The 56,846-nt window shown below is 53.7% G+C and carries 46 protein-coding genes, 1 tRNA gene and 2 pseudogenes (1 of these 49 running past the window's edge); 20 read left to right on the top strand and 29 right to left on the bottom strand.

From position 1 onward, the window contains the following. Positions 1-67 precede the first annotated feature (67 nt). Both GSQ70_RS21835 and phoA read right to left on the bottom strand, forming a co-directional pair. Positions 68-1,198, bottom strand: coding sequence for a hypothetical protein (locus GSQ70_RS21835; protein ID WP_158784471.1), 1,131 nt, complete (start codon positions 1,196-1,198; stop codon positions 68-70). Positions 1,199-1,364: 166 nt separating this feature from the next. Continuing rightward, entirely contained in the window at positions 1,365-2,771 is a 1,407-nt protein-coding gene (phoA, locus tag GSQ70_RS21830) for an alkaline phosphatase (RefSeq protein ID WP_158784470.1), read from the bottom strand. Positions 2,772-3,031: 260 nt separating this feature from the next. Between phoA and GSQ70_RS21825 the strand changes: the two genes are divergently transcribed. After that, positions 3,032-3,119 (top strand) — tRNA-Ser (locus tag GSQ70_RS21825). Between the two features lie 251 nt (positions 3,120-3,370). Here the strand turns inward: GSQ70_RS21825 and phoH are convergent. The 5 genes from phoH to putP all read right to left on the bottom strand — a co-directional run bounded on the left by phoH (position 3,371) and on the right by putP (position 9,767). Then, positions 3,371-4,159 (bottom strand): phosphate starvation-inducible protein PhoH, encoded by a 789-nt coding sequence (gene phoH, locus GSQ70_RS21820; RefSeq protein WP_158784469.1) that lies wholly within the window; start codon positions 4,157-4,159, stop codon positions 3,371-3,373. Between the two features lie 577 nt (positions 4,160-4,736). Further along, complete coding sequence (efeB, locus tag GSQ70_RS21815; RefSeq protein WP_158784468.1) at positions 4,737-6,023, bottom strand: iron uptake transporter deferrochelatase/peroxidase subunit; 1,287 nt, start codon at positions 6,021-6,023, stop codon at positions 4,737-4,739. Between the two features lie 6 nt (positions 6,024-6,029). Then, complete coding sequence (gene efeO / locus GSQ70_RS21810; protein WP_158784467.1) at positions 6,030-7,154, bottom strand: iron uptake system protein EfeO; 1,125 nt, start codon at positions 7,152-7,154, stop codon at positions 6,030-6,032. A gap of 53 nt (positions 7,155-7,207) precedes the next feature. Next, positions 7,208-8,041, bottom strand: a complete 834-nt coding sequence (efeU, locus tag GSQ70_RS21805; protein ID WP_158784466.1) for an iron uptake transporter permease EfeU — start codon at positions 8,039-8,041, stop codon at positions 7,208-7,210. Positions 8,042-8,282: 241 nt separating this feature from the next. Further along, entirely contained in the window at positions 8,283-9,767 is a 1,485-nt protein-coding gene (gene putP, locus GSQ70_RS21800) for a sodium/proline symporter PutP (RefSeq protein WP_158784465.1), read from the bottom strand. Positions 9,768-10,183: 416 nt separating this feature from the next. On the opposite strand from putP, the gene putA reads away from it, so the two are divergent. Beyond that, a complete protein-coding gene (gene putA / locus GSQ70_RS21795; protein WP_158784464.1) occupies positions 10,184-14,134 on the top strand; it encodes a trifunctional transcriptional regulator/proline dehydrogenase/L-glutamate gamma-semialdehyde dehydrogenase in 3,951 nt (1,316 codons plus the stop codon). 42 nt (positions 14,135-14,176) lie between these two features. Here putA and GSQ70_RS21790 read toward each other — a convergent pair whose 3' ends face one another. From GSQ70_RS21790 to GSQ70_RS21720, 15 genes are all read right to left on the bottom strand, one after another. Further along, positions 14,177-15,250: an acyltransferase family protein gene (locus tag GSQ70_RS21790; protein ID WP_158784463.1), complete on the bottom strand. Its 1,074-nt coding sequence runs from the start codon at positions 15,248-15,250 to the stop codon at positions 14,177-14,179. Positions 15,251-15,620: 370 nt separating this feature from the next. Beyond that, positions 15,621-16,373, bottom strand: a complete 753-nt coding sequence (gene tcyN, locus GSQ70_RS21785; RefSeq protein ID WP_158784462.1) for an L-cystine ABC transporter ATP-binding protein TcyN — start codon at positions 16,371-16,373, stop codon at positions 15,621-15,623. Next, positions 16,370-17,038: a cystine ABC transporter permease gene (gene tcyL, locus GSQ70_RS21780; RefSeq protein ID WP_158784461.1), complete on the bottom strand. Its 669-nt coding sequence runs from the start codon at positions 17,036-17,038 to the stop codon at positions 16,370-16,372. The genes tcyN and tcyL overlap by 4 nt, the downstream gene beginning before the upstream one ends. Beyond that, entirely contained in the window at positions 17,038-17,841 is an 804-nt protein-coding gene (gene tcyJ, locus GSQ70_RS21775; RefSeq protein ID WP_158784460.1) for a cystine ABC transporter substrate-binding protein, read from the bottom strand. The genes tcyL and tcyJ overlap by 1 nt, the downstream gene beginning before the upstream one ends. 181 nt (positions 17,842-18,022) lie before the next feature. After that, entirely contained in the window at positions 18,023-19,009 is a 987-nt protein-coding gene (locus tag GSQ70_RS21770) for a D-cysteine desulfhydrase (RefSeq protein WP_158784459.1), read from the bottom strand. Between the two features lie 92 nt (positions 19,010-19,101). Further along, the gene (gene fliZ, locus GSQ70_RS21765; protein ID WP_158784458.1) at positions 19,102-19,605 is read right to left on the bottom strand and encodes a flagella biosynthesis regulatory protein FliZ; all 504 of its coding nucleotides are present in this window, start codon (positions 19,603-19,605) and stop codon (positions 19,102-19,104) included. Between the two features lie 43 nt (positions 19,606-19,648). Further along, a complete protein-coding gene (locus tag GSQ70_RS21760; RefSeq protein ID WP_158784457.1) occupies positions 19,649-20,371 on the bottom strand; it encodes an RNA polymerase sigma factor FliA in 723 nt (240 codons plus the stop codon). 144 nt (positions 20,372-20,515) lie between these two features. Then, positions 20,516-21,484, bottom strand: a complete 969-nt coding sequence (locus GSQ70_RS21755) for an HNH endonuclease signature motif containing protein (RefSeq protein ID WP_158784456.1) — start codon at positions 21,482-21,484, stop codon at positions 20,516-20,518. A 112-nt stretch (positions 21,485-21,596) separates the two neighbouring features. Next, on the bottom strand, positions 21,597-22,682 hold the full coding sequence (locus tag GSQ70_RS21750) for a class I SAM-dependent methyltransferase (RefSeq protein ID WP_158784455.1): 1,086 nt from the start codon (positions 22,680-22,682) through the stop codon (positions 21,597-21,599). A gap of 2 nt (positions 22,683-22,684) precedes the next feature. Beyond that, positions 22,685-23,137 (bottom strand): N-acetyltransferase, encoded by a 453-nt coding sequence (locus GSQ70_RS21745; RefSeq protein ID WP_158784454.1) that lies wholly within the window; start codon positions 23,135-23,137, stop codon positions 22,685-22,687. A gap of 1 nt (position 23,138) precedes the next feature. Then, positions 23,139-23,843: a WbqC family protein gene (locus GSQ70_RS21740; protein WP_158784453.1), complete on the bottom strand. Its 705-nt coding sequence runs from the start codon at positions 23,841-23,843 to the stop codon at positions 23,139-23,141. Further along, a complete protein-coding gene (locus GSQ70_RS21735) occupies positions 23,840-25,012 on the bottom strand; it encodes a DegT/DnrJ/EryC1/StrS aminotransferase family protein (RefSeq protein ID WP_158784452.1) in 1,173 nt (390 codons plus the stop codon). The genes GSQ70_RS21740 and GSQ70_RS21735 overlap by 4 nt, the downstream gene beginning before the upstream one ends. A gap of 91 nt (positions 25,013-25,103) precedes the next feature. Continuing rightward, on the bottom strand, positions 25,104-28,616 hold the full coding sequence (locus GSQ70_RS21730) for a glycosyltransferase (RefSeq protein WP_158784451.1): 3,513 nt from the start codon (positions 28,614-28,616) through the stop codon (positions 25,104-25,106). Between the two features lie 198 nt (positions 28,617-28,814). Further along, on the bottom strand, positions 28,815-32,342 hold the full coding sequence (locus tag GSQ70_RS21725; RefSeq protein WP_158784450.1) for a glycosyltransferase family 2 protein: 3,528 nt from the start codon (positions 32,340-32,342) through the stop codon (positions 28,815-28,817). 206 nt (positions 32,343-32,548) lie between these two features. Next, positions 32,549-33,835, bottom strand: a complete 1,287-nt coding sequence (locus GSQ70_RS21720) for a FliC/FljB family flagellin (RefSeq protein WP_158784449.1) — start codon at positions 33,833-33,835, stop codon at positions 32,549-32,551. Positions 33,836-34,114: 279 nt separating this feature from the next. On the opposite strand from GSQ70_RS21720, the gene fliD reads away from it, so the two are divergent. Genes fliD through fliT form a run of 3 tightly spaced genes read left to right on the top strand, consistent with a single transcriptional unit; the run spans position 34,115 to position 36,319 of the window. After that, positions 34,115-35,530: a flagellar filament capping protein FliD gene (fliD, locus tag GSQ70_RS21715; protein ID WP_158784448.1), complete on the top strand. Its 1,416-nt coding sequence runs from the start codon at positions 34,115-34,117 to the stop codon at positions 35,528-35,530. A gap of 12 nt (positions 35,531-35,542) precedes the next feature. After that, positions 35,543-35,950 (top strand): flagellar export chaperone FliS, encoded by a 408-nt coding sequence (gene fliS / locus GSQ70_RS21710; protein WP_158784447.1) that lies wholly within the window; start codon positions 35,543-35,545, stop codon positions 35,948-35,950. Beyond that, a complete protein-coding gene (gene fliT, locus GSQ70_RS21705; RefSeq protein WP_158784446.1) occupies positions 35,951-36,319 on the top strand; it encodes a flagella biosynthesis regulatory protein FliT in 369 nt (122 codons plus the stop codon). A gap of 93 nt (positions 36,320-36,412) precedes the next feature. Here the strand turns inward: fliT and yedD are convergent, their stop codons facing one another. Further along, complete coding sequence (yedD, locus tag GSQ70_RS21700; protein WP_158784445.1) at positions 36,413-36,895, bottom strand: lipoprotein YedD; 483 nt, start codon at positions 36,893-36,895, stop codon at positions 36,413-36,415. 232 nt (positions 36,896-37,127) lie between these two features. On the opposite strand from yedD, the gene GSQ70_RS21695 reads away from it, so the two are divergent. The 4 genes from GSQ70_RS21695 to GSQ70_RS21680 all read left to right on the top strand — a co-directional run bounded on the left by GSQ70_RS21695 (position 37,128) and on the right by GSQ70_RS21680 (position 42,147). Next, entirely contained in the window at positions 37,128-38,750 is a 1,623-nt protein-coding gene (locus GSQ70_RS21695; RefSeq protein ID WP_158784444.1) for a methyl-accepting chemotaxis protein, read from the top strand. Further along, positions 38,743-40,041 (top strand): sugar ABC transporter substrate-binding protein, encoded by a 1,299-nt coding sequence (locus GSQ70_RS21690; protein ID WP_158784443.1) that lies wholly within the window; start codon positions 38,743-38,745, stop codon positions 40,039-40,041. Before GSQ70_RS21695 ends, GSQ70_RS21690 begins: the two co-directional genes overlap by 8 nt. Before the next feature lie 41 nt (positions 40,042-40,082). Next, positions 40,083-40,406: a DUF6388 family protein gene (locus GSQ70_RS21685; RefSeq protein WP_158785421.1), complete on the top strand. Its 324-nt coding sequence runs from the start codon at positions 40,083-40,085 to the stop codon at positions 40,404-40,406. Positions 40,407-40,752: 346 nt separating this feature from the next. Further along, positions 40,753-42,147 carry a GGDEF domain-containing protein gene (locus GSQ70_RS21680; RefSeq protein ID WP_158784442.1) on the top strand — a complete coding sequence of 465 codons (1,395 nt, stop codon included), beginning with the start codon at positions 40,753-40,755 and terminating at the stop codon, positions 42,145-42,147. Positions 42,148-42,173: 26 nt separating this feature from the next. Here GSQ70_RS21680 and GSQ70_RS21675 read toward each other — a convergent pair whose 3' ends face one another. From GSQ70_RS21675 to GSQ70_RS21660, 4 genes are all read right to left on the bottom strand, one after another. Then, positions 42,174-42,440 (bottom strand): hypothetical protein, encoded by a 267-nt coding sequence (locus GSQ70_RS21675; RefSeq protein ID WP_158784441.1) that lies wholly within the window; start codon positions 42,438-42,440, stop codon positions 42,174-42,176. Positions 42,441-42,580: 140 nt separating this feature from the next. Further along, the gene (locus tag GSQ70_RS21670; RefSeq protein WP_158784440.1) at positions 42,581-44,329 is read right to left on the bottom strand and encodes an amylovoran biosynthesis protein AmsF; all 1,749 of its coding nucleotides are present in this window, start codon (positions 44,327-44,329) and stop codon (positions 42,581-42,583) included. Positions 44,330-44,481: 152 nt separating this feature from the next. Further along, positions 44,482-44,949, bottom strand: a complete 468-nt coding sequence (locus GSQ70_RS21665) for a lysozyme (protein ID WP_158785420.1) — start codon at positions 44,947-44,949, stop codon at positions 44,482-44,484. Positions 44,950-45,209: 260 nt separating this feature from the next. After that, entirely contained in the window at positions 45,210-45,575 is a 366-nt protein-coding gene (locus GSQ70_RS21660) for an antiterminator Q family protein (RefSeq protein ID WP_158784439.1), read from the bottom strand. Positions 45,576-45,897: 322 nt separating this feature from the next. Here GSQ70_RS21660 and GSQ70_RS21655 point away from each other — a divergent pair, with 322 nt between their 5' ends. The 3 genes from GSQ70_RS21655 (at position 45,898) to GSQ70_RS21645 (ending at position 48,414) form a co-directional block, all read left to right on the top strand. Then, on the top strand, positions 45,898-46,500 hold the full coding sequence (locus GSQ70_RS21655; RefSeq protein WP_233268405.1) for a LexA family transcriptional regulator: 603 nt from the start codon (positions 45,898-45,900) through the stop codon (positions 46,498-46,500). Positions 46,501-46,884: 384 nt separating this feature from the next. Then, positions 46,885-47,061 (top strand): hypothetical protein, encoded by a 177-nt coding sequence (locus GSQ70_RS21650; RefSeq protein WP_158784438.1) that lies wholly within the window; start codon positions 46,885-46,887, stop codon positions 47,059-47,061. 141 nt (positions 47,062-47,202) lie between these two features. Then, the gene (locus GSQ70_RS21645) at positions 47,203-48,414 is read left to right on the top strand and encodes a diguanylate phosphodiesterase (RefSeq protein ID WP_158784437.1); all 1,212 of its coding nucleotides are present in this window, start codon (positions 47,203-47,205) and stop codon (positions 48,412-48,414) included. Positions 48,415-48,696: 282 nt separating this feature from the next. Here GSQ70_RS21645 and GSQ70_RS21640 read toward each other — a convergent pair whose 3' ends face one another. Further along, positions 48,697-49,431 (bottom strand): YoaK family protein, encoded by a 735-nt coding sequence (locus GSQ70_RS21640; protein ID WP_158784436.1) that lies wholly within the window; start codon positions 49,429-49,431, stop codon positions 48,697-48,699. A 338-nt stretch (positions 49,432-49,769) separates the two neighbouring features. Between GSQ70_RS21640 and GSQ70_RS26500 the strand changes: the two are divergent. Together GSQ70_RS26500 and GSQ70_RS26495 are read left to right on the top strand one after the other, a co-directional pair. Then, positions 49,770-49,865: pseudogene (locus GSQ70_RS26500) on the top strand (hypothetical protein); the annotation flags it as partial. A gap of 22 nt (positions 49,866-49,887) precedes the next feature. Beyond that, positions 49,888-49,962: pseudogene (locus tag GSQ70_RS26495) on the top strand (biofilm development regulator YmgB/AriR family protein); the annotation flags it as partial. Positions 49,963-50,225: 263 nt separating this feature from the next. Here GSQ70_RS26495 and fliE read toward each other — a convergent pair. Then, positions 50,226-50,537 carry a flagellar hook-basal body complex protein FliE gene (gene fliE / locus GSQ70_RS21630; RefSeq protein WP_158784434.1) on the bottom strand — a complete coding sequence of 104 codons (312 nt, stop codon included), beginning with the start codon at positions 50,535-50,537 and terminating at the stop codon, positions 50,226-50,228. A gap of 240 nt (positions 50,538-50,777) precedes the next feature. Here fliE and fliF point away from each other — a divergent pair, with 240 nt between their 5' ends. The 6 genes in view from fliF to GSQ70_RS21600 are tightly spaced (at most 15 nt apart) and all read left to right on the top strand, a layout consistent with a single transcriptional unit that may run on beyond the window. Next, entirely contained in the window at positions 50,778-52,505 is a 1,728-nt protein-coding gene (gene fliF, locus GSQ70_RS21625) for a flagellar basal-body MS-ring/collar protein FliF (RefSeq protein ID WP_158784433.1), read from the top strand. Beyond that, positions 52,502-53,494: a flagellar motor switch protein FliG gene (fliG, locus tag GSQ70_RS21620; protein WP_158784432.1), complete on the top strand. Its 993-nt coding sequence runs from the start codon at positions 52,502-52,504 to the stop codon at positions 53,492-53,494. The genes fliF and fliG overlap by 4 nt, the downstream gene beginning before the upstream one ends. Then, positions 53,487-54,179 (top strand): flagellar assembly protein FliH, encoded by a 693-nt coding sequence (fliH, locus tag GSQ70_RS21615; RefSeq protein WP_158784431.1) that lies wholly within the window; start codon positions 53,487-53,489, stop codon positions 54,177-54,179. The genes fliG and fliH overlap by 8 nt, the downstream gene beginning before the upstream one ends. Next, entirely contained in the window at positions 54,179-55,540 is a 1,362-nt protein-coding gene (gene fliI, locus GSQ70_RS21610) for a flagellar protein export ATPase FliI (RefSeq protein WP_158784430.1), read from the top strand. The genes fliH and fliI overlap by 1 nt, the downstream gene beginning before the upstream one ends. A 15-nt stretch (positions 55,541-55,555) precedes the next feature. After that, entirely contained in the window at positions 55,556-56,002 is a 447-nt protein-coding gene (fliJ, locus tag GSQ70_RS21605) for a flagellar export protein FliJ (RefSeq protein ID WP_158784429.1), read from the top strand. Further along, positions 55,999-56,846: the 5' portion of a flagellar hook-length control protein FliK gene (locus tag GSQ70_RS21600; RefSeq protein WP_158784428.1), read on the top strand. Its footprint extends 451 nt past the window's final position; only the first 848 of its 1,299 coding nucleotides appear in the window; its start codon is at positions 55,999-56,001; the stop codon falls past the right edge of the window. Before fliJ ends, GSQ70_RS21600 begins: the two co-directional genes overlap by 4 nt.

The following is a 56,846-nucleotide window of genomic DNA, read 5'->3' as shown; positions in this document are numbered from 1 at the left end:
GCTTTTTTTCGCATAAAGCTCAGTAGAGGGTGGGTGAGAAACCCCGCCGGGGTTCGACAAACGGCTTTTACGCTTTACCAAAGCTCACATCAATGTTCATCGCATCGGTATGGCGCATCGGATTGCTGCCCTGCCCGAGCCGATCGTCATTCGGGTGGATATAGGTATCACCAGTGCCCAACTGATCTTCCATATACTGCCCACCCGCCTTCATGGTATCGCTTGAGCCGTCGTACCAGCCTGCAATAGTTTTATCACCGGCACTGTCTTCTGAAACGATATTGGACGGAGCACCGTCAGCGATACTTTTGTTGTCCCCAATATTAAAACCATTGTGATCGGTAGCGCTGATTGATGCGTTACGTCCATCGATGTCGCTGGTATTCACAAAACCATTGTAAAACTCAAGTCGGCTGGCGCTGTCCTGATATTTACCGTCGGCGTCCGCCTGCTTGATTACGCCGGTAAAATCATTCTGGTAGTTCATTGTTCCCGTCTCACCGGGTTTGAGCTTCATCTCCGCGACTTTATTATTGTCCTTGTCGAACATTCCGAGCGAAATATCATGGTCTTCGTTATTGGTAATATCGAACGATCGCGGCCCGCTCCCCACCGACTTGCCTGAAGCCGGGGCAGCACTGGCATCGGATGCAGGATCCGGGCTGGTCGTTGAAGAGGACAGATCATCAGCGCCACTGGAATCGATGGCGGTGGAAGGTGCTGATTGTGCCGGGATGGTAGCGCCCGCATTCACCTGCGGTTGCGCTACGTTGCTGGCGGTTGCCGCGCCAACATCAGCGGCTGGCGAACCATTGCCTGAACTACCAGAACTTGTTGCTGACGAGCTGCTGCTGTCGTTATTGCTGTTGCCACTATTTTGCTGCAGAAGCTGCATCACCATTTTGAGCAGTTCACTCATGACCTGCAAAATCTGCTGATTGAGTTCTCCGCCAGAATTTTGTGTATTGCTGCCAGAACCAGCATCACCAACTGCAGCATGACTTTGCGACAGGGTGTTGCCGAAGTTCAAGACGCTGCCACCAGATTGTGCCGCGCCATAATTAATGCCGCCGCCGGACTGTCCTGAGGTGTTTGTTTTACCGGACAGATCCGAAGTCCCAAAGCCTGAACCAAAACTGTTTTCTGATGGTTGCGGATGATGGATGTAGCCCGCCGATCTGAGACTGTCCACTGACATAGGATTTTCCACACGGTGAGTTAGGGTGTAAACGTAAGTGAAAAAACAGTGCCACTGGTTCCGTTCAGTGCAAAATTTAACAAAATAGCTGCCGGCCCGGGCTGTAACACCACAACAGTATACTGGCGGGCACCGGCAGCGTTAGTAACACGTCAACCTGCAAAAGTTACTTAATCTCCATCGCCGTTTTCAGCGTGTAGAACAGGTCAGTCTGATCAGTCAGCCCGACCACATTCGCGGCATGAGGACCAAAGGCTGCGATACGCAACTGTGTACCGGTATGGCCCTGCGAATCCTCTTCTGAGTTGCCGTAGCTGATAGTCATCAGGCCGCCCTCTTTAGTATTCAGCGTTTGCGTCAGTCCCGGTGCTTTGCTGTCATTAGCAATGATCTGGCTTGCGTGTGCATGATCGGCGGTTACCACCACCAGCGTGTTGCCCTCTTTACGGGCAAACTCCAGCGCCTGCTGTACCACTTCGTCCAGGTCCACCGTTTCACCGATCTGCCCACAAGGATTGGCCGCGTGGTCCTGCTTGTCGATAGAAGCCCCTTCCACCTGCAGGAAGAAGCCGTTCTCATTTTTGCTCAGTAGCTGGATGGCCTTATCCGTCATCTGCGCCAGAGTTGGCGTCGAAGCCGGACGCTCCGCATTCACTTCACAGGTCACCGTTTTGCCGTCCAGGTTACCGTGATAGGTGGCTTTCGGGCCTTTCCAGCGCACCGGCATATTGCCGCCAGCAAACAGTCCCAGCACGGGTTTAGCCTGGCTGGCTTCTGTAACTGCATTCAGACTGTTCAAATCGCTGATTAACTGGTAACCGCGCAGCTTAGCCTGCTCTTCCAGTGTCTTACCCTGCCACTCGCCAGCCTTCGCCGTTTCGCTGAATGTTTTGCCACCGCCGCCCAACGTGACATCAGCGCGGGCATTCAGCAACTGTTCGGCTATCGATCCCTTGCCACCCTTCTCCAGCGCGTTCGCCGGGCAAACCTCACTGGTCTTTTCCGGGCCGTAGCATTTACGGGAAGTGACATGAGCAATTTGCGCGGCAGGTGTGGCATCTTCCAGCCCGGCCGTGGAGACGTTACCGGTTGCTTTGCCTGCGGCTTTAGCCAGTTCCATTATTGTCGGATGATCTTTGCCAGTCACATCCACGCCGATTGCCCCGTTATAAGATTTAACGCCGGTGCTCCATGCCGTGGCCGAGGCAGCAGAATCGGTGACGTAGTCAGGCTTATGCGTTTTTTTATCCAGCGCATAATGCGTGTACTGGCCGGTTAACGGCAGAGCATCAATCCCTTTAAAAAAACCGCCTGCTCCTTCCGCATAGTTACGTGCGACAGTGATTTCTGAATCCCCCATACCATCGCCAATCAGCAGGATGACATTCTTCGCCTTGCTGTTGCTGAGGGAGGCTTTCAGCGCTTCGGTCTGATCCTCTGTCAGACGACGTGCTCCGCCCGGTTGGGTGATATCTCCCTGAGCAGCGCGGCTGTATGCTGCAATATCAGCCCAGGCATTAGCCGATAAGACGATGGCGATCAGGGACAGGGTGAACAGGGTTTTATGTTTCATTAAGTCGACGCTCCGTGAAAAAGTTTTGCTAAAAGTTTCAGGGAGTCAGTCTGCGACACAACCATGTCATTTTTGCGTCAGATAAATGTCATCCTGATGACATTTTCCCGCACTGACTGCAAGCTCTGACAGCCGCGCGGAACGGGAGCTGGCCAGGTCTTAACCTGCCAGAATAAAAAGAAAATTTTTCTTGACCAGAATCAGGCGACTCCCTATAGTAGCGCCCCGTCGCCCCAGCCGGCGAAGCAGTACAAAATTGTGGTGAGGTGTCCGAGTGGCTGAAGGAGCACGCCTGGAAAGTGTGTATACGGCAACGTATCGGGGGTTCGAATCCCCCCCTCACCGCCATAATTCAAAGAAGAGCCTGAACTCACGTTCGGGCTTTTTTTCGCATAAAGCTCAGTAGAGGGTGGGTGAGAAACCCCGCCGGGGTTCGACAACCGGCTTTAGCCGGTTGGACAGATCGGACGCCGCGCGGACGAACTGCCCGAAGGGCGAGCAAAGCGAGTCAATCCCCCCCTCACCGCCATAATTCAAAAAGAAGCCCGGACTCTCGTCCGGGCTTGATTATATCTTACAGAGTCAGCGTTAAGCGGTGATTAACCGTAGGCCAACAGCGTACGCTGGCAGAGCTGTGATCGTACGCAGTCTTCTTTACCAAAACGCACCACGCTTACCATGTCGTCATCCTCAAAGCGGGCCAGGGCATCGCTGAGACCGGACTGCACATGGGACGGCAGGTCACACTGGGTGACATCGCCGTTGACGATAACGGTGACGTTTTCCCCGAGGCGGGTCAGGAACATCTTCATCTGAGCGGCGGTGACATTTTGCGCCTCATCCAGGATCACCACGGCATTTTCGAAGGTACGCCCACGCATATAGGCAAAGGGAGCGATCTCCACCTTACCGATTTCGGGACGCAGACAATATTGCATAAAGGAAGAACCGAGACGTTTAACCAGAACGTCATACACGGGCCGGAAGTACGGAGCGAATTTCTCTGAGATATCCCCGGGCAGGAACCCGAGATCCTCATCCGCCTGCAGCACAGGCCGCGTCACTATAATCCTGTCAACATCCTTATGTATCAGGGCCTCGGCCGCTTTTGCGGCGCTGATCCAGGTTTTACCGCAGCCTGCTTCGCCGGTGGCGAAGATCAGCTGTTTGCTTTCTATGGCTTTGAGATAGTGCGCCTGAGCTTCATTACGGGCTTCAATCGGCGAGTGGTCGCGGGTGTCGCGAGCCATGCCAATGGAGTCCAACCCACCCATCTGCACCAGCGAGGTGACCGATTCTTCTTCACGCTGACGGTGACTGCGTGAATCGCTACGAAGCACACGTTTTGCTTCACGACGAGCTTTGATCACTGCTTTCTGTCTTCCCATAGTGGCACCTTACAGTTGGTTTCATTTCCCGCATCTTTATTATCGACGCGATTACGTGAACGCTTTAGAGGTTTTGGTGGCTTCCTTTTAAGCCTTGTCTGGCCGTTAAGAGCGGTACACAGCGTTGTACGAACGCCGCCGGGCACCGGGTTACACTGAATTCAGAATGAATGCTGGAAGGGTAAAGAGAAGAGGAAGTCGTTGGGGCAGTAAGGCCCTCGCGAGGGTAAGCGATATGTATTTTCTGACGCTGCTGTCCGTTAAAGGACTTTACCATTCGCGATCTCCGTGGTGGACACAGGAACACTGCCGACATCTGATGTGAATAAAGTGCAACAGATTTGAACCTGAATGCAACATCAATTTTTACTTCAGACGAGTAAAAATTCCAATATAACCGGGAAGTAAAGCGTTACTAAATTAAACTTATCTTGTAAATCATGCAGTTGGATAATAACGACAGCTGAAAAATATTTAGGAACTTTCGTCATCTGGTCAGGAAAATGGACCGAGTGGTTTATTTGCGCAAAAAATAACCTCCCGCACGGAACACGGGCAGGAGGCCAGAAAAAATCACTCATGCTTCCAGCAAAGATTGCCCAAGATAATGTTTATCATCAGGAACACCCGGCAGAACAAAAAAGTAACCGCCGCCAATCGGCCTGATATATTCTTCAAGCGCTTCGCCGTTGAGCCTTTTTTGCACAGTCAGAAAGCCTTTTTCCAAATCATGCTGATAACAGACGAAAAGCAGGCCCATTTCCAGCTGCCCGGCATTGGAAACGCCAAGGGAATAACTGTAGCCACGGCGCAACATCAGGTTATTTTGCGTTTCCGGCGTACGCGGGTTAGCCAGGCGAATATGGGCATCCATTGGCGTGATGTTGCCGTCAGGATCGCTGGCATAATCCGGCACATCGTGCTCGTTCTGCATCCCCAGAGGCGCGCCGCTGTGCTTAACGCGGCCAAAGATGGTCTGCTGCTCCTGCAGCGGCGTACGATCCCAGAATTCCACGTGAAACTGGATAATTCGCGCCGCCTGATAGCTGCCGTTCACCGCCCAGGCCGGTTCCCCCTGCTCCGCCGACACCCACAGAATGGACTCCATCAGCGGCTGATTGGTGGTGTCAGGATTGGCCGTACCATCCTTAAAACCCAGCAGGTTAATCGGCGTCTCTTTCCCTTTGCTGCGTGCGGCATGGTCTGAAATAAACCCTTCCCGCCGCCAGCGCACGCTGAGAAGATCCGGCGAGTGCTTGATGATATCGCGCAGCGCGTGGATCACCGTGTCGTTGGTATTGGCGCAGATTTGCAGCAACAGATCGCCGTGACACAGGCTGCCATCCAGCGCATCGTTAGGAAAGCGGGTCATTGCCTGCAGCTTCAGCGGCTTGTGGGCCTGCAGACCATAGCGGTCGTCGAACAGTGAGTGACCGGCTGAAACGGTAATGGTCAGGTTATCCGGATAGATATCATCACCGAGGATCCCGGAGTCCATTGGCGGCAGCTGCGGATTGGTCACCAGCGGCGCTTTCCCACCTTTGGTGAGAAAAGCGATGCGGTTATCCAGCAGGCGGAACAGGCGTTCCAGATCGGCCTTATCCGTTGCCAGCACGTCGAAGGCCACCAGCATCATCGACGCCTGTTGCGGCGTGATGATGCCCGCCTGATGCGGGCCATAGTAAGGCTGCGCTTCCTGCCGGGCATTAGGTGACAACGCACCCGGCGAGAAGGATTTATTATCCGGGGCGGCATGAACCGGACAGCCGCCGCTGACAGCGAGGGCACCGCTGAGGATGCCCATGCCTTTCAGTAAACGACGACGCGAAGCGAGCAGTGCGTCGTCAGAAGGTTGTCTTGCCATGATCAATTAATCCAGACCCAGCGTACCACGCAGTTTGGACAAATCTTCCGCCAGGGTGGTGATCGGGCCTTTCATCGCATTGCGGTCAGCGTCGGTCAGCTTGTCGTAAGATTCGTAGCCGTCTTTAGTACGATATTTCGAGAGAATGCTGTCAACTTTCCTGAAGTTGGCATCAACTTTAGCCAGCAGCGCGGCATCGGCTTTCTGCAGCATTGGACGCAGCAGGTCGACAATTTTCTGTGCGCCATCGACGTTCGCCTGGAAGTCAGAGAGATCGGTACGGCTGTAACGGTCTTCTTCGCCGGAGATCTTGCTGGAGGCAACCTCTTCGATCAGACCCGCAGCGCCACCGACGACTTTGCTCGGCGGGAAGGCCAGCTCGTCAACGCGCTTCTGCAGATCCAGCGTGTCGGTGTTCAGCTTGTCAGCATACTCGCTCATGCCTTTGGTGCTGTTGTCACCAAAAAGCGCTTTTTCCAGGCGGTGCCAGCCGGTGAACTTAGGATCTTCAGCTTTCTTCTCGTAGTCATCTTCACGGGCATCAATGCTGCTGTCGAGATCGGAGAACAGCTCGGCAATCGGTTCGATACGCTCGTAGTGTTTACGGGTTGGCGCATACAGGGCTTTGGCTTTTTCGATATCACCCGCTTTCACCGCGTCAGTGAAGGCTTTGGTTCCGGCAACCAGTTCGGCCACTTCTTTGGTGACATACACCTTGTATTCTGCAATCGGCCCCACCAGCTGCATCACGTCCGGCTTGCCGTTGGATGGGCCGTTGGTCCCTTTCACAATCAGCTTGCCTTTCGGGTTGCTCAGCAGGCCGCAGGTAAGGTCGTACTCACCCGCTTCCAGGTTGGCGGTCAGTTTCTGCGTGAAACCTGGCGCAATATTCTCGCGCTCTTCCACCACCATCACCCCTTTCAGGATCTCCCACTCCAGCCCTTTCTGGCTGTTGTTCTGGATCACAAACTGGGTTTTACCGGCGTTGACGGTAACGGTCATCGGATCGCACTGTTTGTCATTCACAGTGATTTTAACCTGAGGAACATCCGCCGCCATCGCAGCAGAAGAACCGGCCAGCAGAGCAAGGAGTGCAGCAGTCAGCGCAGACTGACGAAAACGAAGAGTCATAAGTTAATCCCTGTGAAAAAAGTAATGCCTGCCAGGCAGGCACGGAGAGAGGCTTAACGCGAAGTGCGTATTGCAGCAGCCTCAGGGCGCGCTGGCAAAAAGAACAGCAGTAGCGCGGGTATTAAATAGATAAACCAGACCGCCACTTCGCTGACGCTTGGGGTTTCCTGGTAGCCGAAGAAGCCTTCCAGCAGCGTACCGAACAGCGTGCTGGTGGAGAGCGAGTTGCTCAGGTCAAACGCCACGTCCTGGAAGTGGTTCCACAAACCGGCCTCATGGAAGGCGCGGATCGCACCAGCGGCGAGCCCGGCAGCAACAAAGAGAATGAACAGGCTGGTCCATTTGAAGAATGCCGCCAGGTTCAGACGCACGCCGCCCCAGTAGAGCAACATGCCAAGGATGATGGCGGTCGCCAGGCCCAGCATCGCTCCGAGAGGAGGTGCAATGCCAACGTCCTGCTGGAATGCCGCCAGCAGGAAGAATACCGACTCCAGCCCTTCGCGCGCCACGGCCAGGAACACCATGCCAATCAGCGCCCAGCCACTGCCCTTGCCTTTCTGCAGGGCGTTGTCGACTGCGCCTTCCAGTTGCGCCTTCACGTTGCGTGACACTTTGCGCATCCAGAACACCATCCAGGTCAGGATACAGACGGCGATCACCGCCACAATTCCCTCGAACAGCTCCTGCTCTTTCTGCGGGAACTCGCCGGTGGTTTCATTGATGAAATAGCCCAAACCGAGGCACAGCGCGGCGGCGAGAAACACCCCTGCCCACATCGCCCCAAACCATTCACTGCGTTGGGTGCGCTTCAGGTAACTGGCAATCAGGCTGACGATCAGCGCGGCTTCCAGCCCTTCGCGTAACATAATGAGAAACGGGACAAACATGCCAACACCCTCGAGTGTGAAAGAAGTTCAGTTCGGGTAAAGAAACGTAAATCGAAACGATACCGATTATCATTATCGTGCAAGAAAATACAAGTGGGCGACCGGGTATTTTCGTATTTTGCCAAAAAGCAGCGACAAGTGTGCTGAGCCTGAGGAGAGGGGACAGGGAGGGCTAATGCTGGAATTAAGTGGAAGTCAGAGGGCGTTAAGAAAAGGGGCCGCGGAGTGCGGCCCGAAAAGTTTAATCCGCGTTATATTCGGCCTCGGCAGCGGCAAAACGTTGCTGCGCTGCGGCTGAAGGCTCGCGGCCCATCAGGCTGACCAGCACGATCGCCACGCTGGCGAACAGGAAGCCAGGGATGATTTCATACAGATCCAGCCAGGCATACTGTTTCCATACCAGCACGGTCGCCGCGCCGATCACCATCCCGGCGAGTGCGCCGTTGCGGGTCATCCGCTTCCAGATCAGCGAGAACAGCACCACCGGACCGAAGGCGGCACCAAAACCGGCCCAGGCGTAGCTCACCAGGCCCAGCACGCGGTTTTCAGGATTGGAGGCCAGCGCAATAGCAATCACCGCCACCAGCAGTACCATCGCACGTCCAACCCAGACCAGCTCGCGCTGGGATGCGTGCTTGCGCAGGAAGTTTTTATACAGATCTTCAGTCAGCGCCGAGGAGCATACCAGCAGCTGGCAGCTCAGGGTGGACATCACCGCGGCCAGAATGGCCGACAGCAGAATGCCGGCAATCCAGGGATTGAACAGAATACGGGCCAGCTCAATAAAGATCCGCTCGCCATTCTGAGTTACGCCTGCGGCCTGCTCCGGATGGTTCTGGAAGTAAGCAATGCCAAAGAAGCCGACGGCCACGGCGCCAGCCAGGCACAGGATCATCCACGCCATACCGATACGGCGGGCGGTACGGATTGAGCGGTGCGAATCTGCCGCCATAAAGCGGGCAAGAATATGCGGCTGACCGAAGTAACCCAGTCCCCAGCCCAGCAGAGAAATCACCGCCACGAAGTTCAGGTTCTTCAGCATATCGAGGTTTTCAACGCTCTTTGCCTCAATGACAGCCAGCGAATCGCCCAGGCCACCTACCGCGAAAATGACCATCACCGGCGTGAGGATCAGCGCGAAGATCATCAGGCTGGCCTGCACGGTATCGGTCCAGCTCACGGCGAGGAACCCGCCGACAAAGGTATAAACAATAGTCGCAGCAGCACCGGCCCACAGCGCCGTTTCATAGCTCATACCGAAGGTGCTTTCGAACAAGCGCGCCCCTGCCACGATGCCGGAAGCACAGTAGATAGTGAAGAAGACCAGAATAACCAGCGCGGATATTACCCGCAGCAGTTTGCTTTTGTCCTCAAAACGGCTGGAGAAAAAGTCAGGCAACGTCAGCGCGTTGTCATGATGCTCGGTCTGCACGCGCAGGCGGCCAGCAACAATTTTCCAGTTGAGCCAGGCCCCGATAGTCAGGCCAATGGCAATCCAGCTTTCGGAGATGCCCGAGAGGAAGATCGCGCCGGGCAGGCCCATCAGCAACCAGCCGCTCATATCAGAAGCGCCGGCGGACAACGCGGTAACCAGGCTTCCCAGACTTCGTCCGCCAAGGATGTAGTCATCAAAATTCCTGGTCGATCGCCAGGCAATAAAACCGATCAGCACCATGCCGAAGATATAAACGCTAAAAGTCACCATCATTGGTGTGCTTACTGTCATCAGGCTCTCCATTTATAATTGTTAAAGCGCAATCCGGGCTTTCAGCCAGCACTGCCGGAACGTAGCAGCGCCACCATCGTTAACCCGGGGCGGGGTATCCTGCCGTAAACCGCTTTTACGCACAAATGATTTAACACAGCAGTTACAGTCATTTCACCTTCCGGTACGGATAAAGTGTCAACAGGTTGCACTGGATCACAGTATCGCTGGTTGCACCCCAAAAAAAACCTCTTTAAAACCAGGTATTATTGCCACTCCACACTCTGGCCGAAATCTTGCAGCAATAACCATGCCGCTTTTCCAGCGGTGGATTTAAAGTCTGCAAACGGGGTCACATTTAACACGGTTGCACAAAGTTGCAACTTAAGTGATATTGCTTGCCAACATCGTAATTTCTTTGCAAGGAGTTCTCAGGCATGGGCACAACCACCATGGGCGTGAAGCTGGATGAAGCCACGCGCGAGCGGATCAGACAGGCGGCCAGCCAGATTGATCGCACCCCACACTGGCTGATTAAACAGGCTATCTTTAACTATCTGGAGCAGCTGGAACGTGGCGATGCCCTGCCGGAAATTCCTTTACAGGCGGTAGTGCAGGAAGTCGAAGACTCCCCTGCTGAAGAACCGCGTCAGCCCTTCCTCGACTTCGCCGAGGCCATATTGCCACAGTCGGTGAGCCGCGCGGCTATCACCTCCGCATGGCGTCGTCCTGAAACGGAAGCGGTGCCAATGATACTGGAACAGGCGCGTCTGCCTGCCGCACTGGCGCAGCAAACCTACCGTTTGGCTCATCAGCTGGCGACCAGTCTGAGGCACCAGAAAGGTGCAACCGGTCGTGCCGGAATGGTGCAAAGCCTGCTGCAGGAGTTCTCCTTATCCTCACAGGAAGGGGTTGCACTGATGTGCCTGGCAGAAGCACTGTTGCGTATTCCCGACAAACCCACCCGCGACGCGCTGATCCGCGATAAAATCAGCAACGGTAACTGGCAGTCACACCTGGGCCGCAGCCCTTCCCTGTTTGTTAACGCTGCCACCTGGGGCCTGCTGTTCACCGGCCGCCTGGTCTCTACTCATAACGAAGCCAATCTTTCCCGCTCGCTTAACCGCATTATCGGTAAGAGCGGCGAGCCTTTAATCCGCAAAGGCGTGGATATGGCAATGCGCCTGATGGGCGAGCAGTTTGTGACCGGCGAGACGATTGCCGAAGCGCTGGCGAATGCCCGCAAGCTGGAAGAGAAAGGCTTCCGCTACTCCTACGATATGCTGGGCGAAGCCGCCCTCACCGCGCAGGATGCAAAGGCCTATCTGGTTTCCTATCAGCAGGCGATCCACGCCATCGGCAAAGCCTCGAATGGCCGCGGTATTTATGAAGGGCCGGGCATCTCCATCAAGCTCTCTGCCCTGCATCCACGTTACAGCCGTGCACAGTACGACCGCGTGATCAGCGAGCTTTATCCGATCCTCAAATCGCTGACCCTGCTGGCCCGCTCTTACGACATCGGGATCAATATTGATGCGGAAGAAGCCGACCGGCTGGAGCTGTCACTCGATCTGCTGGAGAAACTCTGCTTCGAGCCAGATCTTGAGGGCTGGAACGGCATTGGCTTTGTGATCCAGGCCTATCAGAAACGCTGCCCGTTTGTGATCGATTCCCTGATCGACATGGCGCAGCGCAGCCGTCGTCGTCTGATGATCCGCCTGGTGAAAGGGGCTTACTGGGACAGCGAGATTAAACGTGCCCAGGTGGAGGGGCTGGAAGGCTATCCTGTCTATACCCGTAAGGTCTATACCGACATCTCTTATCTGGCCTGCGCCCGCAAACTGCTGGCGGTGCCGAACCTGATCTATCCGCAGTTCGCCACCCACAACGCCCATACGCTGGCGGCGATCTACCAGCTGGCGGGCAATAACTACTATCCTGGTCAGTACGAGTTTCAGTGCCTGCACGGCATGGGCGAACCGCTGTATGAGCAGGTGGTGGGCAAAGTGGCCGACGGAAAGCTCAACCGTCCATGCCGGATTTATGCGCCGGTGGGAACTCACGAAACGTTGCTGGCCTACCTGGTGCGCCGCCTGCTGGAAAACGGGGCCAACACCTCGTTTGTAAACCGCATCGCGGATAACACACTGGCCATCGAAGACCTGGTTGCCGATCCGGTAGAAGACGTAGAGAAGATGGCGCGGACCGAAGGAGCCGTTGGCCTGCCGCATCCTAAAATTCCTCTGCCGCGCGATCTGTATGGTCCTGAACGCCAGAATTCAGCCGGGCTGGATATGGCTAACGAACATCGTCTGGCCTCACTGTCCAGCGCCCTACTCAACAGCGCAATCCAGCCGTGGCAGGCCGTGCCGATGATTGACGGTGAGGCAAACAGTGGCGAGCCGCTGCCGGTGATCAACCCGGCGGAACCGGCTGACATTGTCGGCTATGTGCGTTACGCCAGCGAGGCAGATGTTTCCACCGCGCTGGATGCCGCAGTGAACGCCGGACCGATCTGGTTCGCCACCCCACCGCAGGAGCGTGCCGCCATTCTTGAGCGTGCCGCGATCCTGATGGAAGGGCAGCTGCAGCGTCTGCTCGGCATTCTGGTGCGCGAAGCGGGTAAAACCTTCAGCAACGCGATTGCTGAAGTGCGTGAAGCCGTCGACTTCCTGTATTACTACGCGGGCCAGGTTCGTGAAGATTTCGACAACGAGACCCACCGTCCACTGGGGCCGGTCGTCTGCATCAGCCCGTGGAACTTCCCGCTGGCAATTTTCACCGGTCAGATTGCTGCTGCGCTTGCGGCGGGAAACAGCGTGCTGGCGAAACCGGCTGAACAAACGCCACTGGTGGCAGCCGCTGCCGTGGCATTGCTGCATGAAGCAGGCGTCCCCGCTGGCGCACTGCAATTACTGCCAGGCCTGGGTGAAACAGTGGGCGCTCAACTGACTGGCGATCCTCGCGTGCGTGGCGTGATGTTCACCGGTTCGACAGCGGTTGCCACATTGCTGCAGCGCAACCTGGCCGGGCGTCTGGATCCGCAGGGGCGCCCGACTCCGCTGATCGCGGAAACCGGTGGCATGAACGCGATGATCGTTGACTCTTCCGCGCTGACCGAACAGGTGGTGATCGACATCGTCGCTTCTGCGTTCGACAGTGCCGGCCAGCGTTGTTCCGCTCTGCGTCTGCTCTGTGTACAGGAAGACGTGGCGGACCACACCCTGAAGATGCTGCGCGGCGCAATGGCCGAGTGCCGCATGGGGAATCCTGAGCGCCTCTCCACCGATATCGGGCCGGTGATTGATGCCGAAGCGAAGCAGAATATCGAGCGTCACATCCAGGCAATGCGCACCAAAGGGATGGCCGTATACCAGGCCGCCCAGCCGAACGAGCAGGACAGTAAAGAGTGGCAGAGCGGCACATTTATTCAGCCCACGCTGATTGAGCTGCAGAGCGTTGCCGACCTGGATAAAGAAGTGTTCGGGCCGGTGCTGCACGTGGTGCGCTACAACCGCAGCACGCTGCCGCAGGTGATTGAACAGATCAACGCTTCCGGTTACGGCCTGACGCTGGGCGTCCATACCCGTATCGATGAGACCATCAGCCAGGTCACCAACCGGGCGCATGTGGGCAACCTCTATGTGAACCGGAATATGGTCGGTGCGGTAGTTGGCGTGCAGCCGTTTGGTGGGGAAGGCCTCTCCGGCACCGGTCCAAAAGCAGGCGGCCCTCTGTATCTGTACCGCCTGCTTTCCAACCGGCCGGAAGGTGCGCTGCGTGTGACGCTGGATCGTCAGGATGGGGAACGCCCGGTCGATGCGGCACTGCGCCCGACTCTGCTGGCGGCCCATCAGGCGCTGACCGGGTGGGCAAAAGATAATGCGGATCTGGCAGCCCTGTGCACCCGTTATGCCGAGCAGGCCCAGGGCGGGACCGTTCGCCTGCTGCCGGGACCGACAGGTGAACGCAACACCTTCGCCCTGCTGCCGCGTGAGCGGGTGCTGTGCCTGGCGGATAACGAAGAAGATACGTTGATCCAGCTGGCTGCGGTGACGGCAACGGGCAGCCGTGCGTTGTGGAGCGATGACGAAATGCATCGCGCGGTGTTTAAAAAGCTGCCCGCAGCAGTGAAGGAACGTATCGACTTTGCGGCCGATCCGATCGCACAGCAGAACGAGTTCGATGCGGTGATTTATCACGGTGATGCCGATCAGTTGCGGACAGTTTGCGAGGCCGTGGCGGCACGTGAAGGAGCAATTGTTTCTGTGCAGGGCTTTGCCCGCCGGGAAACCAATCTGCTGCTGGAGCGCCTGCTGATTGAGCGCTCTCTCAGCGTTAATACCGCAGCGGCGGGCGGGAACGCCAGCCTGATGACGATTGGTTAACAGGTAAAGCAAGGGGCGGTAGTCAGATCCCGCCCCTTTTCATCAGACATCAAACTTCATTCGCAGCAGCTTCGGATAGATAAACAGGTTTTTCCCCACGCCGCGGTTCAGCAGCGTCCAGATCCCCACCGAACAGGCAGCACAGACCGCAACCATCGCAATCGGGAAACCGACCGCCCACAGCATCGAGAACGCTTTGCTGGCAAAGAGATGGTGCCGTTCTGCAAACAGAATGGCTGACATGCCAAAGAACTCGATAAAAATGCGGTGCAGCACGTAGATTTGCAGCGTGTTGCGACCAATCCAGTTCAGCCAGTTCATAGTGAACACTTTATTCAGCGCCCGACAGAGGGCGATACACATCAGGATCGCCAACACGCAGAGGAACAGACTTCCCGGAACGCCCATCGCGGCATGCGCACCAGCCAGCACTACCAGCGCCGCCCATGGCAGAAAATTACTGCGGTGCCATTCACTCCAGCGCATCATTATATTGCTGCAGAACGTGCCCAGCAGGAAGAAGATAAGATACTGCGACAGGCTCTCCGGACCCCAGCCAGGGATGATTTTAGTCACGGCGGCATAATTCAGCATCAGAGCAATAATCATCATCGCCGCCTTTTGTTCTTTGAAGATTTTGGCAAAGACAAAGAACAGCCCCAGCGCATATAAATACCACGATGAACTCATCGCCAGCAGCATCAGCTTGATAAATTCCATTGGGGAATCAGCCCAGGCCGCATTGGTATTGTTTGACAGTTGCGCACCCATGATTTCATTGGATACCCCGCGGATCATCAGCCACTGAATTATTCCCCAGAGGAAATAAAGATAAAATAAGTTAGTGACACGACTGGTAAAAACCTGCTTCCACGGACGATTGATAATGCCGTTGGTTGCCAGCAGCCCGGAAACGAAGAAGAAAGCGGGCATACGCAGCGGTGAGAGATAATAATTGAACGCCACCCACAATTTCGCCGGGATAAACCCTGCGGTCAGATGGGGGATCATTTCGGCATAGCCTGGCAAAACCACGTGATACAGTACGACAAGTAAAATACACCCACCCTTAAGGCTGTTGACCCAGGTGATGTCTTTTTTCTGAGTAGTATTCATTATATTACTCCGACCGTTATCTGTAGATGTGTAAATTTTCGGGTGAATACTGAATCCCGACAATGTGTATTTTTTATTATTTCCTGGCACTGAATATGACAATAATAAAATACAAAAGGCCGATATTATCGGCCCCAAAGGAATCATTATATACTTCACATATTATTTACTTTTATTATTTAAATGACCATGAGCTTTATCTTAAATGGGGCTGTTACGCCATACATAAGTAAAGCGTAAAAACACCAGGAAATATCTGAACAGCCATTTATCTGAGTCTGCTGAAAAGATATTTAAGATTAACCTTACGGAAAGTCAGGCCGCGCTGGCCCGACCAGGAACTTCGCCGGATCGACCGGCGATAATTCCGTTATGCATTTAAAAACTTGTCGAGAAACTGGCGGGAACGGGGCTGCTGTGGGTTAGCGAACAGCTCTTTCGCCGGGCCCTGTTCCACAATTTTCCCCTGATCCATAAAGATGGCGCGATCGGCCACATCACGGGCAAAGCTCATTTCGTGGGTCACTATCACCATCGTTCGCTTCTCTTCTGCCAGTGCGCGGATGGTGCTTAGCACTTCCCCCACCAGCTCCGGATCGAGCGCCGAGGTCGGTTCGTCGAAAAGAATCACTTCCGGCCTCATGGCCAGCGCACGGGCGATTGCCACACGCTGCTGCTGCCCACCGGAAAGACGACGGGGGTAGCTGTCCTCTTTGCCATGCAGACCCACTTTATCCAGCAGCTGTCGGGCACGGGCAATCGCTTCCGCTTTTGGCTCACGCTTGACGATGGTTGGCCCTTCAATGATATTTTCCAGCACCGAGCGGTGTGGGAACAGGTTGAAGCTCTGGAACACAAAGCCCACCTGCTGGCGCAGCTGACGAACCTGCTCTTTCTGCCGGTTCATGCCTGCTGTGGCGTCAATGCGGATATTACCGACCTGAATGGTACCGCTGTCCGGCGTTTCCAGCAGGTTAATGCTGCGCAGCAGCGTGGTTTTACCCGAGCCGCTGGGGCCGATAATCGCCACCACTTCCCCGGAAGCGACTTCAAGATCAATGCCCTGCAGCACCGTCTGACCGTTGAACTGTTTAACCAGTTTGCTGACTTCGATGGCACTCATTTTGGCTCCCGATCCTGACGATTAACGCGATCTTCCAGCCTGCTCTGCAGCCAGGAGAGTACCGTGGCCATCACCCAGTAAATCAGCGAGGCGGCGAGGTACATGGTGAACACTTCCAGCGTCCGGGAAGTGATCAGCTGCGCCTGACGGAACAACTCCGGTACCTGAATGGTGGCGGCCAGCGAGGTATCCTTCACCAGGCTGATAAAGCTGTTGCCTAACGGTGGCAGCGCGGTGCGGGCGGCCTGCGGCAAAACAACGCGCCGCAGGGTTTGCCAGCGCGTCATACCAATACTCGCGGCAGCTTCCCACTGTCCCCGCTCGATAGCGGCAATCGCCCCACGCAGTGACTCAGAGGCATAGGCTGCGGTGTTCAGCGACAGGCCAATCATTGCCGAAGGGATCGGATCCAGTTCAATACCGAACTGTGGCAAACCGTAGTAGATCATAAACAGCTGAGCGATCAGCGGTGTGCCACGAAAAACCGATACGTAGAAACGCGACAGCCAGGAAATCGGCCAGAAGTGCGACAGGCGCATCATCGCCAGAATAAACCCGAGCACCAGTCCGAAGAACATTCCACCGATGCTTAACTGCAGCGTGAAGACAGCCCCTTTTAATAAAAAAGGTGCTGAATCCAGCACCAGTTGAATACTTTCCTGCATTATTTAGTTACGTCCGCGCCAAACCATTTTTCCGACAGTTTAGCCATCGTACCGTCTTTCTGCATGTCGGCAATGGCTTTGTTGATGGCGTCCAGCAACTGGGTATTCCCTTTGCGCAGCGCAACGCCAGACTCCTGACGGGAGAAGGCAGGACCGGCGACTGCCAGCGTGTCACCGGTTTTTTTCACCAGATCCAACGCTGCCAGGCGGTCAACCAGGATGGCATCGATACGGCCCACGCGCAGATCCTGATATTTGGTCGGGTCATCGTCATAAGTGCGGACATCCACGTCCTTCACGTTGGCGCGAACCCACTGCTCATAGTTGGAGCCAAGACCGACGCCGACTTTCTTACCGCTCAGATCTTCGGGTTTGGTGATGCTGGCCGCATTGGCTTTTTTGGTCAGCGCCTGAATACCCGAGATTGTGTAAGGGGTGGAGAAGTCATATTTCTTCTTACGCTCGTCGGAGATGGTCACCTGGTTGATCACCACATCAATACGTTTGGAGTCCAGCGAAGCCAGCATCCCGTCCCATTTGGTCGGCTTCAGGCTCGCTTTCACGCCGAGGTGCTGCGCCAGCGCGGTGGCAAAATCCACTTCGAAACCGGCCAGCTTGCCGTTTTCGTCCTGGAAGCTGAACGGCGGATAGGTGCCTTCCAGCCCCACCAGCAGTGAACCGCGCTCTTTCACCTTATTCAGCAGGTTTTCTTCAGCAGCAAATGCACTGGAGGAGAGACCCGCTACCAGCGCCAGAGACATCACACCCATCACCAGTTGGCGACGAACCAGAGAGAAATTCATAAGGACTCCACTATGTTTTCAGATCCCAAACGGAATATATTTCGCTATGACCACAGGAGGAAATTATTGGCCATTGAGGAAAATCCCGCCCCTTGCAGCATTGGTGAGAGATGTCTCCCACGTTAACAGCGCCATTGTAGGGGGCGAATTCGTTCGCCCGGATAGAATAATAAGATCCAGCTTAGACCAAAGAGTGATAAGCGAACAGTGCCGGGGCACCGCCGGTATGCACGAAGACAATTGGGCCTTCACGACGGAAGCGGTTCTGGCTGATACCGTCCAGCAAACCAGCCATTGCTTTGCCGGTATAGACCGGGTCAAGGAAGATCCCTTCCAGCCGGGCCAGCAGTTTGATTGCCTCGTTTCCCTCTGCGTTCTGCTCACCATAGCGTGGACCGAAGTAGTCATCCCACAGGGTAATCGGGGCGGAAGCAGTCAGTTCCAGCGAGGCCGCCAGCTGTTGCTGGATCGCGGTGACTTTTGGCAGCTGATCGACCACTTTACGCGAAACCGTCACGCCAACCAGTTCGGTATCGGGCAGCAACTGCTCCAGGCCAACGGCCAGCCCGGCGTGGGTTCCGGCGCTACCGGAAGCCACCACCACTGCAGCAAAATCCACCACGCCTTCGCTCTGATGAGCAATTTCCTGTGCACACTCAACGTAGCCCAGCGCGCCCAGCGCATTGGAGCCGCCAACCGGCACCACATAAGGACGGAAACCCTGTGCCTCAAGCCTGGTAGCCTGCTCTTCCAGCTGTTCATTGGGACTGTGCAGGGCATCGACCATCACCACTTCAGCGTCCATCAGCTCAAGCAGCAGGCGATTGCCGTTAGAAAGGTAGTTTTCGGCATCAGTGCCGATGGGGTTTTCCAGCAGGGCCACGCATTTCAGCCCGAGTTTTGCCGCCACGGCGGCCGTCTGGCGCACGTGGTTAGACTGGATGGCGCCAGCCGTCAACAGCACATCTGCGCCCTGACGCAGGGCATCAGCAGCCAGGAACTCCAGCTTACGCAGTTTGTTACCGCCCATCGCAACCGGTGTGACATCATCACGCTTAATGAAAATATCACGCCCGAGATAATCGGACAGACGGGGAAGATGCTCAAGAGGCGTCGGTGCGCCCAGCAGTTCCAGTCGCGGAAAAGAGTGTAAAAGATGTAAGGACAACGAGGCCTCCCAAGTCGGCGCAACAAGTTATCCTTACAGTTTTACAGAAGAACGCTAAAAGGTAACGAAAAAAAGAGGGTGTCATCGCCAACCTAATTGCGCTGCCAGCCTAAAAACTGGTCATATTTGCGTAAAGCAATGCGGTAGTTATTGTTTCCGGCATCCGGCAGGTCATTCTCCAGACATTCGTGCCAGCTGTTACCACTCAATTTTTCCGCAGGGAAGTTGCGGGCTGACAGCATATCGTCAAGGCGACGCAGGCGAACAACATATTCGCGAATGGTACTGTGACTCATCTCGGTCTGCTCAAACAGATATTGCTTAAACGCCATGATGTCGAAATAATTCGGATGGGTATTGCAGTAAATATCACTGCAGAAGCGGCACAATGCCGTCAGCTCATTCTGAAGTTTCAGCCAGACCTGATCGTCGATCAGCTGGTCCATCCGGGCTATGGCTTCTTTATTAATAATCTGGCCGCGAAAGACCAGTGCCATACGGTCCAATATTTTGCCGCAGTGCGAACAATTACTCTGGCTGTGTTTGTAGTCTTTTAAATAACGGCTCAACGGCCTCATTTTCGCTTTGGATCCCATCTTGGAGTCCCCGGTAGGTGTTGAGAGTGCAAAACTGACCCTGTCAGCGCGCTCCCGTTAACCGGGCGCGCAGGCGTTTGATCGCCTGACTGTGCAACTGGCTGACGCGGGATTCCCCGACTTCCAGCACTGCGCCAATCTCTTTCAGATTCAGCTCTTCCTGGTAATAAAGCGTCAGCACCATTTTTTCGCGCTCGGGCAAAGCCTCAATCGCTTCAATGACACGTTCACGAAGATTCCCTTCCATCAACTGGTGCAGCGGGTTAGCTTCTTCATGGCCCTCCGTCACCAGCTCCGCGCTGTCGCCGTGCTCTTCACGAAACTCGTCGTAGGAGAACAACTGGCTGTTATTGGTATCCAGCAGGATTTGACGGTACTCATCCAGAGACACATCCAGCTGCGAAGCCACTTCCTGCTCGGTCGCCGAGCGCCCCAGCGCCTGTTCGACCCGATGCATAGCGCCGGCCACTTCACGCGCATTACGCCGCACGCTGCGGGGAGCCCAGTCACGGCTTCGCAATTCATCCAGCATCGCGCCACGAATTCGCTGTACTGCATAGGTGGTAAAAGCTGTTCCCTGCAGCGCGTCATAGCGCTCCACGGCATTCAACAGCCCGATGCCACCTGCCTGCAGGAGGTCATCCAGCTCCACGCTGGCAGGCAACCTGACCTGTAAGCGAAGCGCTTCATGACGCACCAGTGGCACATATCGCTGCCACAGCGAGTTTTTATCCATCACGCCATTGGCGGTATATAGATCGTTCACTCTGACTACCCTGCGTTAGTTAAGTTATCGGCACGATTATCTGTTTCTGTAGGGTGGATTGATTGGCGGAATAGCGGTAAAAAAGGCGGGTTATTTCAATTTTGCGAAGAAAGGCGGCGGGTTCCCCTGCCGCCTCGCTGTGTTTCAACGTATGTTTTGCAGCTTCTCACGAGTCGCTACGGGAACCTGCGCCCATAAAGCACACACCTTCCCTTCCAGCTCCTGATAAAACGGCATCAGAGTGTGATCTTCCTGCAGCGCGCGACGGAACTGTACCGTACCATTTTGCGCATCAATGCTCAGCCGCCGGCTGGCAAAGAGGCGTTGCAAATCGCTGCGCAGAAACAGACCATTATCAGTACTGTTATCCAGCATAAAGCCCTGCTCACTTTCGCGCGTGTCGATGTGGCAGGCTTCCACCCAGGGCCATGCATGTTCATCCGTCAGCAACGTACCGGTGATCACACAAGCACCATAACGCTCGCGAACCGCCCGGTTGAACTCCTGATGGCTGGCTCGATGCCAGAGCCGGGCTTTCACCCGCCGCCCTACCTGAGTCCCCTGGATCACCCCGGCCGGTGGCGGCAGCAGCGGCGAAGTCAGCACCACAATAAATTGCAGCTGACGGGAGTATTCAAAGCAGGGTTTCGACTGCCGGTCATACAGCTGCCAGTACTCTTCCTCATCTTCACTGCGCAGCAGCGTAAGCGTATAACCCCGCTGCTGCAGCAGGCTTTGCGCCATGATCGACGCAGGATCAAGCATAGCCAATACCTTGCTCTCACCCATCACCTTCCACGAATTCCACGGTGCCGGATCGGCAGGACGACGGAAATAGAGAAAGCTTTCCTGGCGAGTCAGATAGTGTTCAAAGCGCTGCAAATAATTTTTCCGTTCATTATCGCTGGCGATAAACAGCAGATCTTCCAGCGGGATCTGCCTGTCTTTACTGGCAAAGACCGCACGGATCGTCCAGTTCTTACTGGACGTGGACGGGCTGAGTAAGCCCCGGCTGGTCAGCGATTTATCGTCGGGATAACGCTGGCTGTAGCGTTCGCTGATTTCATCGAACGACAGCTGCTCCCCGGGTAACAAGTCATAATTGAAGCGCATCGGACACTCCAGAACAGGGATCTACCCACAGTTATTGATCTCTGTGGGTATCGGCAGCTCTGGCTATTTCTGTATGTTTTTTGTAAGGACTGGCAAATCCGGCAGGAAAGATCTACTTCAACTGGACAAACAGTGTATCGCTGGCAACAAATGATCCCGCCACTCGCGGGTCAGCAATGAGCTCCATCCCCGCCCGTTGTGGCCCATCACCAAAAGACCATTCGTAGTCATCAAGCAGGATCCAGCCACCGGATTTCATGAACGGCATCCAGCTGGCAATGTCTTTTTTCACTTCTTCGTACTTATGGTTTCCATCGATGTGCAGCACAGCTATCTCGCCGGTGATGCAAATCTCACCCAGTTCAGCAGTACGAAGGACACCCGACTGCCGCAGTTCCTGATATTTTACCGCCGCCGCACTGGAGGTATCCCGGATATAGTTAATATTATCCAGCGAGGCAACAGAGGTCAGGAAGCCCTGGAAAACCTGCTCCCAGTCGATCAATTTAACCGCGTCATTCACCAGCTGCGTGCCTTCGCCCTGATCGCTGCTTGGCTGCAGATCCCATGGGTCAATCGAGACAACGCTGCCAAGACCGTGATGTCTGGCAAGGAAAGCCAGTGCGTAAGATGAGCGCCCCCAGAAACACCCTATTTCAACTATATCTCCAGGAACAGCAAGCGTAAACACGCTGGCCAGCGCCAGCAATTTATCGCCGTCACTCTGGCCCGGAATGTGATGGAAACCCAGGTTAAGATTGGCATATTGCTTAGTGCGTAAGGGCGGATTAACCGGCTTGCCATACTTTTCACTGGTAATATCGCGCAACGCCTGTTTAGCCCATTTTTCTGCCTGGTGATAGTAGTTGTGATGAGCTTTGTGCTGATAATCATTACAGAGCTGGAACCGCTCACCGTAATTATTTTGAGTGCGCAGTTTTTTCAAAAAATCCAGCACCACATCATGAGCAGCATAAACGTAGCCAATATCTTCCTGCTCAAGAAGCGCGTGGAAAGCAGGAAGGAAACCCGATTCATTCACAAAAGGAAGATGATATTGCCCGATTACGCTGTCAGCCTCTGCTGCCACAGAAGTGGCTCTGACCACTTCCACACCCAGCGCAGAAACAGTTTTTGCAAACTCTTCGCCATGGGGAATATGGCAAGGGAAGATCAGTACTTTTTTATTTATCACCATTTTCAGGCCTCTGCGGATCGCTGAGATAATGATTTAATCATCATCATTGTGTCTGTTTTTTCATTAAAGGGAATAAACCCCTGTCGCTGATAAAAATGAAATGCTCTGGTATTTTTACTGTTAACTTCAAGGATGATGGCGTTCATTGCCATCAGCTGCGCCAACTGCTCAATATGGCGCATCAGTTTTTGCGCGTGACCAAGCCCATGCAGTTCAGGGCTGACGCTGATGCTGGAAATGAAGGCGCGCTTCAGAGCGCTATCGTTGGCATAAAATGCTGCATATCCCCAGTCCCGTTGTCCGTCCGTGAGAAACAGATTCACGGCGTGGCTGGCCAACTTACCCGCATATCCCCCGATCTCGACCTGATCATGCAATGAAGGAGTGAACGTATCCGCCATCATCACCAGGTAATCACTGATTCTTTGCTTATTATTGTCTCTGATGATTTCCATTTTACATCTCTGATGCGGTTAGCAGTTTTCCTGCAGTCAAATGTTCCCGGCACGTTTGTGGGGAACAAAACATCAGCATATCGATAATCGACAGACCAGCGACAAATTCTTCTCCCTGCTGCAGATAAGCAGACAGTGTTGGCTGACAAAATAATAATGAAAGCCCTTGCCGGCTGAAGTCTTCATCCGCGTAAAGCGCTCTTCCACCGGAGGCATTGTGGTAGCACAGGGCTTCGCTCCTCAGGCATAAATCAATAATTCTGTCTGAGGCCTTGAGCTGTTTTTCATTAGAAAAATCAGAAGAAAAGCGCCACTTGAAAGGTAGCGACAAATAACTGAACACACTGCTGATGCTGCATGCATTCACCGCAGCGACATTTCTGGTGGGCAGGTTTATCACCTGCAGAATCATTGGCATTACCGCATCAAAATAGGGCGCCGTCTGGTAGCTCTGCCGGATCAGCTGCAAAAATGGCTGATAATTGCCAACATAATCATGCTGGTTGATTGCCCGGTTTTGGCTCTGGTTAACCACCGGGAGGCTGAAACGGCAGGATTGTCCCGCCGCCAGAATTGCATTGCGGTTTATATAGCCTTTTTTGATATAGCTGACATCATCGAAAAAGATAAAATTGTCCACACCTGCCGCCAGTTGGTAATAGCCCAGATAAGGGAAAAAATAGGGCTGCATAACGGCAATTTTCATTTTCCGTTCACAATATCAATAATTTTGCTGACGATATTATCCGACAAACCATAAAATACCGGCAGACAAAGTATCCGTGACGCTACATCCTGCGAGGCAATTTTCGGCTCACTGGCGTTGTAAAACTCCAGGGTATCCAGGCTGGGATAGAAATAACGACGGGAAGAGATATTTATCTTCAGCAATTTTTTCTGTACTTCCAGCATCTCAGCGGTATTTTTAAAGACCACCGGATAGTAGGCATAATTGTTGCTAATATCTGCCATTCTTTTCTGTCTGATAACCTGATCGGACAACTCGCGATAATATCGCTGCCAGATCTTTTCACGGCCTTCGATGTTGATCATGTATTCATCGAGCAGACTCAGTCCCATAGCCGCGCTGAATTCGTTCATTTTGGCATTAATCCCTACGGCCTCAACCACATCGGGACCAGTAATACCAAAGTTAATCAGGTGCTTTGCCCGCTCCAGATCTTCCTGGTTTTTGAAGATGATCGCCCCACCCTCAATGCAATGGAATATTTTGGTGGCATGGAAACTCAGGGTGGTAGCGTCACCCCATGATAATGCGCTGCCGCCTTTATAACCTACGCCAAAGGCGTGGGCACCGTCGTAGATAACTTTTAAATGATGCTCTGCAGCTATTGCGGCTATTTTTTCAACTTCACAGATATTGCCAAAAACATGTACCGGGACAATAGCCCGCGTTTGTGGCGTTATTTGCTGTGCAATGTGTTCAGGTTTCAGACACCAGCTGGACGGATCGATATCCGCATACACAGGTTTAATGCCTTCCCAGACCAGCGTGCTGCTGGTTGCAGCAAAGCTGAAGGGCGTGGTCACGGCTTCAGCAGGTTGACCGTCAACGGATTGATGAATATTTAACGCACGGTAAGCGATTTGCAGCGCCAGAGTGCCGTTTGACACCAGCAGTAAATTCCTGACACCGAGAAATGCCTGCAGCCGCTCAGTCAGCAACTGAACCAGCGGTCCATTGTTAGTGAGCCATCTGCGCTGGTAAATGCCATCAATATAGGCATCCAGCCTTTTGCGATCGGGCAGATAAGGCTGAGCCACTGGAATGACTGTGCCCTGAAAAGGCTCAAACACAGGGTTAACAGGACTTTGTGAGAGATCGTCTGCGCCAACTTTATCAATCAATTTCATTTTTCACCCCTGAGAGTATCCCGTACTCTGCTAATCGGCAGTAGGTTCACAACCTTCTACCTGATCTTTACGTTGTTTGAGCCGGTTAACATTATTCCTGCCAGGCCTCAGCCCAGTGCAGTAAATTATTTCCTGAAAGCATGCAGTTCTGTTCAACAACAGCCTGTAGTTCCCGCCCCTGACTTGCACTACCGGAGAGATCGCTGAGATGACTGCGCAGCGCATCACGCCAGTCTTTAAAACGGTTTCTGACGCGCGTTACCGGCAGCTCATCCTGTAAACAGCGCACATCACTGCAGATCACCGGAATGGCACAGGCGCCATACTCCAGCAATTTCTGGTTGTTTTTACTGAGGCTGAGGAAATTGTCTTCCAGCGGCACTACCGCCAGATCGAGATTTAACGATGCCAGCCGCTGAGCATAAAGCTCCGGTACGCCCTGCACGTGGACTTCATGGACATAAGGCCGCAGAGAGTCAGGACAGGAACCGAAAATGACCCATTCAACCTTACCGGCGAACTCCCGAATAAGATCGGAGATAACGTTTAGGTCGTTAGCATCATCCGCAGTACCTGACCAGCCAACCCGGGGGCTCTGTCCACGGTTACGGTAGCTGTACAGCCCACTCCAGCTGGCCACTGGCAGCCGTGCTGGCAGGTGAACGATGTCATGGTGGACCCCTTCCAGCGCTTCGGCCAGTCCGGCGGAAGAGACAATGACCCGATCAACATGGCTGAGCGTCATCTTCAACCGGGCGATGGCCTCATTTTTAAGTTCATGTCGGTAATGATTCTTCAATCCCAGCGTCGGAACGGTTTGATCGAGCCAGTACACTTTGAACAATCGCTCAATGCGGTGAAGCTTTTCAACATACTGATGGAAAGCGGCAGAAGAGTGATGTTGCAGGATAAGTGTGTCAGGCTGGTACTGCGCCAGCCTGGCGAGAACGGGTAATTCAGCAAGAGTGATGCCGGTGGCGATCCCCTGCTGCTGCATGACGTTGAACGCTTCACGGATCCGCCAGCTGACATCTGCTGATGTCTCATCGGTGAGGGCAAAAAAGGTCGGCACCGCAAGACCGGCAAGGGGTTTCCAGCTGGTCAGGCTTTGCGCCTCCATTTCAAAGGTTTTACTTTTAAACGACAAATTGCTGTTATAAGCAGGATCGCGGGCAATCAGTGGCTGCCACCGTTGGTACATAATATCCTGCTCCGCGCTGAGCTGAGTCTCACTTTCCACCAGCGTGTTTTCAACGCTACTGCGCAGTATTCGCGCATGGGGAGTCCAGACAGTTAAATAACCTCGTTCACGAAGACGCAGGCAGAAGTCGACATCATCATAGCGATCGAGGGAGGTATCAAAACCCTCTACCGCCAGCAGCGCCTCTTTGCGAACCAGCATGAAGTTACCGGAGACGGCACTGTAGTTTTGCTCCAGGCGCAGACGATTCATCATCGTCAGCTGCTGTTCAACCGCACCACTGAAGACCTCACCCACCAGCCCGTCAATACCCAGTACATACCCGGCATGATGGACCCGCCCGGCAGGCGTAAGCTGTCTGCCACCAACAATGCCCACTTCTGGCCGTTGGGCATGGTTAAGGAGGTTATCCAGCCAGTATTCATCGCTGACCGCCAGTTCAGCATGCATATAAAGCAGATATTCACCGCTGGCCACGCCGACAGCCAGGTTGCTCATACCACTGCGCTGGAACCTGTTCGGGAAAGCACAGACTTTGATGCCGCTGCCTTCAAGGCGGCCAATTTCGCTCAGCCAGCTGTCGCGGGCAGGCGAACTCTGGTTGTCCGCGACAATGATCAGCTCATAGTGCGGATAACGGGTCCTCTCCATGATGCTGGTCAGGCAACCAATCAGCGAGGGAAGGTGGCTGCCAGCCAGAATAACGATGCTGACCAGCGGCTTATGCTGATGGTGGTAATGAACACGGTAGTGACCGCTCTCATCACAGCTGATCTCCGCGTCCGGGAACCCGCGCTGATGAATATGGCGCTGGATCACGGTCATTTCCTCTGCGGGATCGCCCTTCTTATTGCTGGTCAGCAGTAAAGGTTCAGGCAAATGGCCGATGGAGGCAAAACCGGTGCTTTCAATCAGCTTGAGGATCAGGGCCAGTTCAGCAGCCTTGCCACAACTTTCATCCAATCCTCCGGCAGCCAACAGCAGGTCGCGGCGGAACAGCCAATGATGTGCCATGGTTGCTGGTGAACTCAGGAACAGATCAAGATTGAAATCGGGACGTGACAGACAGGCGGAAGGACCGCTGCCTGCCATAATCACTTCGTCTCCATACAGCGCCAGTAAATCGCCAGCCTGCGGCAATGAGGTCGACAGTGACGTCAGCCCTGAAGCAGTAAATTTATCGCCTGCCTGCAGGAACATGAACCAGTCACCTTCATTACTCTCAATGACGGTATTGAGGTCGCTCAGATAGCGATCGCTGTCCGTTAAAACCACCGCCGTCTCAACAAGCGGAAGCGACTCTTCTCCCATCACGATCGGGGTGACTTGCAATCCTGTACGAGGATGCTGCCGGACAGAGGCAAGCGTCTGCTCAATGGCAGCCAGGCTACTTTCCAGCGCAGCAATAACCACCACCAGTTGAACAGTGGCAGGATTAGCCGCATGATGCCGATCGATCAGCTCCTGCTGTGCAGGCGTCAGCTTACGTACATCCAGCCAGCTGAAAAACTCACTTGCCGCAAAATTACGCAACATGGCAGCCGTGACATCTGTCCAGTGCAATTTGTGAAGATCGGAAATCGGTGCAACCCTGATCTTACCTTTAAACAGCTCATCAGGTCTCGCCCATCCCAACGCGAGTAAATGCTGGGGTAATTTCAGATGGCTGTGTCCGGCACGCCGGTCCTTATCCCGCCCCATCTTACTGACCTGTTCATCCGTGATGCGGAAGAAAGAAAGCGGTTCCACCAGATATGCCAGGTCACCTTTACGCAAAATTTTCAGGTAGATGGTCAGATCACCGAGGAAATACATCATCTCCCCGTTAAGGCGATACAGCAGATCTTCACTGGCGATCATTTCCAGTAAATCTTCACGGCGCATCAGTACGCAGGTCGGTTCACCGATAAAATTGCTGATGCAACCTACTGTAAAATTAATGATGTCCAGCCCTTTCATCACGCTGTCAACACTGACCGGAAGGCTGTTTGTCGGGATATCGCTGAGCCGCTCTCCCACCGCATCTATCCGGTGGCGTCGTGAAGTAGCCATCACCACGTCTGGCCCGGCACTCATGGCCTTAACCAATTCACTGACACAATTGGTTGCCAGCAAATCATCATCAAAAAGGAATTTGATATATTTGCCGCGGCTCTCTGTGATGCACTGCATGCAGTTCTGCTCTTCACCCAACGCAGGCACATTATGGATATAACGCAGTGGATGACGGGATGAAGACTGATAACGACTGACAATATCGCTGATAAACAGCGTCGGGCAGTCGTCACTGACGATAATTTCGCAATGAGGATAATCCTGATCGAGGGCGCTTTTCAGCGCGGCTTCGAACCAGGTTGTTTTATAAGAAGGAATAACAATGCTGACGAGCGCTGGCTCTGCCATGATTCACCTGTTCTCATTCTTTCTGGATAGCACGGGCTACCAGGGAAGTTGCCGGTGTAAATGACACCAAATAATGCCCACTTTAGCCTGAGGAAAGGCGATTCAATGTGGGCAATAAAGGTCATAAACGTTGCTATTCCGCCCGTTAACTCAAATGCAGCCTTACGGCTGCACCTTTCCTGATACCGTGCGGTCAGATCAGTTCGCCGTCCAGGCTTTCAACCAGCGGGCAGCATTGTCACCGGACAGCATCCAGTCACGCTTCAGCTGGGCCTGCAGCTCGTCGCCCATTCTGGCACTGGCATCCAGATCGTTCAGGTGCATACGGATCGCATCACGCCAGTCTTTGAAGCGATTACGCACGCGAGTCACCGGTAAATCACCGCGGTAGCACTCCACGTCACTGCAGATGACCGGTACGCCACAGGCACCGTATTCCATCAGGCGCAGGTTGCTCTTACAGGAGTTGAAGATATTTTCCTCAACCGGTGCCAACGCTAAATCCAGATTTAACGCGGCCAGCGTGGCCGGGTAAATTTCAATATCCACGCCATAGTGCAGCTCATGGACGTAGGGGCGTAATTTATGCGGACACATGCCCATAAATACCCACTCCACTTCATTGGCGAACTCCTTCACCACATCAACGATCATCTCCAGATCGCCGGTGTGGCTTGACCCTCCCGCCCAGCCGACACGCGGTTTTTTGCCCTGACGGCGCTGACTTTGCAGGTTGCCCCACCACTGTACCGGCAGGTGGTTTTGCATCACCACGATCTCACTGTGCATGCCTTTGAAGGCTTCAGCCAGTGGCTCGGTTGACACCACAAAGCGGTCAAAAAAGCCCAGACTGCGGCGCATTTTTTTCCACATGTCCTGTCTGAAATCTTTGTGGTGATGGTTTTTTATCGGCACATTGAGGATGTAGTCGTCCAGCTCGTACACCTTGAATATCTCAGTAGCAGCCACCACCGGGGCCATCCAGTTCTGGAATATTTCGGAGTAACGTCGCTGAATAACCAGGCTGTCCGGCTTGTGCTGCGCCAGTTCTGCAACCGACAGCAGACGATTGTGCAGCTTGCCATTGGCCATGCCCTCTTTCTGCATGGCGTTGAACGGAGCAATGATTCGATAGTGTCCGCACCCGGCCATGTCGGCATGGTTGGCAAGGATCGTCGGCACGCCCGGGCGGTTAACCGGGGACCAGCATTGCGCGCTGTCACTGTTAAGATCGAACTGACGGCTTTTCAGGGAAAGGTTGGCATTAAACGCCGGATCGTTAGCGATCATCGGCATCCAGCGCCGGTAAAATTTCGCGTCCTCTTCCTGCTTAAGGGTTTTGGCCGCCTGGGCGCTCTCTCCCTGGAACGGGTTCTGGCGGGCAGCCGGACGCAGTATGCGCGCATACGGTGTCCACACCGTCATATAGCCCTGCTCGCGCGCCCGCAGGCAGAAATCGACATCATCGTACAGCTGGCTGCTGGTATCGAATCCGCCGATCGCCTCATAAACTTCGCGGCGCACCAGCATAAAATCACCCGAGACAGCACTGTAGTTCTGATCAAGTTGCAGACGGCCCAGATAGCTGTCCTGATCGTCTGGCATACCGCGAAAAGCATCGCCAACCGCACCGTTCATCCCCAGCAAATATCCGGCATGGCGAATACGGTTCTGAGAATTGAGCTGTTTGCCCCCCACAATCCCCACTTCCGGACGCTGGGCATGGTTAAGCAAGTTGTCCAGCCATTCCCCTTCCGTCACTGCCAGCTCACAATGCAGGAAAGCCAGATATTCCCCACGGGCTGCGGTAGCCGCCAGATTGCTCATCCCGGCATGCTGCCAGCTCTGCGGATAATGCATCACCTTGATCCTTTCAGGATCGACACTGGCAATACTGCCCAGCCAGTTTTCCCGTTCAGCGCTTTGCTGATTATCCGCCACGATAATCATTTCATAATTCAGATAGCGGGTTTTCTCCAGCAGCGTGGTGACAGAGGTGATCAGTGAGGGCAAATGCCAGTTAGCCAGGATAATCAGTGAGACCAGCGGCTGATGCGCATGCTGGTAACGCAGGCGGTAGTTGCCAAATTTATCCAGTGCCACCTGGCCTTCCGGATAACCCCGGTTGGTGAGATGGCGTCGCAGAATCTCAGCATCTTCGGCTAATGCACGCAATTTCAGTGAGGTCTTCAGCAGAGGTTCAGACAGGTGGCCGATCACATCAAAGCCCTGGCTTTCAATCAGTTTAGTGATCAGGTCAAACTCACAGGAGGCCGGGTAAGCCGTGTCGAATCCTTCGGCAGCGGCCAGAAGTTCACGGCGGAACAGCCAGTGCTGAGCAAGGGTTTTGGGTGAGCTGAGGAACATGTCAAGGTTGAAGTCAGGCCGGAATGAGATGCCGCCGGGTTGTCCTTCAATGGCAAAAAATTCATCAGCGAACAGAGCCAGCGCATTACCCGCCTGGTGTAGTGAGGTGGAAAGCGCAATCAGGCCGGAAGGCAGAAAAGTCGTTCCGGCATCAACAAAAATAAACCAGTCTTCGGTCCGTTCAGCCAGCACGCTGTTGATCACCGTTAAGCGGTTTTCATCCGTGGCCGGATAACACGGAATGCCTGAAAGATCTGCACCGGTCTCTCCCACAATAAGAGTATTTAAAATCAATACCCTGTTGTCAGCACTGAGGATACTGGCTACCGTATCCTCTACCTTATTCCGGGTTTCTGCTGTTGCGGTAATGACGACACCAACGCTTATCGGGCCGCCATTTTCCTGCGCAATATGGGCAATGTACTCCTTCTCAAAAGGTTTGAGCTTGCGCTGTGCCAGCCAGCCGGTCATCTCGCCCTGAATAAAGTTGTTGTAATGCTGCTGGCTGAAGTTCTGGAACTCAAAAACGTCCGGAGTCGACAGCCCGGCAACTCTCACCATGTTGTGGGATCTTTCAGCCTGGCTGAACCAGCCTTGATGGCGAAGATAATGGAAAAGCTTGTCACGGTTAACGACAACTTTTTCTTCGTTATCACGCTGCCCCGGCTGTTGATAAACAGTGGAAACGCGGATGGTGCACAGAGGCTCGTTAACCCAGCCGAGCAGGTTGCCCGGCAACAATTTTGCGTAGAGCGTCAGCGCTTCCACTTCCAGCAGTTTTTCATCATTAACAGTGAAAAATCCCCCCTCCCGGGTAATCAGGGACGTTAGATCTGCCCGACGGAATAATGCAACGCTCAGCTCACCGACAACGTTAAATCTGAGCGTGCAAAGTTGCCGCAACAGATCTTCTCCGTTAATCAGGCTGTCAGCAGTAACCAGAGAGGAGTTAGACAAAATATCCGGCAGGCGATTATTCAGGCAGTCTTCACGAGCGCGACGGGTCACCGCGACGGAGACCTTTTCATCAACTTCCATCACGGCCAGCAATTTACTGACCGCATCCGGTGCCAGCCAGTCGGCATCCGCAAGGAATTTTATATATTCGCCCTGCGCTTCCTGCACCGCGTTTTCATACACCCCTTCCTGATCTTTCGGATGGTTGTAAAAACGTATCGGATGGCCCGGCTTATCGAGATAAGGTGCAGCAATACTCTGGATGTATTTATCGATGCTGTTGTCAGCAATCAGAATTTCACACTGCGGGTAATCCTGAGCAAGGGCGCTTTTCAATGCCTGTTCAAAATAAGTGGGAATGCGCGCAATAATAATAATGCTGACTAAGGCTGGCCTGGACATAACAGATATGCTCCCGGAGGGCTAAAATCCCAGTTTGTAAAGAGTTCTGGGAGTAAAATGATTTTTTAATCTTAACGACAAAAGTCAAATTCAATCGCGGGAGAAAGTGGGTAAAAGCAGGGTATTCCGGAAGTTTGCTTTCCAGATTTCGGCCATAAAAAAACCCCGCCGGAGCGGGGTTTTCAGGGAGATTAACTCGCTGGTTATTAGCCCTGCAGCAGAGACAGGACCTGCTGTGGAACCTGGTTAGCTTTCGCCAACACGGAGTTACCAGCCTGCTGAATAATCTGTGCTTTGGACAGATTCGACACTTCCGTCGCGTAGTCGGCATCCTGGATTCGGGATTGCGCTTCCGACAGGTTAGTGGTGGTGTTGTTCAGGTTGGTGATAGCAGAATCCAGTCGGTTCTGTACCGCACCCAGGCTTGAACGGAACTTATCAACCTGTGCAATCGCTTTATCCAGCAGAGCCAGCGGATCGGAAGTTGAAGTACCGGTGTACACGTTGGCGTTGCCAGAGTCAGAGATATCGTCGATATCGCTGGTACCAGTAGTTGCAGAGTCACCGCCGTTAACGATGCTGCCTGAAGACACAGAGTAGTCTTTGCCCTGTACAGAAACGAAGCCGACTGCGTTGCCGTTGGCATCTGCGCCAACTTTGATTGCCTGACCGGTCATCACACCTGAAGAGACGCCGTTTTTGCTGTCAGAATAGTCAACTTCAGTGGTGTTCAGTTCAATTTTACCGCTGGTGCCAACAGACACAGAGTAGTTGTCGCTGCCAGAAGAAACAACGTAGGTACCGGTTGCTTTGCCATCGCTGCCCAGCACGCTATGCAGAGACAGGCCAGAAGCCGCAACACCCAGATCTTTAGCCACGTCGCTCAGGTCAACGGTAGACATTGCACCAGAACCAGAAGCATCGCCAACCTGAGTAATGTTGTCGCCCAGGCTCAGAGAGTTTTTGTCTACAGAGAAGCCTTTCAGGCCCAGAGTAGAAGAGTCAATTTTCTGCAGGTCAACAGTGATGGTTTCGCCATCGTTAGAACCAACCTGGATTTTCATGGTGCCGTCTTTCGCCAGCACGTTCACGCCGTTGAACTGAGTCTGACCAGATACGCGGTCAATTTCGTCCAGACGGGATTTGATTTCGTCCTGGATTGAAGACAGGTCGGAATCAGAGTTGGTGCCGTTCTGTGCCTGTACGGTCAGTTCACGAACACGCTGTAAGTTGTTGTTGATTTCTGACAATGCGCCTTCAGTAGTCTGCGCAGCAGAGATACCGTCGTTGGCGTTACGAGCAGCCTGAGTCAGGCCGTTGATGTTAGAGGTGAAGCGGTTCGCAATTGCCTGGCCAGCGGCGTCATCTTTCGCGCTGTTGATACGCAGACCAGAAGACAGGCGCTCAATAGAAGTAGACAGAGCAGACTGGTTCTTGTTGATGTTGTTCTGAGTGATCAGCGAGAGGCTGTTGGTATTGATTACTTGTGCCATGATAAAGTTTCCTATTAAAATCGAATCTGTTAAAGGTGGTTGGGCTTATTTGCCGCCCGGCTTCATCGCCGTCAATGTTGTTATCGTCTGTGTCCAGGCAACCTTTAGATTTTTTTTAGTGCCGGGCAAAAAATTTTTCACCACCCCTACTCTTCGAAATATCCCTCTTTATTACCGCTATTCGCTTCATTGTCCCGAATCAATTAATCGTAAACTTTGCTCATGACTGGCCGATAACCACGTAGTTCACGCTCCGTGTTGACTACATAAGGAAACATCATGACTTCTATATCTACATTGGGAATCGGCTCGGGTCTCGATTTAAGCAGCATTCTGGACAGCCTGGAAGCGTCAGAGAAAGCCGCGTTAACCCCTATTTCAACACAGCAGTCTTCTTATACTGCCAAGCTGAGTGCCTACGGTACGCTGAAAAGCGCGTTGACCACCTTTCAGACGGCTAACAGCACGCTGAATAATGCTAACCTGTTTTCTTCAACCGCTGCGACCAGCACCACCACCGCTTTCAGCGCAACCACGGCATCCGGTGCCTTAGCCGGAAAATACACCATCAGCGTGACTCAGCTTGCTACAGCTCAGACGCTGACTTCCGGTGTTCAGACGACGAACAACACCGCGATCGCCAGCTCTGACAGCACCATTACTATCCAGCAGGGTGGCGACGCCAAACCAGTAACCATCTCTCTTGCTGCCGGCAACTCTTCGCTGACCGGTATTCGTGATGCAATCAACAAAGCCGACGCAGGCGTGACCGCCAGTATCATCAAGACCGGCGACGGCAGCTATCGTCTGTCAATGACGTCGAACGATACCGGCACTGACAATGCGATGACCATTGCGGTCAGCGGTGACAGTGCGCTGCAGAGTTTCATGACTTACGACGGCACCTCCAGCAGCAATATGACGCAAAGCGTGGCGGCAAAGAATGCCGAGCTGACAGTCAATAATGTGCCGATTGAGAACAGCAGCAACACCATCAGTGATGCGCTGGAAGGGATCACGCTGAACCTGAATGATGTCACCTCTGGCAACCAGAGCCTGACCATCACTAAAGATACCTCCGGTGCGACAAGCGCGATCACCAACTGGGTGAATGCTTATAACACCCTGCAGGATCAGTTCTCCAGCCTGACGAAATATACCGCAGTGGCTGTTGGTGCAGATGCGCAGGATACCAGCAACGGTGCACTGGTTGGCGACAGTACTCTGCGTACCATCCAGTCTCAGCTGAAAAGTATGCTGACTAACGCGCAGAGTTCATCAACCTATAAATCTCTGGCGCAGATCGGCATCACCAGCGATCCCTCCACGGGATCGCTGTCAATCGACTCCACCGCGCTCTCAACGGCTTTAGACAAAGATCCGGATGGCATCAAAGAGATGATTGTTGGCGACGGAAAAACGACCGGGATCGCCACCACTATTGGTTCTAATCTGACCAGCTGGTTGTCCTCTACCGGCATTTTGCAGGCAGCCACCGACGGTGTCAGTAAAACGCTGAACAATCTGACCGATCAGTACAACAACGAAAGCAGCCGTATTGATGACATGGTCGCCCGTTATAAAACCCAGTTTACCGCGCTGGACGTTTTGATGAGCAAGCTCAACAGCACCAGCAGCTATCTGACGTCGCAGTTCAGTACTTCAAGCAGTTCTACAAGCAGTACCTCATCTTGATAAGGAGACAAAATGTATAGCGCAAGCGGCATCAAAGCCTATGCAAAAATAGGGGTGGAAAGCGCAGTGATGAGCGCCAGCCCCGACCAACTGGTCACGCTGCTGTTTGATGGGGCGCTCAGCGCCCTGGTTCGTGCGCGGTTGTTTTTGCAGGACGGCAACACGGCTGGCAAAGGAGAGTCTCTCTCCAAGGCCATCAACATTATTGAAAACGGGTTGAGAAAAGGCCTGGAAGAGAACAGCGGCGACGAGCTGGCTGACAACCTCGCCTCGCTTTATCGCTATATGGTGCATCGCCTGCTGCAGGCTAATCTGCACAACGACGGGGAAGCCATTCAGGAAGTCGAAGGGTTGCTGCGCAACATCGCCGATGCCTGGAAAGAAGTTTCCGGAACCACAGCTCTTCAGGATGCCGTTTAAATGAATATTGCTCCGCACATGCTCGCGATCTACCAACAATTATTAGTGCTCAGCCAGTCTATGTTACGCCTGGCCACCGAGGGCAGCTGGGAAGAGTTGATTGAAATGGAAATCGATTATGTCAGTGCGGTAGAAAAACTGGCGGAATGCACACAGCATACCCCCGTTCCGGCACACGTCCAGGATCAGTTACGTCCTGTGCTGCGCCATATTCTTGATAACGAAGCCGAAGTGAAAAGCCTGCTGCAGGCGCGGATGACAGAGCTCTCCTCGCTGATCGGCCAGGCTACACGCCAGAAATCTGTGAACAAAGCCTATACCCGGGTCCAGGGCAATATCCTGTTCCCTCAAGGCCCCCACAGTGCATAGAAGCCCCTTTTAGGTATGAATTTGACCAACGCCTTTCAGCGGTGTCAGAACGGCATAAAATAAATCCGTTCTGGCCCGCGCTTTATGGCGTGATTAAGACTTGCCGTTTTTCAACATCGATTTGTGATGGCTTTTGCCTGTTGAAGGCTGCTTTGGCTGTGCGGCAGGTTTGTCATTTTCGTGTTTAAGCGCATCCTGACATTCAGCGGTCGGCTGGTGGACTCTTTGCAGCACCAGCTTGTCATAATGCAATTCGCCACCTTCCAGCTCCAGCGGCATCACCCTTGCAGAGTTGTTGACGTTAACCCAGTCACCGCTCAGCTGCGTGACTTTGCCCGGCTTGGCGATCACCCGCTGCCACTGGCGGCAATCGAGCGTATCCCCTTCTGCGGTAATTATCAGGCTGGCTATTGCCTCTTTACTGACCAGGCCTTTCTGCGGCCCCATGGTCTGCCAGTTGCCAACCAGATTTGCCGGTGGAGGGGTTTTTACCACGCTCTGGTAATTGGGTATCTGGGCACAACCTGTCAGCGCCAGGCTGGCGGTGGCAGCTGCGGCTAAAATCCACTTTTTCATTTTTAGTTCCTGACTCATCGACCAGGCGCTACGTTATAATTTCTTGCCACCCACCGCAAGCAGCACAGGCCCAACACGGGTGAATTACTCGCTGCTGAAACGATGCAGCAAAATAATAACAATTTTAACTTAAAGTTTACATCTTCATTAGCCGATAGCTTTCCAGAGAGGGAATAATCCCTCACGGTGATTATCAACCTGCCGCGATGTACATTAACTGGGGAAAGTTGTTATGCGTCTGACTATCCGCGCCCGCCTGATTGGCATTGTGGGCCTGCTGTGTATTCTGCTTATCATCGCCGCAGTATGGGGCATCATCGGTTTACGGGCCGCCGACCAGCGGGCGGTGACCACTTATCGTACCGAACTGTTGCCGCTGCAAACTACCTCGCGACTGTTCCGGACGGCACAGCTACAGTCCTCCACTCTGTTCGAAGCGCTACGTTACTGGACCGACCCGACTGAAGTGGACAAACGCCTGCAGAAAATCAGCCAGTATGCTGCGCAGATCGCTGATGACCGCAACAGTTTTAAAAATATGCCGCGCATTCCGGGCACCGAAGCCGTCAGCAACAAGCTGCTGGCCGATCTGGACGACTGGCAGGCAGCGCTGGGTGAGGCAGGCAGCCAACTGAAGGCCGGTAACCCATCCGCCGCGCTGGTGATTGTGGAAACCCGCCTGAAAAGCGGTAGTGAAGCGCTGCAACAGGGGATCGACAGCCTGGATCGTCAGATGCGCCAGCATGCCGAAAAAAATTACGCCGACAGCGCAAGCTCTTACGTGCTGGCCCGCAACAGCCTGATAGCGATCCTTGCCGGGGGTCTGTGCCTGGCACTGATTGCCGGCTGGCTGCTGGTTCGCTCGATTGCCCGCTCGGTATCGGATGCCCGCCGCCTGGCAGAGTCAATCGCTGACGGGCAGTTAGATCATCACATCACCCACTTCTCGAAAGATGAGATGGGCGAACTGATGCGTTCGCTGGCCACCATGGATATCAGGCTTTCCGACATCGTGCGTGAAGTGGGCGAAAGTGCGGTTGCGCTGAATGACGCGGCGCGGCAGATGGCCGAAGGCAATGATGATTTGTCTGAACGAACCCATACTCAGGCCAGCTCGCTGGAACAGACCGCCGCCAGCATGGAACAGATGACGGCGACCGTTAAGCACAATGCCGATAACGCCGCTCAGGCTAACGAACTGGCCGTCACCGTGCGCGAACAGGCGCAACGCGGCAGTAAAGTACTGAATGACGCGGTTGTCGCCATGCAGGAAATTGAATCCTCCAGCAAACGCATCGCTGATATTAACCGGGTGATTGATGAGATCGCCTTCCAGACCAACCTGCTGGCGCTGAACGCCGCGGTAGAAGCTGCCCGTGCTGGCGAACAGGGCCGGGGCTTTGCCGTGGTGGCGGCAGAAGTGCGTCAGTTGGCTCAGCGATCGTCCAAAGCTGCGCAGGAGATTAAAGAGCTGATCCAGGCCAGCGTCAGTAAAGTGGACACCGGCAGCACCCTGGTGCTGCGTTCCGGTGAGATGTTGGAAGAGATCAACGGCGGCGTGGCGCGCGTGGTGGATATCGTCGGTGAAATTGCCATTGCCAGCCGCGAGCAGTCCAGCGGCATCGATCAGGTTAACGTGGCGGTAATCCAGATGGACAGCGCCACCCAGCAGAACGCCGCGCTGGTGGAAGAAGCCACCGCCGCCAGCCAGACCGTCAGCCAGCATGCCGGACTGCTGGTAGAAAAAATGGCCTTCTTCCATCTGCAGGATGGTGGAAACAGTGAAGTGGCCGCCGTGGCCCGGCGTCTGTCACAGGTCGAACCAGCGATGAATCTGAGGAGCCGCTATGCGTAAATCCGCCCTGCTGGCCCTGATGCTGGCGCTCCCCTTTGCCACGCTGGCCGACACCACCGTAACAATCGCCACCATTGCCAACGGGGATATGAGCATCATGCAGCAGCTCTCCGGCGACTTTGAAAAAAGTCATCCGGGCGTGCACCTTAAGTGGCAGATCATGAGTGAAGCCGAACTGCGCCGACAGAATATGGAGGCCATGAGCAGCGGGAAGCCGGGCTTCGATGTGATAACCGTCGGGACTTATGAGGCACCGCTGTGGGGAAAACGTGGCTGGCTGACCCCGCTAAACTCGCAGCCTGCCGATTATCAGGCAGAAGATCTGCTCAAACCAGTGCGTAAGGCCCTGTCCTGGAACGATACGCTGTACGCCCTGCCTTTCTACGGCGAAAGCAGCATGACCTATTATCGTAAGGATCTGTTGGCGGAAAAAGGCCTGATCATGCCCGACGATCCCAACTGGAGCGATATTAAACGGCTGGCGGCAAAACTGAACGATCGGCAGAAAGGTATTTACGGCCTGTGCCTGCGCGGCAGTCCGGGTTGGGGCGACAATATGGCCATCATCGATACCATGGCCAACAGCTACGGCGCACAGTGGTTTGATGATAACTGGAAAGCCATGCTGGACAGCACCGAATGGCGCGAAGTTTTGCAGGATTACGTGCAGATGGTGCACGATTACGGCCCGGCTGATACGCCAAAAAACAGTTTCGGCGAGATCCTGAGGCTGTTTGCTCAGGGGAAATGCGCCATGTGGGTAGACAGCACGGTGGCCGCTTCCCTGTTGATTAATCCGCAGATTTCACTGGTGGCGGACAAAATTGATTTTGCTCCCGCCCCCGGCGAACTGACCCGCAACGGCTCGAACTGGCTCTGGGCCTGGGCGCTGGCGGTCCCCAGTAACGCCCCTAATAAACAGCAGGCGGTCGAATTTATCAGTTGGGCAACTTCCCGAGCCTATATCAATCAGGTGGCACAGACCGTCGGCTGGGGCGCGGTGCCTCCCGGCAGCCGTATTTCAACTTATCAGCAGGCGAGCTACCTCAAGCTAGCGCCCTACGCGCAGCGTGTGCGTTCAGCCGTGGAGAGTGCCAGTGTTGAGCAACCCACCCTGATGCCTGTCCCCTACCAGGGCGTGCAGTACGTCAGCATCCCCGGCTTTGATCAGATGGGCAATACCGTGGGTGAGCAGATTGCAGAACTGCTGCAGGGAAAACTGACGCTGGATGAAACGCTGAGTAAAAATCAGCAGGCAGTCACGCGCATCTATGCTGAAACACCGCGATAAGTGTACACTGGCGCGCATTATCAGTTGCCGGACTTGTTGTGATGAAGACCATTGAAGAGTATTACGCTGCCGCCACCGCTCTGTTCCTGGAAGCGCACCCGGAGATCAAGGCAGGAATCGCTGATTTGCAGGAAGAAGATGCGGCAAAGCTCGGTATGACCCTGCCTCAGCTGCAGGCGATGCAAACCGATCGGGCTTATGCCGCCTTCACCCGCGAGAAAAAACTGGACGGCATGCTGTTCGCCATCCAGCTGGCAGAACCGGATAAAGAGGTGGCTGCCCAGGCTATTGAGGGCTATCTGCGTGGACATGCCACCGCACTGGGCATGAGTTGGGAAGAATTTTGTATCAAAAACGAACTGTAGCGTTCACTGAAAACACTCTCATCGCGTCGGATTGTTCCGGCGCTTATTAATCCCCTCGATTTTCCGGCCAAAACTGGCCAGTAAGACGCTCACTTTTTGCCATATTTCAGTGCGATTTCTGTTAAGAATGCTCCCAAACAGAAAGTACCAGTAGATTATCGTTCGAAAAGCGAAACTGTTTGCGATATATATGCGACACCCTCCTTACCGGATTAAGCAATTTAGTTAAGGTTATTTAACTTTCCGGACAATTGTATTTAAAAAGCCGCGAGGATATCCTGATAAGCATCAGCATGCGTGCCGCATCCTGCCTTAGTAATGCCCTGTAAGAGCCCAGAGCCAGAACATGCAACTAAATAAATATAAGATTAACCAGGTTATATTCCTCTTTTTTCTCGCATTGTGTTTAGCCACGCTGGGTCTGCACTGTCGTTCTTACACCGCACTGTCCCTTTTCTGGCCCTGTAACGCTATTCTGCTGGGATTGCTGGTCCGTTTTCCGCATCTGGATGCTGTCCGTCTGCTGCCCGCTATGTATATTGGCATGGTGCTGGCCGACGTGCTGTATGGCACCCCTTTTATTACCTCACTGGGATTAGATGCGGCTAATATCGTCTTTATTGCCGTGGGCTATGCTGTTCTGCTGACCACTCATTTTACCCGGCCCTGGCCGCGTCGCCTGCAGGCATTAATCCGGATATTTCCGGCGTCCATTCTTGCAGCCGGAGCCTGTGCTGTCGTCGGCAGTCTCACCAGCCAGCACTATTTTCATGACGACCTGGTGAAAGGCTGGATCTCCTGGTTCTGCGAACAGTTCTCCACCTCGATACTGATGCTGCCAGTGGTGATTACCCTGCCCCACCGCGATGAATTGCCGCAGCTGGTGAAAGATCTGAAAGAGTCTTCACTGCTGCCGCTGGTGTCGCTGATAATTTCCACCGTAGCCGGGATTTACGTTGGCGGAGGCGGAAGCCTGATTTTCCCTCTGCCAGCCCTGATGTGGTGCGCCATCACCTATCCGATCTTCTTTACCTGCCTGCTGACCATGGTGACCGGCATTGCCGAAATTATTCTGGTTGCCAGTAACGTGCTGAATATTCAGGGATCGGATGACTTCTTCCGTATCGACAGCCTTGCATCAGCGCGCCTGGGCGTGGCGGCGATGACCATCAGTCCGTTGATCGTTGCGCTCAGCAGCACTGCCAATAAAAAGCTGGTCGCCCGCATTACCAGGCGCGCCGATTATGATTTCCTGACTGGCGCATTAACCCGCAGCGGCCTTTCATCGCGGCTTGATGCGATTGCCGCGCGCCGGGACAAGCAGAATGTGTTTTATGGCGCGGCGTTTGTGATTGATATCGATCGCTTTAAAAATATCAATGACACCTATGGTCACGCAGCCGGGGATTATGTGCTGGCTAAAACGGTGGAGCGTATCCGCCAGTCATTGCAGCAGACCGCCATCATCAGCCGGATGGGGGGAGAAGAGTTTCTGGTATTGATTGAGGGGATTTCACAGCCACGAGCCTACCTTCTGGCAGACCGTCTGCGGCAGAGCGTTGAGCAGCACTGCATTATGCTTAACGATCAGGATTTAAGCGTCACGGTAAGTATTGGCATCAGCACGCTGAATATCAGTGACGCCACCAGCCTGGATGAATCGATGAAAACCGCAGATGAACAGCTTTATATCGCCAAAACCAGTGGCAGAAACCGCGTCAGTCCGGAGTTTGTACTGTAGTACACTGGTCGGACCGACGCGAAAACTCAGGCCTCGTTATCGATGCGGTGAGCCTCGATATCGATGTCCTGAATGGCCTTATCCAGCTCATCCAGCAACTTGCCCTGCATGGTCAGCAGATCGTTGATCCGCCCCGCATACTCATCATGTTTGTATTCGCCCTGGTCAAAGGCCAGCCAGTGCGTTGAAAGCGTTTCCGTATTGGATTGTGCATAGTGGCGCATTTCTTTTAACTGCGAAGTCACATCACGGAAATGGTCGGTCTGAGATTTGCGTTCTTCTGTATCACTCATGCATTTATCCTTTTAGGGTTAAAAAAGCACTCATACTTTCCGACCGTAAGCGGTAGCGAAAGTTCATAACACTTTATTAACCAATCGCAGAAACCACTGAAAAAGGCCGCCATTACTGGCGGCCAATGCCACTTTACCGGCTAAAAATAGGCGATTTTGCGGTCTGTACCGTTGATGTTGACGGTGACATACCCTGCCGGTGTCGTAGTTGACGGCGCGGTCGCGACAGACGTTGCCATGGTTAATATTCCTTTTTCATTCGCACCAATTCCTGCCAGTCCGTTGTGCAGGCTCATCCGCGCATTGGGCGATGTTGTTCCGATAGTGGTGGTGTCCGTCACTTCGCTCAGATCCGGAGAAAAAATGCAGCATTCGCCAGACTCGAAGCGGCTTGGCCCGGTCGACTTCAGGTTAAAGACCATATCGCCGCTGGCCGCTTTCAGCTTCACCCAGATTTCCGCGTAGGTTAACCCAATCCGGTTAAGCTTAACGTCCAGCACCGCAGGCAGACCTTTATGCTGAATGTCAGCGTAGATCGCCGTCGAGCAGCGCGAGATATTCAGCCAGGTCAGACAGGAGGCCATCGCGCTGATCGGGCTACCCGCCGTGCCGCTAAGCACATCATTGGTGTTTTTACTGATCATCTCAACAATCCACTGCTGATTGTCCTTCGGCAGATTCACCTTGCCAAGCTTGTACCACTTGTCGCTGGTGGAGGTATTGGTCACCTTGTAACCGGTATACCAGCCCGCCTTCATCGACCCGCTCATCACCGTGCCGTAGTTCTCGTCACGACGCCAACCGTACTCATAGCCGGACAGCCAGCGAGTGGTGTCCGCCCCCAGATTGACCGCCCCGCCTGACTGCAGGTTGAGCTGACGGATCTGCACCCGCCCGTTCAGCATGTTCAGCGGGTTGGCACAATCTTCCAGGCTTAGCGCATCCACCAGCCACTGCCCTTCACTCATATTGCCGGGGAAACGGGTATGCTCGATCCACACATTGCGCAGCACTCCCTGAGTCACTCGTGGCATATAGAGCGTGGCATCACCGTAACCGGTCTGGAAGTTAGCATTTGACAGTTCGATAGCCGTTGAGTGATCCCACGATCCGGAAGCAGTATCTGACCAGCCCACATCCAGAACCCTGGCGTAAGTGTTCAGGGTGTAAAGCTGGTCGATTTTGGTATCCAGCGTATCCAGTAGTTTGATCACCGTACCGCCGCTGCCCTGCGCGCGGAAGCAGTTGATCACCACAGACTCTCCGGCCACCATGGTATTTTGAAAGAAGGGCTGCTGGTTGGAACACATCGCCGCGGTAATCGCCCCCGTATTGGTGGTGATATCCGCCGTGGCCTGGCCGTTCCAGCAAATCCCCTTGATGGTCGTTCTTCGCGCCTGAACTTTGATAACGGGTGAAGTCGACTTGTCAGAGATAATGGTGGTGCGCGGAATTCCTCCGTGCGGATTGTAGTCGCCCAGGATATAGAAAAACGCGATCTCCGAAGCGGACAAATCAACCGGATTAAGAAGAAACTTCCCGGCGGGAAAGCGCACGGGAATATCCCGCATATTGCTGCTGAAATTTTGTGCCCAATTCATCATCAGCTTAAAAGCACCGCTGTCATCCGTAGTGCCATCACCTTTTGCACCAAAGTGATAGAGGTTTACCTCATCGGGATCGTTGATCACCCGTTTCCAGTAAAAGCCGCTACCGGCCGCGACGGTGCCGGAATCATCCGCCGGCGGAGTAGTTGTAACAAAGCCGACAAAATCTCCCCCACCATGGAAGGAGGAATCTTTATCATAATAACGACGAAGCATCGCCAGATCGCCAGATTTGGTTGGCGCAGTGGTGCGCAGTTCAGCAAATGAATTAACTTCAATCATAATAACCTCCGCGGTAATAAGCCGGGGCTTATCACCAGTAGTGAATAGTCAGTAAGGGATGGATTTGGTATTGAAATGAGACGACATCCTGCTTATTTTATTCCTGCCCCATCCTTAACCGGCAGTGTCTTATCCTTATTAGTAGCGCAAACTTAAATCAATTCCTGATAAGCATCGTATGTTCCGCTGCGCATCACCTCAGCATGACGGTGAGCTCTGAGCGGGGTTTGCCTCGCCCAGAGACTGCTTAGCATACCTTCCGCTGCGGCTTCGAAGTGGCCACCAGCAATCATCATCAGCGTATTTTTAAACGCGCTCAGTCCGCTAATTCCCAGTTGATAAGCCATGCTGTAAAGCACATCGGCCCGCGCGTCATTACATTGATCCAGCGCGGCTTTCAGCGCCGGAACCCGCTTCATCTGCCGGATTTTTTCATCGAGAATCTGCTGCATCCAGACATCGCCGACGCTGCGGGGAATGCTGAACTGATAATTAGCCAGAGAGGCATTTCTGGGGCCAATTAAAATGCCGCAGCCAACGGTGGGATAACCTTCAGTATCTGTATAAGGCTGTTCTCTGTAGCCCTCTTCACAGGAAAGAATTTCAATTATTTTGCTCATCATCGACCTCCAGAGCGAATATTTCACTAAAACAGAAATTAAGTGGGTGGTGAGTTTCCCCTGGTGAAACTTTCTTTTATCCGGAAGCAGTCACGCTACCGAACAATCACGGTATGAATGCTGTTCTTATCACATTAGAACGGATATTGCGTACGCAACTCGCTTTAGCTAAAAAAAAGCATAAATTAATTTTTTTAATTTCATCAGAGTCCTTCTCTTCAATGAAAAATAAAGAGATTAATTTTTGTGAGACAGAAGCATTAATTTTCACACTCAAGTTCAATCTCCAGTGTGCTGAGAGCGCCCTCGACAAAACCCTCTGCCATTTGCAGCTGTTTACGAATGGTGCCATCGGCGCAATGGCGACGTCGGGCAATGGTACGAAGGGAAAGACGGTAATGGTAGTGAGCAACCAGCAGAGCGTGCTCTTCAGGGTGGTTCAGCTTCAGACGACTGATGCAGCTGTCGAGGATTATTCCGTCGTTATCAGTGCAGATCAGGCGGCGGGGAGCAGAAGAAGTGATTAGCCCACGAAACCCGGCGGCAATGTGTGAATAATTAACGCCACTGCGTTCAGTGGCTGCCCAGCCGCCCCACATTTCCAGTAACAGTTTAATATCTCGCATAAATTCCCCTTTCACAGTGGAGATGGCACAGGATGTAAAGAACTTTTCAGCGCTTTTTGTCAACAGCTGCTAGTTTGAAAAAGTCATGACAATCGCGTACGAACCGGCAATGCCAGCACACGGTGTGGGTAATGAGTTGCCAGCGGTTAGGCTGGGCGGCCAGGGTGTTAAAGAGCGGCAGATGCACGGCCTGCAATAGCCCGAAGCAATCTTGAAAAACCGTTTAAGTATCATCTCACCTTAAGTAATAGCAAGGGTTATTAAAACTGACAATAGCAAAGCGTGTTTGACGAAAAATACGCATCGCTATAAATTCTGGTATATGAAACCGAATACACTCGCCTACCGACTGAACATGGCCATGTCCATGATGGAGATCACTCAGGGTGCTTTAGCCAAAGCATCAGGGGTATCCCAGCCCACAATATGGCGTCTCACTAAAGGAGAGGCCGAAGGTTCCCGTAAGCTGGTCGATATTGCCAGAGCGCTTGATGTCAACGTGCAGTGGCTGGCAAGTGGCGAAGGCGAAATGCGGGGTAACGTCGGATTAAGCGCCGCCGACAAAGTAAAGAGTGGTACTACTATCGCGGTCTGGGGATCAAAAGGCAAAACGGCAGAGAGGGTCTCCGCACCTAACGGTGTGAAGGCGAAGAAAAGCTGGCGAGCCTACATCCTGGAAAGGAACAGTGGCTGTTCCGAAGCCACTGCCGGCAGTATCGTGATCATTGATACCGACGTACCACCTGAATCTGGAGATTTGGTGATGGCCAGAGTTGCTGCCCGCATCTCCGTCTACCGTTACCTCGAAGGCCCCTCCAGTGGTTTTTTAACCGTGGACGACCCCCGCCTGCCTGCCGTAGAGCTGTCTGAAGAGGCAGAATTGATCGGTGTTGCAATCTTTCTGATCCGTGATTTAAGGCGATAAGTCGTCACATCCTGCCCCGGCAGAATGGTCTCCTTATAGTGGCCTCCGGACACTCTGTGTAACACAGATATCATCAGTTTATCCTCGCGAAATCCCACCCTCTGTACAGTTAATCTGCGCAGAGGCTTTGGCGCATTGATTCAACTGAATAGATTAGTAAAGCTTTTAATAACATCGCCAGAATAAAGCGTAAAAAAAGCGTTAATAAAAAATTTAATTGTTAAATAACAAAAAGTTACGACAATAACATAAGTTATTCGACTAATACCTATTGATATAAATAATAACTATAGCTATTGTTTTCCTGGTAAAATGGATTCCTGACGTTAACCTGTTTATCGGGCCGCCGTCTGCGGCGTTGATTTTTCCTGACCGGAGAGACTTATGACCACCATCATCTGGAAAACCGCGGCTCCCTTTGGTACCAGCAAAAGCCGTTACAAAGCCCGTCGCCTTAAGGCTCAGGCGGAACGGGTCAGAAGTAAGCAACTGGCACGTAAAGTGGCTCAGTCTCTGTCAGGGTGCAACCTGCGCGTATTGCTGGTCCTGCCTGAGGAGTAATCTGCTGCAAATTTTTTACTGTATTTATATACAGTATTATTTTTTCTGGCCGACAAGCAAGGATTTTTCACCACAGCAGGACAAAAGCAGTAAAGCTTCTGGTAAGGTACTTGCGTTAAAAACCTGTTACTGGAATATGCCATGTTGTCGACCATTATCTATCGCAGCCATCTTTGTGATGATGTTCCCGTTAAGTCTCTGGAAGAACTGGCTGTTAAAGCAAATACAATCAATGAACAGCATGGCGTTACTGGCATCCTGCTGTTCAACGGCACCCATTTTTTTCAGGTGCTGGAAGGCCAGGAAGAATCCGTGCGAAAAATTTACGACCGCATCTGCACCGACGACCGGCACCATAACGTTGTTGAACTGATGCGTGATTACGCCCCTTCCCGGCGCTTTGGTAATGCGGGAATGGAGCTCTTTGATTTGCGGAAGTACGACAGAGCCTCGGTGCTGCAGGCGGTGCTGGATAAAGGGACGTCAAAATATCAGCTGACCTACGATGATCGGGCGCTGCAGTTCCTCAGGACGTTTGTCGAAGCCCGTGAGAGGGAAAACTATTTCGAAGTTCCCTCTGATGGCGGCTGGGAGTTTATTGCCGATGAACAAACGGCGGTGAAAGGTGATGCCAGCCTGCCGGAGGCTGAAGAGTACAGCTTTGCTTTCCAGCCAATCATCGATCCCATGTCGCTGGAAATCGTCTCGCTGGAGGCACTTATTCGTACAGCCGGAGGGGGTTCATCCGCCGAATACTTCTCACAGCTCTCACGCGATGAAGTGTATAAAGCAGACATCCGTTCCAAGAAACTGGCCTTTGCCATGGCGAAAGCCCTGGGAATTCAGGGCCTGACGCTGTCAGTAAACCTGCTGCCAATGTCGCTGGTGATGGTGCCGGACTCGGTAGATTTCCTGTTACGTGAGATTGAAGCCAACGGCCTGGTGCCGGAGCAGATTGTGGTGGAAGTAACGGAAGATGAAGCCATTTCGCGCATGGATGAATTCGATAATGTGATCAGGCAATTAAAGTCTGCAGGTATCAGCCTGGCCATCGACGACTTTGGTGCCGGTTCGGCTGGCCTGCAGCTGCTAGCCCGGTTTCAGCCGGACATAGTAAAAATTGACCGCAATATCATTGCTGACGTGCACAAAAGCGGCCCAAAACAGGCCATTATTCAGGCCATCATCAAGTGCTGCGCCTCACTGGAAATTACCTTGATTGCGGAAGGGGTGGAAAAACCTGAAGAGTGGATGTGGCTGGAATCCGCCGGGATCTGCAACTTCCAGGGCTTCCTTTTCGCCCGCCCTGCCATCAACGGCATTCCCGCCGTCGCCTGGCCGGAAAAGAATTGATTCCCCGCCTGAGTCCTTTTGAGCAATCAGTATCATGATTGTGAGAGTGCCAGCTTCGGCTACTCAGGCCAGCACAAAACAGTCCCAATCATTGTTACGAATTTAGAATAACATTATACAGGTTCCTGCCGACAGGTACTCCAGAATGCCGGGGTACCTGCCATACGGTTTCATCCAAACCTGTGCCCCGGCGCACCTCTTGCTGTCGGGGTGACAGAGAACACTATGCGTTGCCATCAGGCTGAAAAGTTGTGGGCCGTTAACAACAGGAATACTCGCCGTCTAGGGGTAAATTTTATTCTTTTTATTGGCATGGTTTTTGAGCGTCGCCTTTGATGCCATATAAATCAGTATAAAACCTATAAGGATCAGAAATTGGTATCCAATCAGGTGAAAAAGCCATATACCAACGACTCCGCCCGCCAGAAATGACATCAGCGTTAAGAAATGTAGTCTCAGTCGCTCCAGGTAGACAGGAGCATCTTGCACTGACTCTCGCCTGAACAACACATCAAAAAGCATGGCTAACTCAATACCGATGTCAGTTGAAGTGCCAGACACATGTGTAGTCCTTACCCGGGCATTAGATATTCGCGTTACCACTGCATTTTGCAGACCCATTAAGAAACTTAAGGATAAGACGAGGATCCTTCCAGGAGATGCTGGAGTGGACCAACTTTCAACAATACCCAGTAAAATGAGAGCAGAGCCTTCAATAAAGATATTGAAAGCGAATATTGAACGAATGTTCTTCCTCCGCCCTGCATTGATAATAATGGTGGAAAACGCGGAGCCGGTTATGAAAATACAGACAATCGTCAGGAAAAATATCCCTGTTCCAAAACTTGCCCTGGCAAGATTATCTGACAATGAGGAAACATTACCGGTCATGTTCGCAGAGAAAAAACCCACTGCCTCAAATGCTGCAGTATTAAGAGCCCCGGCCACGGAAGCAAGTGTACATGCAAGCTGTTTATCAGCCGTACTGCTGCGGGAGTTTTCAAAGCTGATTAACATAGGGCCTACAATGGTCAACCAAGATGCACATATGTTCCACCTATTCGTTTAAAGTAACAAGCCCAATCATTATCAAAAAAAATGTTGTACAACCCTCCTGTCTTTGCATAAATTTCGTTCGGCGTTATTTGAGCAATGTTTCAGGCCCGGACAGGAAGCCTCAAAAGGAAAGCCAGCCTGTACTTGCAATTTTTTTGTATAAATTTTAATTAGTTATTACAATTCTTCTGCGTTAAGCATACGAATAGCAATCTTCTGGCAGGCGTACATCATGCAAGAACAACAATCAAATACAGTAGCTGAGATCGAAGCACACCTGATGTGCTTCGGCTGAATACATGGCTGAAGATGCGAAAGTCATTGGAAGTATTATTGCTGATCTGACAGCCCATGACGGCATGATTTCTAATAAAAAAATATTCATGCAACTCCTGGAGCGCCTTAAGCTGAGAAGATGTTGTAATGCCCGATATTTATCGAAATGCCTTACAGATCATTGTGCATCGGATCCCTGATGACCTGGTTAAATAAGCCGCCTCCATTCTGACCGGCCATTGTTGTGACACATATGCATGCCGATCTTTACCAACGGGTGCGAACTGAACTACGTTGCTTATCTGATGGAACACGCTGACGCCCAGAGGGCATATCGGATTGACGGCTCATGGATGAACGAAAATGATGAGGCACAGCTGAACATCATAAATTCAAAACTGAACGACTTTGCCCCACACAGGCCCCACAACAAAAACCATCTGAAGCTTTTTAACTCTATTTTTATATAGTCAGAACACCTAAACCTGCATATTCATAATGTCAGTATAGGCACTGACCAGCTTGTTACGCACCTGAATGCCCAGCTGCATTGACACGCTCGACTTCTGCATATCGACCATCACGTCATTCAGATTGACGCCCGGTTTGCCCATCTCAAAATCCTGTGCCTGACTGCGCGCTTCGTTCTGCGTGTCGCTGATTTTGTTCAGCGCCGCCTTCAGCTCACCGGCGAAATCAGCATGGCTGCCTGCATCAACGCTCTTGCCACTGGCCTGAACCGCTGCGGTTTGCAGCTGTTGCATCACACTCTCAATACCCTGAATTGCCATCGTTTACTCCGGTTGTCTTATCACGGTGATTTTCACTGCTGGAAAACTTAACACAATGTCAATAAGACAAAGCCGCTAAATAAGAGCAAAAATCATGGCTTATCCACCCATCGAATTTGCCGATTCAGAAAATAATGGCAGTCATCAGAAGTGAAAATTTTCAGTCGAGCCGCTCAGGGAGTCAGTTTTGTTACGACACTACACGAAACAGTCCGGTCAACTGTCAGGCAGGAAAGAGTCATGAATGCAACTGTCACGCAGGATCAACCAGAGAAGAAGGGGCTGAACGAGCTCTTCGCTCGCCTACGCGCTAATCCTCGCATCCCAATTATCATTGCGGCTGCGGCGGCCGTAGCCATCGTTATCGCCATGGTGCTCTGGGCCAAACAGCCCGACTACCGTGTGCTTTATAACAACCTCAGCAATGAGGATGGCGGCGCCATTATCACTCAGCTGACCCAGATGAACGTTCCCTATCAGTTTGATGATAAAAGCGGTGCTATTACGGTTCCGGCTGAAAAAGTCTACGAGCTGCGTCTGCGTCTGGCACAACAGGGCCTGCCAAAAGGCGGCGCAGTAGGCTTCGAACTGCTGGATCAGGAGAAATTCGGCATCAGCCAGTTCAGCGAGCAGGTAAACTACCAGCGCGCACTGGAAGGTGAGCTCTCACGTACCATCGAAACCTTAGGCCCGGTGAAGAACGTTCGTGTTCATCTTGCCATGCCAAAACCTTCTCTGTTCGTCCGTGAGCAGAAAGCACCAACCGCCTCCGTGACCCTAACCCTGCAGCCGGGCCGCGCGCTCGACCAGGGGCAGGTCAGCGCCATCGTGCACATGGTCTCCAGCAGCGTTGCCGGCCTTCCGCCGGGTAACGTGACCGTCGTCGACCAGGCCGGTCACCTGCTGACCCAATCTGATAACGCCGGACGCGACCTCAACGATGCGCAGCTGAAATACGCCACCGACGTTGAAAACCGTTTCCAGCAACGTATTGAAGCGATCCTGAACCCGATTGTCGGCAACGGCAACGTCCACGCTCAGGTTACCGCGCAGATCGACTTTAACGCCCGCGAACAGACTGATGAGAAATATCAGCCTAACAGCGATCCAGCAAACCAGGCTATTCGCTCACGCCAGACCAGCAACAGCGAACAACTGGGCAGTGCATATCCGGGTGGTGTCCCCGGCGCGCTGTCCAACCAGCCTGCCCCTGCCAACAGCGCGCCGGTAAATACGCCGAACAATAACAACAACCCGGCGAACGGCAATACAGCAAACGGCAACACCGCGAACAACGCTGCGGCGAACCAGAACAGCAGCACCGCGAAAAGCAGTGGACCGTCAAATACGTCGAATGCTGATACCACTAACTATGAAGTGGACCGCACTATCCTCCACACCAAAATGAATGTGGGTGAAGTGCAGCGCCTGTCTGTAGCGGTGGTTGTTAACTATAAAACTGATGCTGCCGGTAAGCCGGTCGCCCTGAGCGATGCGCAGATCAAGCAGATTGAAAACCTGACTCGCGAAGCAATGGGCTTCTCGGACAAGCGTGGCGACAGTCTGAACGTGGTCAACTCACCGTTTACCGAAACGGCTGAGACCGGTGGCGACCTGCCATTCTGGCAGCAGCAGTCCTTCATCGACCAGATGATGGAAGCAGGACGCTGGTTGCTGGTGCTGATTGTGGCCTGGATCCTGTACCGCAAACTGGTTCGTCCGCAGCTGCGTCGTAAAGCTGAACAGGAGAAAGCCACGGCAGAAGCCATCGCGATGGCTAACAAGAATCGCGATCCGGAAGATGAAGCCGTCTCCGTCAAGCTGTCGAAAGACGAGCTTGAGCAAGAACGTAAGTCTCAGCACCGCATGAGTGCTGAGGTAATGAGCCAGCGCATTCGCGAGATGTCAGAAAACGACCCGCGTGTTGTGGCTCTGGTCATTCGCCAGTGGATGAAGGACGAACTATGAGTCTCACCGGTACCGAAAAAAGCGCCATCCTGATGATGACGATTGGCGAAGACCGTGCGGCTGAGGTGTTTAAACACCTCGGCACCCGCGAAGTGCAGCACCTGAGTACTGCCATCTCCAATATGCGTCAGGTTTCCCACAAGCAGCTGACTGAAGTGCTGCGGGAATTTGAAACCGACGCCGAGCAGTTCGCGGCGCTGAGCGTCAACTCGAATGACTATCTGCGTTCCGTGCTGGTGAAAGCGCTGGGCGAAGAGCGTGCTTCCAGCCTGCTGGAAGACATTCTTGAGACTCGCGAAACCACCAGCGGAATGGAAACGCTCAACTTTATGGAACCACAGGCCGCTGCCGACCTTATTCGCGACGAACATCCGCAGATTATCGCCACCATCCTGGTGCACCTCAACCGCGCCCAGGCAGCCGATATTCTGGCGCAGTTCGACGAGCGCCTGCGTCACGACGTGATGCTGCGTATCGCCACCTTCGGCGGCGTACAGCCTGCCGCGCTGGCGGAACTGACTGAAGTGCTGAACGGCCTGCTCGATGGTCAGAACCTCAAGCGCGCGAAGATGGGCGGCGTGAGAACCGCAGCGGAAATCATCAACCTGATGAAAACCCAGCAGGAAGAAGCGGTTATCGAAGCGGTTCGCGAGTTCGACGGCGAGCTGGCACAGAAAATTATCGACGAGATGTTCCTGTTCGAAAACCTGGTGGAAGTCGACGACCGCAGCATTCAGCGCCTGCTGCAGGAAGTGGAGTCCGAATCTCTTCTGGTCGCCCTGAAAGGCTCCGAACAGCCGCTGCGCGAGAAGTTCCTGCGCAACATGTCCCAGCGTGCCGCGGATATCCTGCGCGACGACCTGGCAAACCGTGGTCCGATGCGTATGTCTGCGGTCGAGAACGAGCAGAAAGCAATCCTGCTTATCGTCCGTCGTCTGGCAGAAAGCGGCGAGATGGTGATCGGTGGTGGCGAGGAACAGTATGTCTGATAAATCATCGCTGCCCTGGCAGCGCTGGCAGCCCAATGACCTCGGGCAGCTGAACAACCCGCTGATTGAGGAGTTTATTGAGCCAGCTGCCCTGCCGGAAGATCCTTTCAATCAGCAGCAGTTCGAGCTGGAACAGCTGCAGAATCAGGTGCGCAATGAAGCGCAGGGCCTGGGCTATGCCGAGGGGCAGCAGAAGGGATACAGCGAAGGTCAGAAAGCGGGTTATGAGGCCGGTTTCCAGCAGGGGCTGGAAGAAGCTCAGCAGCAACAGGCTCCTTTGCAGGCGCGCATGCAGCAGCTGGTGTCCGAATTCCACCATACGATGGAAGCGCTGGACAGCGTCATTGCTGCCCGTCTGATGCAGCTGGCTCTGGAAGCCGCGCGTCAGGTGATTGGCCAGGCACCGCACGTTGACGGTACCGCCCTGCTCCGCCAGATCCAGGGGATGATCCAGCAGGAACCCATGTTCAGCGGAAAACCCACGCTGCGCGTGCATCCTGACGATTTACAGCGCGTTGAGCAGACGCTCGGTGCCACGCTCAGCCTGCACGGCTGGCGACTGCTGGCCGACAGCACCCTCCACCCGGGTGGCTGCAAGGTCAGCGCGGAAGATGGCGATCTGGATGCCAGTATCGCCACCCGCTGGCATGAACTCTGCCGCCTGGCGGCACCGGGAGAACTGTAATGACCACCCGCCTGTCGCGCTGGCTTGGCGCACTTGACTCCTTTGAACAGCGACTGGCCCAGGTGCCGGACGTGCGCCGCTACGGCCGCCTGACCCGCGCCACCGGTCTGGTACTGGAAGCCACCGGCCTGCAGTTACCGTTAGGTGCGACCTGCGTGATTGAGCGCAGCGACGCCAACGGCATTGCGGAAGTGGAAAGCGAAGTGGTGGGCTTCAACGGCCAGCGGCTGTTTCTGATGCCGCTGGAAGAAGTGGAAGGCATTTTGCCTGGCGCGCGCGTGTATGCCCGCGTCGCCGGGGACCAGAAACACAGTGGCAAGCAACTGATGCTTGGCCCGGAGCTGTTGGGCCGCGTGCTGGATGGCAGTGGGCGCCCACTGGATGGCCTGCCTGCACCGGAAACCGGCTACCGTGCGCCACTGATCACTCCCCCCTTCAACCCTTTGCAACGTACGCCGATAACTGAAGTGCTGGATACCGGCGTGCGCGCCATCAACGCCCTGCTGACCGTTGGTCGCGGACAGCGTATGGGCCTTTTTGCCGGTTCTGGTGTGGGGAAAAGTGTGCTGCTGGGCATGATGGCCCGCTACACCAAAGCCGATGTGATTGTGGTCGGTCTGATCGGCGAACGTGGCCGCGAAGTGAAAGACTTTATCGAGAACATCCTCGGCACCGAAGGCCGCGCCCGCTCGGTAGTGATCGCCGCACCGGCTGACGTTTCACCACTGCTGCGTATGCAGGGTGCCGCTTATGCCACGCGCATTGCCGAAGATTTCCGTGATCGTGGCCAGCACGTACTGCTGATTATGGATTCACTGACCCGTTACGCCATGGCACAGCGTGAAATTGCACTGGCGATTGGTGAGCCACCGGCAACCAAAGGCTACCCGCCTTCCGTGTTCGCCAAGCTGCCCGCTCTGGTCGAGCGTGCCGGTAATGGCATTGATGGTGGTGGCTCAATTACCGCTTTCTATACGGTACTTACCGAAGGAGATGACCAGCAGGACCCGATTGCCGACTCAGCACGCGCCATTCTCGATGGCCATATTGTTCTGTCGCGCCGCCTGGCTGAGTCAGGTCACTACCCGGCCATTGATATTGAAGCTTCAATCAGCCGCGTGATGGCGCATCTGATAGATGACACACATTACGCGCGGGTTCGCCAGTTCAAACAGCTGCTGTCGAGCTATCAGCGGAACCGCGACCTGGTCAGCGTGGGAGCTTATGCCGCAGGCACCGACCCGATGCTGGACAAGGCGATCAAACTCTACCCTGAGCTGGAAACCTTCCTGCAACAGGGCATGTTTGAGCGCAGTTCCTTTGACGATGCCTGTCTGCATTTACAGGCAATTTTCGGCTAACGAGCGGAGGGGAATATGCCAAAGGTTGCATCACCCATTGAAACCCTGCGTGACCTGGCGCAGAAAGATCTGGAAAAAGCCGCCATCCAGCTGGGTGACGTGCGCCGGGCCCAGAAGCAGGCTGATGAACAATTAACCATGCTGCTCAGCTACCAGGATGATTACCGTAATACCCTGAACAACACCATGACGGAAGGGATTGCCAGTACCCGCTGGTACAACTTTCACCAGTTTATCGACACGCTGGAAAAGGCCATCGAACAGCACCGCCAGCAGCTGACGCACTGGAACGGCCGAGTGGAGAAGGCGCTTAATTTCTGGCGCGACAAACAGCAGCGGCTGCATGCCTACGAAACGCTGCAGGCCCGTGCGCTGGCAAACGAATTACTACAGGAAAACCGTCTCGATCAGAAACGGATGGATGAATTTGCCCAACGGGCATCATTGAGGAAAGGCGAATGAATGTGCCATTTGTGACGAGCGGGACCAAAGTCAGCTCCACCACCACTGCGTCAACTTCTGCCACGGCGGCCACCGACCCGGGTACGGAGACTTCTGCCACTGGCGTGGGTGAAACCGCACACAACAGCGGCTCACAGGGTTTCCTTACGCTGTTGGGCAACAAGCTCCTGACTCTAGCGAAACAGGGGGAAACCGCGGCGCAAAACACCCATGAGGCCGACAGCGAAGCGGCTGGCGCATCGTCAAAAGCGAAGATCAACAGCCTTCTGGCTTCACAGGACTTGCCTGAAAAGCTGAACGCGCTGCTACAGAAATCAAAAGTCAGCACCGACGGCAAAGACGAGACGGCCACCGACAGCACTGAAGCGGCATCCACCGCTTCAGCCACGCTCAGCACCAGCGATATGCAGGCACTACAGGCTCTGTTCGCCATGTTGCCTCCGGCCCCTCAGCAGCCCACTGACACCCTCACAGCGAAAGGCGGGGACACGCTGGAGAGCGATGGCAGCATCAAGGGCGGTAAGACCACTCTTGCCTCACTGCTGTCCGGCAAAGAGAGCGCCACCAGCGATGACGAAGCCACCAGCAAAGCCGGTGATAAAAGCGGCAAGATCGGCAATACCACGCTGACTGCCGTGACCGGTTCGCAAAAGTCCACGACGGACACCAGCGCGACTAATACTGCATTCCAGCAGGTGTTAAGCAGCGTAACCAGAGATGCCGACAAAGAAAATTCAAGTTCTGCCCCGGCCCCGACGATAACCAATAATGTGATCAGTGCCGCATCCGCTGCCCTGACGCCAGCCACCACCACCCTGGTGACGGCTCCGGCCACTTCTCAACT

This window comes from Pantoea sp. BAV 3049 (genome assembly GCF_009765445.1).
Classification (GTDB): Bacteria; Pseudomonadota; Gammaproteobacteria; order Enterobacterales; family Enterobacteriaceae; genus Erwinia.
The sequence above is the reverse complement of the archived record's forward strand: the minus strand, read 5'-3'. Positions and strand labels throughout refer to the sequence as shown.

What these genes read in the sequence shown, in the direction of transcription:
- GSQ70_RS21835 (WP_158784471.1), bottom strand. Translation starts at nt 1,198, where the DNA reads ATGTCAGTGGACAGTCTCAGATCGGCGGGCTACATCCATCATCCGCAA.
- phoA (WP_158784470.1), bottom strand. Translation starts at nt 2,771, where the DNA reads ATGAAACATAAAACCCTGTTCACCCTGTCCCTGATCGCCATCGTCTTA.
- phoH (WP_158784469.1), bottom strand. Translation starts at nt 4,159, where the DNA reads ATGGGAAGACAGAAAGCAGTGATCAAAGCTCGTCGTGAAGCAAAACGT.
- efeB (WP_158784468.1), bottom strand. Translation starts at nt 6,023, where the DNA reads ATGGCAAGACAACCTTCTGACGACGCACTGCTCGCTTCGCGTCGTCGT.
- efeO (WP_158784467.1), bottom strand. Translation starts at nt 7,154, where the DNA reads ATGACTCTTCGTTTTCGTCAGTCTGCGCTGACTGCTGCACTCCTTGCT.
- efeU (WP_158784466.1), bottom strand. Translation starts at nt 8,041, where the DNA reads ATGTTTGTCCCGTTTCTCATTATGTTACGCGAAGGGCTGGAAGCCGCG.
- putP (WP_158784465.1), bottom strand. Translation starts at nt 9,767, where the DNA reads ATGACAGTAAGCACACCAATGATGGTGACTTTTAGCGTTTATATCTTC.
- putA (WP_158784464.1), top strand. Translation starts at nt 10,184, where the DNA reads ATGGGCACAACCACCATGGGCGTGAAGCTGGATGAAGCCACGCGCGAG.
- GSQ70_RS21790 (WP_158784463.1), bottom strand. Translation starts at nt 15,250, where the DNA reads ATGAATACTACTCAGAAAAAAGACATCACCTGGGTCAACAGCCTTAAG.
- tcyN (WP_158784462.1), bottom strand. Translation starts at nt 16,373, where the DNA reads ATGAGTGCCATCGAAGTCAGCAAACTGGTTAAACAGTTCAACGGTCAG.
- tcyL (WP_158784461.1), bottom strand. Translation starts at nt 17,038, where the DNA reads ATGCAGGAAAGTATTCAACTGGTGCTGGATTCAGCACCTTTTTTATTA.
- tcyJ (WP_158784460.1), bottom strand. Translation starts at nt 17,841, where the DNA reads ATGAATTTCTCTCTGGTTCGTCGCCAACTGGTGATGGGTGTGATGTCT.
- fliZ (WP_158784458.1), bottom strand. Translation starts at nt 19,605, where the DNA reads ATGGGATCCAAAGCGAAAATGAGGCCGTTGAGCCGTTATTTAAAAGAC.
- GSQ70_RS21755 (WP_158784456.1), bottom strand. Translation starts at nt 21,484, where the DNA reads ATGCGCTTCAATTATGACTTGTTACCCGGGGAGCAGCTGTCGTTCGAT.
- GSQ70_RS21750 (WP_158784455.1), bottom strand. Translation starts at nt 22,682, where the DNA reads ATGGTGATAAATAAAAAAGTACTGATCTTCCCTTGCCATATTCCCCAT.
- GSQ70_RS21745 (WP_158784454.1), bottom strand. Translation starts at nt 23,137, where the DNA reads ATGGAAATCATCAGAGACAATAATAAGCAAAGAATCAGTGATTACCTG.
- GSQ70_RS21740 (WP_158784453.1), bottom strand. Translation starts at nt 23,843, where the DNA reads ATGAAAATTGCCGTTATGCAGCCCTATTTTTTCCCTTATCTGGGCTAT.
- GSQ70_RS21735 (WP_158784452.1), bottom strand. Translation starts at nt 25,012, where the DNA reads ATGAAATTGATTGATAAAGTTGGCGCAGACGATCTCTCACAAAGTCCT.
- GSQ70_RS21730 (WP_158784451.1), bottom strand. Translation starts at nt 28,616, where the DNA reads ATGGCAGAGCCAGCGCTCGTCAGCATTGTTATTCCTTCTTATAAAACA.
- GSQ70_RS21725 (WP_158784450.1), bottom strand. Translation starts at nt 32,342, where the DNA reads ATGTCCAGGCCAGCCTTAGTCAGCATTATTATTATTGCGCGCATTCCC.
- GSQ70_RS21720 (WP_158784449.1), bottom strand. Translation starts at nt 33,835, where the DNA reads ATGGCACAAGTAATCAATACCAACAGCCTCTCGCTGATCACTCAGAAC.
- fliD (WP_158784448.1), top strand. Translation starts at nt 34,115, where the DNA reads ATGACTTCTATATCTACATTGGGAATCGGCTCGGGTCTCGATTTAAGC.
- fliS (WP_158784447.1), top strand. Translation starts at nt 35,543, where the DNA reads ATGTATAGCGCAAGCGGCATCAAAGCCTATGCAAAAATAGGGGTGGAA.
- fliT (WP_158784446.1), top strand. Translation starts at nt 35,951, where the DNA reads ATGAATATTGCTCCGCACATGCTCGCGATCTACCAACAATTATTAGTG.
- yedD (WP_158784445.1), bottom strand. Translation starts at nt 36,895, where the DNA reads ATGAAAAAGTGGATTTTAGCCGCAGCTGCCACCGCCAGCCTGGCGCTG.
- GSQ70_RS21695 (WP_158784444.1), top strand. Translation starts at nt 37,128, where the DNA reads ATGCGTCTGACTATCCGCGCCCGCCTGATTGGCATTGTGGGCCTGCTG.
- GSQ70_RS21690 (WP_158784443.1), top strand. Translation starts at nt 38,743, where the DNA reads ATGCGTAAATCCGCCCTGCTGGCCCTGATGCTGGCGCTCCCCTTTGCC.
- GSQ70_RS21685 (WP_158785421.1), top strand. Translation starts at nt 40,083, where the DNA reads ATGAAGACCATTGAAGAGTATTACGCTGCCGCCACCGCTCTGTTCCTG.
- GSQ70_RS21680 (WP_158784442.1), top strand. Translation starts at nt 40,753, where the DNA reads ATGCAACTAAATAAATATAAGATTAACCAGGTTATATTCCTCTTTTTT.
- GSQ70_RS21675 (WP_158784441.1), bottom strand. Translation starts at nt 42,440, where the DNA reads ATGAGTGATACAGAAGAACGCAAATCTCAGACCGACCATTTCCGTGAT.
- GSQ70_RS21670 (WP_158784440.1), bottom strand. Translation starts at nt 44,329, where the DNA reads ATGATTGAAGTTAATTCATTTGCTGAACTGCGCACCACTGCGCCAACC.
- GSQ70_RS21665 (WP_158785420.1), bottom strand. Translation starts at nt 44,949, where the DNA reads ATGAGCAAAATAATTGAAATTCTTTCCTGTGAAGAGGGCTACAGAGAA.
- GSQ70_RS21660 (WP_158784439.1), bottom strand. Translation starts at nt 45,575, where the DNA reads ATGCGAGATATTAAACTGTTACTGGAAATGTGGGGCGGCTGGGCAGCC.
- GSQ70_RS21655 (WP_233268405.1), top strand. Translation starts at nt 45,898, where the DNA reads ATGAAACCGAATACACTCGCCTACCGACTGAACATGGCCATGTCCATG.
- GSQ70_RS21650 (WP_158784438.1), top strand. Translation starts at nt 46,885, where the DNA reads ATGACCACCATCATCTGGAAAACCGCGGCTCCCTTTGGTACCAGCAAA.
- GSQ70_RS21645 (WP_158784437.1), top strand. Translation starts at nt 47,203, where the DNA reads ATGTTGTCGACCATTATCTATCGCAGCCATCTTTGTGATGATGTTCCC.
- GSQ70_RS21640 (WP_158784436.1), bottom strand. Translation starts at nt 49,431, where the DNA reads ATGTTAATCAGCTTTGAAAACTCCCGCAGCAGTACGGCTGATAAACAG.
- fliE (WP_158784434.1), bottom strand. Translation starts at nt 50,537, where the DNA reads ATGGCAATTCAGGGTATTGAGAGTGTGATGCAACAGCTGCAAACCGCA.
- fliF (WP_158784433.1), top strand. Translation starts at nt 50,778, where the DNA reads ATGAATGCAACTGTCACGCAGGATCAACCAGAGAAGAAGGGGCTGAAC.
- fliG (WP_158784432.1), top strand. Translation starts at nt 52,502, where the DNA reads ATGAGTCTCACCGGTACCGAAAAAAGCGCCATCCTGATGATGACGATT.
- fliH (WP_158784431.1), top strand. Translation starts at nt 53,487, where the DNA reads ATGTCTGATAAATCATCGCTGCCCTGGCAGCGCTGGCAGCCCAATGAC.
- fliI (WP_158784430.1), top strand. Translation starts at nt 54,179, where the DNA reads ATGACCACCCGCCTGTCGCGCTGGCTTGGCGCACTTGACTCCTTTGAA.
- fliJ (WP_158784429.1), top strand. Translation starts at nt 55,556, where the DNA reads ATGCCAAAGGTTGCATCACCCATTGAAACCCTGCGTGACCTGGCGCAG.